The organism is Elusimicrobiota bacterium (genome assembly GCA_016180815.1).
In the GTDB taxonomy this organism is placed as follows: Bacteria; Elusimicrobiota; Elusimicrobia; order JACQPE01; family JACQPE01; genus JACPAN01.
Map to the genome: position 1 here is coordinate 1 of JACPAN010000014.1, position 56,362 is coordinate 56,362.

Annotated in this window: 58 protein-coding genes (1 of these 58 cut by a window edge); 42 read left to right on the forward strand and 16 right to left on the reverse strand. The window is 56.7% G+C overall.

Translation table 11 applies throughout. The features are described 5' to 3' along the window. The coding region (locus HYT79_07470; protein MBI2070430.1) for an ATP-binding cassette domain-containing protein at positions 1-328 on the reverse strand (328 nt) is incomplete at its 3' end. Between HYT79_07470 and HYT79_07475 the strand changes: the two genes are divergently transcribed. Genes HYT79_07475 through HYT79_07500 form a run of 6 tightly spaced genes read left to right on the forward strand, consistent with a single transcriptional unit; the run spans position 251 to position 7,799 of the window. After that, entirely contained in the window at positions 251-2,218 is a 1,968-nt protein-coding gene (locus HYT79_07475) for a glycine--tRNA ligase subunit beta (protein MBI2070431.1), read from the forward strand. The two genes, HYT79_07470 and HYT79_07475, sit on opposite strands and share 78 nt — an antisense overlap. After that, complete coding sequence (locus HYT79_07480) at positions 2,215-3,255, forward strand: extracellular solute-binding protein (GenBank protein ID MBI2070432.1); 1,041 nt, start codon at positions 2,215-2,217, stop codon at positions 3,253-3,255. The genes HYT79_07475 and HYT79_07480 overlap by 4 nt, the downstream gene beginning before the upstream one ends. Continuing rightward, entirely contained in the window at positions 3,242-3,682 is a 441-nt protein-coding gene (locus tag HYT79_07485) for an acyl-CoA thioesterase (GenBank protein MBI2070433.1), read from the forward strand. The genes HYT79_07480 and HYT79_07485 overlap by 14 nt, the downstream gene beginning before the upstream one ends. Continuing rightward, positions 3,679-5,322: a hypothetical protein gene (locus HYT79_07490; GenBank protein ID MBI2070434.1), complete on the forward strand. Its 1,644-nt coding sequence runs from the start codon at positions 3,679-3,681 to the stop codon at positions 5,320-5,322. The genes HYT79_07485 and HYT79_07490 overlap by 4 nt, the downstream gene beginning before the upstream one ends. A 3-nt stretch (positions 5,323-5,325) precedes the next feature. Beyond that, on the forward strand, positions 5,326-6,138 hold the full coding sequence (locus tag HYT79_07495) for an ABC transporter ATP-binding protein (protein ID MBI2070435.1): 813 nt from the start codon (positions 5,326-5,328) through the stop codon (positions 6,136-6,138). Beyond that, a complete protein-coding gene (locus HYT79_07500) occupies positions 6,135-7,799 on the forward strand; it encodes an iron ABC transporter permease (GenBank protein MBI2070436.1) in 1,665 nt (554 codons plus the stop codon). Before HYT79_07495 ends, HYT79_07500 begins: the two co-directional genes overlap by 4 nt. On the opposite strand, the gene HYT79_07505 is transcribed toward HYT79_07500, so the two are convergent. Genes HYT79_07505 through HYT79_07535 form a run of 7 tightly spaced genes read right to left on the reverse strand, consistent with a single transcriptional unit; the run spans position 7,796 to position 14,442 of the window. After that, a complete protein-coding gene (locus HYT79_07505) occupies positions 7,796-8,896 on the reverse strand; it encodes a hypothetical protein (GenBank protein MBI2070437.1) in 1,101 nt (366 codons plus the stop codon). The genes HYT79_07500 and HYT79_07505 overlap by 4 nt on opposite strands. 1 nt (position 8,897) lies before the next feature. After that, positions 8,898-9,671 carry a hypothetical protein gene (locus HYT79_07510; GenBank protein ID MBI2070438.1) on the reverse strand — a complete coding sequence of 258 codons (774 nt, stop codon included), beginning with the start codon at positions 9,669-9,671 and terminating at the stop codon, positions 8,898-8,900. An 8-nt stretch (positions 9,672-9,679) separates the two neighbouring features. Further along, the gene (locus HYT79_07515; protein ID MBI2070439.1) at positions 9,680-10,996 is read right to left on the reverse strand and encodes a hypothetical protein; all 1,317 of its coding nucleotides are present in this window, start codon (positions 10,994-10,996) and stop codon (positions 9,680-9,682) included. A 4-nt stretch (positions 10,997-11,000) separates the two neighbouring features. Beyond that, a complete protein-coding gene (locus HYT79_07520) occupies positions 11,001-11,969 on the reverse strand; it encodes a hypothetical protein (GenBank protein MBI2070440.1) in 969 nt (322 codons plus the stop codon). After that, entirely contained in the window at positions 11,966-12,619 is a 654-nt protein-coding gene (gene purN / locus HYT79_07525; protein ID MBI2070441.1) for a phosphoribosylglycinamide formyltransferase, read from the reverse strand. Before purN ends, HYT79_07520 begins: the two co-directional genes overlap by 4 nt. A gap of 1 nt (position 12,620) precedes the next feature. Then, positions 12,621-13,910, reverse strand: coding sequence for a citrate synthase (locus HYT79_07530; protein ID MBI2070442.1), 1,290 nt, complete (start codon positions 13,908-13,910; stop codon positions 12,621-12,623). 46 nt (positions 13,911-13,956) lie between these two features. After that, positions 13,957-14,442 (reverse strand): DoxX family protein, encoded by a 486-nt coding sequence (locus HYT79_07535; GenBank protein ID MBI2070443.1) that lies wholly within the window; start codon positions 14,440-14,442, stop codon positions 13,957-13,959. A gap of 46 nt (positions 14,443-14,488) precedes the next feature. Here HYT79_07535 and HYT79_07540 point away from each other — a divergent pair, with 46 nt between their 5' ends. From HYT79_07540 to gatB, 34 genes are all read left to right on the forward strand, one after another. Next, on the forward strand, positions 14,489-15,097 hold the full coding sequence (locus HYT79_07540) for a LysM peptidoglycan-binding domain-containing protein (protein MBI2070444.1): 609 nt from the start codon (positions 14,489-14,491) through the stop codon (positions 15,095-15,097). Positions 15,098-15,115: 18 nt separating this feature from the next. Further along, on the forward strand, positions 15,116-16,108 hold the full coding sequence (locus HYT79_07545; GenBank protein ID MBI2070445.1) for a hypothetical protein: 993 nt from the start codon (positions 15,116-15,118) through the stop codon (positions 16,106-16,108). A gap of 9 nt (positions 16,109-16,117) precedes the next feature. Next, positions 16,118-16,456 (forward strand): septation protein SpoVG family protein, encoded by a 339-nt coding sequence (locus HYT79_07550; protein ID MBI2070446.1) that lies wholly within the window; start codon positions 16,118-16,120, stop codon positions 16,454-16,456. Positions 16,457-16,513: 57 nt separating this feature from the next. Further along, positions 16,514-17,887, forward strand: coding sequence for a bifunctional UDP-N-acetylglucosamine diphosphorylase/glucosamine-1-phosphate N-acetyltransferase GlmU (glmU, locus tag HYT79_07555; protein ID MBI2070447.1), 1,374 nt, complete (start codon positions 16,514-16,516; stop codon positions 17,885-17,887). A 7-nt stretch (positions 17,888-17,894) separates the two neighbouring features. Further along, the gene (locus HYT79_07560) at positions 17,895-18,896 is read left to right on the forward strand and encodes a ribose-phosphate pyrophosphokinase (GenBank protein ID MBI2070448.1); all 1,002 of its coding nucleotides are present in this window, start codon (positions 17,895-17,897) and stop codon (positions 18,894-18,896) included. Positions 18,897-18,935: 39 nt separating this feature from the next. Continuing rightward, positions 18,936-19,709, forward strand: a complete 774-nt coding sequence (locus HYT79_07565) for a 50S ribosomal protein L25 (protein MBI2070449.1) — start codon at positions 18,936-18,938, stop codon at positions 19,707-19,709. Positions 19,710-19,718: 9 nt separating this feature from the next. Then, entirely contained in the window at positions 19,719-20,327 is a 609-nt protein-coding gene (locus HYT79_07570; GenBank protein ID MBI2070450.1) for an aminoacyl-tRNA hydrolase, read from the forward strand. Next, positions 20,324-21,553 (forward strand): sodium:calcium antiporter, encoded by a 1,230-nt coding sequence (locus tag HYT79_07575; protein ID MBI2070451.1) that lies wholly within the window; start codon positions 20,324-20,326, stop codon positions 21,551-21,553. The genes HYT79_07570 and HYT79_07575 overlap by 4 nt, the downstream gene beginning before the upstream one ends. Next, positions 21,553-22,299 (forward strand): purine-nucleoside phosphorylase, encoded by a 747-nt coding sequence (locus tag HYT79_07580; GenBank protein ID MBI2070452.1) that lies wholly within the window; start codon positions 21,553-21,555, stop codon positions 22,297-22,299. Before HYT79_07575 ends, HYT79_07580 begins: the two co-directional genes overlap by 1 nt. Next, the gene (locus HYT79_07585; GenBank protein ID MBI2070453.1) at positions 22,286-23,638 is read left to right on the forward strand and encodes a thymidine phosphorylase; all 1,353 of its coding nucleotides are present in this window, start codon (positions 22,286-22,288) and stop codon (positions 23,636-23,638) included. Before HYT79_07580 ends, HYT79_07585 begins: the two co-directional genes overlap by 14 nt. A 2-nt stretch (positions 23,639-23,640) precedes the next feature. Further along, positions 23,641-24,522 carry an S-methyl-5'-thioadenosine phosphorylase gene (gene mtnP / locus HYT79_07590; GenBank protein ID MBI2070454.1) on the forward strand — a complete coding sequence of 294 codons (882 nt, stop codon included), beginning with the start codon at positions 23,641-23,643 and terminating at the stop codon, positions 24,520-24,522. 2 nt (positions 24,523-24,524) lie between these two features. Then, positions 24,525-24,950, forward strand: coding sequence for a cytidine deaminase (locus HYT79_07595; GenBank protein ID MBI2070455.1), 426 nt, complete (start codon positions 24,525-24,527; stop codon positions 24,948-24,950). Positions 24,951-25,164: 214 nt separating this feature from the next. Next, positions 25,165-25,872 carry an HAD-IA family hydrolase gene (locus tag HYT79_07600; GenBank protein MBI2070456.1) on the forward strand — a complete coding sequence of 236 codons (708 nt, stop codon included), beginning with the start codon at positions 25,165-25,167 and terminating at the stop codon, positions 25,870-25,872. After that, on the forward strand, positions 25,823-26,404 hold the full coding sequence (locus HYT79_07605) for a hypothetical protein (protein ID MBI2070457.1): 582 nt from the start codon (positions 25,823-25,825) through the stop codon (positions 26,402-26,404). The genes HYT79_07600 and HYT79_07605 overlap by 50 nt, the downstream gene beginning before the upstream one ends. After that, positions 26,358-28,376 carry a hypothetical protein gene (locus HYT79_07610; GenBank protein MBI2070458.1) on the forward strand — a complete coding sequence of 673 codons (2,019 nt, stop codon included), beginning with the start codon at positions 26,358-26,360 and terminating at the stop codon, positions 28,374-28,376. The genes HYT79_07605 and HYT79_07610 overlap by 47 nt, the downstream gene beginning before the upstream one ends. Next, positions 28,373-29,614, forward strand: coding sequence for a hypothetical protein (locus tag HYT79_07615; GenBank protein ID MBI2070459.1), 1,242 nt, complete (start codon positions 28,373-28,375; stop codon positions 29,612-29,614). The genes HYT79_07610 and HYT79_07615 overlap by 4 nt, the downstream gene beginning before the upstream one ends. Positions 29,615-29,672: 58 nt before the next feature. After that, positions 29,673-31,265, forward strand: coding sequence for a methylmalonyl-CoA mutase (locus HYT79_07620; GenBank protein ID MBI2070460.1), 1,593 nt, complete (start codon positions 29,673-29,675; stop codon positions 31,263-31,265). A gap of 16 nt (positions 31,266-31,281) precedes the next feature. Further along, positions 31,282-32,580, forward strand: a complete 1,299-nt coding sequence (locus tag HYT79_07625) for a TolC family protein (GenBank protein MBI2070461.1) — start codon at positions 31,282-31,284, stop codon at positions 32,578-32,580. Beyond that, complete coding sequence (locus HYT79_07630) at positions 32,577-33,605, forward strand: patatin-like phospholipase family protein (protein MBI2070462.1); 1,029 nt, start codon at positions 32,577-32,579, stop codon at positions 33,603-33,605. Before HYT79_07625 ends, HYT79_07630 begins: the two co-directional genes overlap by 4 nt. Continuing rightward, complete coding sequence (locus HYT79_07635) at positions 33,602-34,384, forward strand: tetratricopeptide repeat protein (protein ID MBI2070463.1); 783 nt, start codon at positions 33,602-33,604, stop codon at positions 34,382-34,384. Before HYT79_07630 ends, HYT79_07635 begins: the two co-directional genes overlap by 4 nt. Beyond that, positions 34,381-35,211, forward strand: a complete 831-nt coding sequence (gene dapF, locus HYT79_07640) for a diaminopimelate epimerase (protein MBI2070464.1) — start codon at positions 34,381-34,383, stop codon at positions 35,209-35,211. Before HYT79_07635 ends, dapF begins: the two co-directional genes overlap by 4 nt. Continuing rightward, positions 35,208-36,107: a 4-hydroxy-tetrahydrodipicolinate synthase gene (locus HYT79_07645; protein ID MBI2070465.1), complete on the forward strand. Its 900-nt coding sequence runs from the start codon at positions 35,208-35,210 to the stop codon at positions 36,105-36,107. The genes dapF and HYT79_07645 overlap by 4 nt, the downstream gene beginning before the upstream one ends. Beyond that, entirely contained in the window at positions 36,107-36,850 is a 744-nt protein-coding gene (dapB, locus tag HYT79_07650) for a 4-hydroxy-tetrahydrodipicolinate reductase (protein MBI2070466.1), read from the forward strand. Before HYT79_07645 ends, dapB begins: the two co-directional genes overlap by 1 nt. Beyond that, entirely contained in the window at positions 36,834-38,009 is a 1,176-nt protein-coding gene (locus tag HYT79_07655; GenBank protein ID MBI2070467.1) for an aminotransferase class I/II-fold pyridoxal phosphate-dependent enzyme, read from the forward strand. The genes dapB and HYT79_07655 overlap by 17 nt, the downstream gene beginning before the upstream one ends. 3 nt (positions 38,010-38,012) lie before the next feature. Beyond that, positions 38,013-38,498 carry a 2-amino-4-hydroxy-6-hydroxymethyldihydropteridine diphosphokinase gene (gene folK / locus HYT79_07660; protein MBI2070468.1) on the forward strand — a complete coding sequence of 162 codons (486 nt, stop codon included), beginning with the start codon at positions 38,013-38,015 and terminating at the stop codon, positions 38,496-38,498. A gap of 158 nt (positions 38,499-38,656) precedes the next feature. Next, the gene (locus tag HYT79_07665; protein MBI2070469.1) at positions 38,657-39,391 is read left to right on the forward strand and encodes a 3-methyl-2-oxobutanoate hydroxymethyltransferase; all 735 of its coding nucleotides are present in this window, start codon (positions 38,657-38,659) and stop codon (positions 39,389-39,391) included. A 5-nt stretch (positions 39,392-39,396) separates the two neighbouring features. Next, positions 39,397-40,311 (forward strand): alpha/beta fold hydrolase, encoded by a 915-nt coding sequence (locus HYT79_07670; GenBank protein ID MBI2070470.1) that lies wholly within the window; start codon positions 39,397-39,399, stop codon positions 40,309-40,311. Beyond that, positions 40,308-41,504 (forward strand): 23S rRNA (uracil(1939)-C(5))-methyltransferase RlmD, encoded by a 1,197-nt coding sequence (gene rlmD, locus HYT79_07675; protein ID MBI2070471.1) that lies wholly within the window; start codon positions 40,308-40,310, stop codon positions 41,502-41,504. The genes HYT79_07670 and rlmD overlap by 4 nt, the downstream gene beginning before the upstream one ends. Before the next feature lie 32 nt (positions 41,505-41,536). After that, positions 41,537-43,663, forward strand: coding sequence for a UvrD-helicase domain-containing protein (locus HYT79_07680; protein MBI2070472.1), 2,127 nt, complete (start codon positions 41,537-41,539; stop codon positions 43,661-43,663). A gap of 1 nt (position 43,664) precedes the next feature. After that, entirely contained in the window at positions 43,665-43,946 is a 282-nt protein-coding gene (locus HYT79_07685; GenBank protein ID MBI2070473.1) for a hypothetical protein, read from the forward strand. Then, positions 43,943-45,427 (forward strand): Asp-tRNA(Asn)/Glu-tRNA(Gln) amidotransferase subunit GatA, encoded by a 1,485-nt coding sequence (gene gatA / locus HYT79_07690; GenBank protein MBI2070474.1) that lies wholly within the window; start codon positions 43,943-43,945, stop codon positions 45,425-45,427. Before HYT79_07685 ends, gatA begins: the two co-directional genes overlap by 4 nt. 81 nt (positions 45,428-45,508) lie before the next feature. Continuing rightward, on the forward strand, positions 45,509-45,940 hold the full coding sequence (locus tag HYT79_07695; protein ID MBI2070475.1) for an NUDIX domain-containing protein: 432 nt from the start codon (positions 45,509-45,511) through the stop codon (positions 45,938-45,940). 6 nt (positions 45,941-45,946) lie between these two features. Continuing rightward, positions 45,947-46,597: an elongation factor P gene (locus HYT79_07700; protein MBI2070476.1), complete on the forward strand. Its 651-nt coding sequence runs from the start codon at positions 45,947-45,949 to the stop codon at positions 46,595-46,597. Next, entirely contained in the window at positions 46,594-48,054 is a 1,461-nt protein-coding gene (gene gatB, locus HYT79_07705; GenBank protein ID MBI2070477.1) for an Asp-tRNA(Asn)/Glu-tRNA(Gln) amidotransferase subunit GatB, read from the forward strand. The genes HYT79_07700 and gatB overlap by 4 nt, the downstream gene beginning before the upstream one ends. A 20-nt stretch (positions 48,055-48,074) precedes the next feature. Here gatB and HYT79_07710 read toward each other — a convergent pair whose 3' ends face one another. From HYT79_07710 to HYT79_07745, 8 genes are read right to left on the reverse strand one after another with little or no spacing between them, the layout of a single operon-like run. Further along, a complete protein-coding gene (locus HYT79_07710) occupies positions 48,075-49,277 on the reverse strand; it encodes a hypothetical protein (GenBank protein MBI2070478.1) in 1,203 nt (400 codons plus the stop codon). After that, on the reverse strand, positions 49,267-49,821 hold the full coding sequence (locus HYT79_07715) for an adenylyltransferase/cytidyltransferase family protein (protein MBI2070479.1): 555 nt from the start codon (positions 49,819-49,821) through the stop codon (positions 49,267-49,269). The genes HYT79_07710 and HYT79_07715 overlap by 11 nt, the downstream gene beginning before the upstream one ends. Beyond that, complete coding sequence (locus HYT79_07720) at positions 49,727-50,362, reverse strand: D-sedoheptulose 7-phosphate isomerase (protein ID MBI2070480.1); 636 nt, start codon at positions 50,360-50,362, stop codon at positions 49,727-49,729. Before HYT79_07720 ends, HYT79_07715 begins: the two co-directional genes overlap by 95 nt. A 13-nt stretch (positions 50,363-50,375) precedes the next feature. Further along, entirely contained in the window at positions 50,376-51,734 is a 1,359-nt protein-coding gene (locus tag HYT79_07725; GenBank protein MBI2070481.1) for an ATP-grasp domain-containing protein, read from the reverse strand. Next, complete coding sequence (locus HYT79_07730) at positions 51,731-52,111, reverse strand: hypothetical protein (GenBank protein MBI2070482.1); 381 nt, start codon at positions 52,109-52,111, stop codon at positions 51,731-51,733. Before HYT79_07730 ends, HYT79_07725 begins: the two co-directional genes overlap by 4 nt. A 1-nt stretch (position 52,112) precedes the next feature. Next, positions 52,113-52,682 carry an elongation factor P gene (gene efp / locus HYT79_07735; GenBank protein ID MBI2070483.1) on the reverse strand — a complete coding sequence of 190 codons (570 nt, stop codon included), beginning with the start codon at positions 52,680-52,682 and terminating at the stop codon, positions 52,113-52,115. After that, positions 52,679-53,212 carry a shikimate kinase gene (locus HYT79_07740; GenBank protein MBI2070484.1) on the reverse strand — a complete coding sequence of 178 codons (534 nt, stop codon included), beginning with the start codon at positions 53,210-53,212 and terminating at the stop codon, positions 52,679-52,681. Before HYT79_07740 ends, efp begins: the two co-directional genes overlap by 4 nt. A 30-nt stretch (positions 53,213-53,242) precedes the next feature. Further along, a complete protein-coding gene (locus HYT79_07745; protein ID MBI2070485.1) occupies positions 53,243-54,133 on the reverse strand; it encodes a hypothetical protein in 891 nt (296 codons plus the stop codon). Between the two features lie 277 nt (positions 54,134-54,410). On the opposite strand from HYT79_07745, the gene HYT79_07750 reads away from it, so the two are divergent. Both HYT79_07750 and groL read left to right on the forward strand, forming a co-directional pair. Continuing rightward, positions 54,411-54,722 carry a co-chaperone GroES gene (locus HYT79_07750; GenBank protein MBI2070486.1) on the forward strand — a complete coding sequence of 104 codons (312 nt, stop codon included), beginning with the start codon at positions 54,411-54,413 and terminating at the stop codon, positions 54,720-54,722. A 24-nt stretch (positions 54,723-54,746) separates the two neighbouring features. Further along, positions 54,747-56,362, forward strand: partial view of a chaperonin GroEL gene (gene groL / locus HYT79_07755; protein ID MBI2070487.1) — the 5' portion only. It continues 28 nt past the right edge of the window; only the first 1,616 of its 1,644 coding nucleotides appear in the window; it begins with the start codon at positions 54,747-54,749; its stop codon lies beyond the right edge, outside the window.

The following is a 56,362-nucleotide window of genomic DNA, read 5'->3' on the forward strand; positions in this document are numbered from 1 at the left end:
AAAGGTGCTTGGGCAAAAAATATTCGCGGTCGCGCAGCCCGATAAGTTCTAGTATATCGCTGGCCCGTTTAGCGCGCCGCACCGGCGTCATGCCGCGGTAAGCCAGGGGCAGGGCGATGTTATCTAAAACGTTGAGACGCGGCAGCAAGTTATAAAATTGGAAAACAAAACCAATACGGTCGCGGCGCAGTTTGGCCTGGCGGCCTGCGCGCAGGCGCGATGAATCTCTGCCCTCCAGTAAGTATTTACCGTGGCTAGGGCGGTCCAACAAACCGATAATGTTCATAAGCGTTGTCTTACCGCAGCCGCTGGGACCCATGATGGCCAAAAACTCGCCTTTTTCAACGCTCAAATTAATCTCGTCCAGCGCCAAGGTTGTTGCTTCGCCAAAGCCAAAAATGTCCGCCCCGATCAACTGACTATTGAAACCACGCCCAAAGGACCGCAATTGGCCGCTGAAATTTCGATACCGGCCGTTCAAATCGAAAAGATTTTGCAGGCCGAGATGCCGGGCCTTGTGCTGGGCATTCCGTTTCCAAAAACCATGCGATGGGAGCAATGGCGTTTCGCCCGGCCCGTGCGCGGCGTGATGGCGCTTTGGAACAATAAAGTTTTGAGCGCGTGGCGTATTTTCGGGTTGACTCCAAGCAATAAAACGGCGGTAGCTGGAAAAACCATAACCATCAATAAAGCCTCCGAATACGAAAGTAAATTAAAAACGGCGGGGCTGTTGCTTGAACCGGACAATCGCTGGGCTCATTTGGAAAAAAGCCTCGGCAGGGAAGCTAAGCCGGGCCGTTTTGAAAGCATCAATAAAGACGGGCTGCTGATGGAGAGCGTTGATTTGACGGAATGCCCCCAGGCTTTGCGCGGCGCTTTTCGGGAGGAATACCTGGCCTTGCCGCCGGAAGTTATTTTGGCCATTTTAGGCAAATCCAAAGTTTTCGGGGTTGCTCTGGATGAGGCCGCCGCAGGATTGGCCAATAAATTTTTAGCGGTCATTGAGCGTCCTTTGAAAAAGGAAGCCGTCAAGAATATCAGGGATGGTTACGAGCGTTTGGTCGAATCCCGGCTTTTTGACGCCAAGTTTTTCTGGGAGCATGATTTGAAAGTTCCGTTGTCATCGCCCGAGCGCGCCGACAAGTTGTGCGGCATTATCTGGTCCAAGGAATTGGGTTCCGTGGCGGATAAGGTCCAGCGCGTGCTTGCGGCCGCGGAGCGCTTGGCCGCCCGCTTCAGGCTTTCCCCTCAGGACGGCCGCGTCATCAGCCAGGCGGCTCGCGATTATAAAAACGATTTGACCACGACGTTGGTCGGCGAGTACCCGGATTTAGCCGGCAAAGTCGGCGCCTATTACGCCGAGAAAGACCCCTTAAGCGATACGCGATCCGCGTCCGTCGTTCTTCGGGATGCGGCGCGCAGCGTTCCGCGGACCAGGCTCGGCTTGATTCTGGCATTGGCGGATCGTTTGGACACGCTTCTGGCGCAGTTTGCCACCGGCAATAAGCCCACGGCCGGAGAAGACCCCATGGGTTTGAAAAAACTCGCGGACAGCGTTTTGGGGGCTTTAAGGAAGGACGGATCATCGCCGCAGCTTAAACTGGCGGCCGATTGTCCGTTGGAGGAGCTTCTGGGGATATGCTGGGAACCCTTTCCCAAAACATTGACTGATCCGCGCCCGGACCTGATGGACTATTTCCGCGGACGTTTGGCCCAGGAGCTCGGCGCCGATGGTTTTGCCAAAGACAGGGTTGAGGCGCTGTTGGCGGCCAAGCGATTCGCCCCATGCCCGGTCGCTGAGATTTGGGCCGCGGCCGGGGCGTTCAAGACGCTGGAAGGAGGCCGCTGGCAAAGCCTGGAATCCATGTCCAATGCGTTTAAACGCGCGGCCAATATTTTGCGCCAGGCCCAGCAAGCGGGCCTTGAATTCAACGGTTACGTGGATTCCTCCCTGCTGCACATGCCGGCTGAGGCCGAGCTTTGGAAAAGCCTGCAGCTGCTGGCCCGGGACATGGAGTCTTGCCTTTCCCGGCACGCTTATGATGAGGCCTATGAAAAATTAGCCGGGCTGTCTCCGGCGCTGGCGCGATTTTTCGAAGACGTGCTGGTCATGGCCGAGGATGAACGCTTAAAGAAAAACCGTTTGGCTTTGCTGGCGCGCCTGCGGGCGCTTGTTTTGGATATTATCGACCCCTCCAAACTCACGTTAAAAGGGTGAGACTCAGGCGCCCCGCATTTTTTTTATTTTTCCTTCTTTTAATTAACGGCTGCCGCTCCCGCGATACCCGCAAGCTGGTGCTTTATACCGACACTCCGGAGAGCCTGACTTTGGAGTTGGCCCGGCGTTTTGAGGAAAAGCATGGCATTAAAGTCGAGGCGGTGATGGAGGGCACGTCCTGGCTCATGACCCGGCTCCGCGCCGAGCAAGGGCGGCCCATCGCCGATGTCTTTATGGGCGCCAGCGGCACGGTGCCGGCCATGGTTTTGGCCCGCGAGGGAATTCTCAGCGCGTACACGCCGTTGGGCTTGGAAACAATGCCGACGCAGGAAGGCCCGCTTTGGCTGCGCGATCCCCAATGGCGATGGGTCGGGTTCGGGTTTGCGTCCCTGGGTCTCGTTTATGACCGCCATGAAATCCCCAAAGGCGAGTTGCCGGAACACTGGGATGAATTGGCCGATGCCAAGTGGAAGCAGGGGTTGACGATTTGGGATCCGTCCGTCAGCGGCACGGCCACGTCGTTTTTAGTCGCCTCCCTTTGGCGTTTGATCAGCGCCGGCCGCGGCGAAGAGGGCGGGTGGGCGTTTTTGGAAGCGTTTCATCAAAATTTGAAAAAATACGCGGAAGAAGGCCCGCCCGCTTTTTTGGTGGCTCATGGCGTGGTTCGGCTGGGCCTTCATCTGGACAATCAATTCCTTTACTACCGGCGCAAAGTCAAAGAAAACCGGGAGAAGCTATCGTTTTATCTGCCCCGGCCTGTGTTCGTGTTTACTGACCCCGTGGGGTTGGTTGCGGACGCGCCGCATCCCGATGAAGGGAAGCTGTTCATCGATTTTCTTCATTCGCCCGAGGCGCAAGCGATTTTATCCTCCACGTTTTGGGTCAAAGACGATCGCGGCCGGATTATTTTGCCGCCCGAGCATCCGTACTCCGATTCCCGGCAGCTGGTTAATTCAGCCTTGGTGATGAATTTTGAATGGATGGCCGAGAATTTCGACCGGGCGCGTATTTATTGGCAAAATCATGTCGAGGAGTGATGATTTGGAAACGAATAATTTTAAAGTAATTTTGGAACTTCAGGTCCGGTTCCGGGACACGGATGCCATGGGGCATATCAACAACGCCGTGTACCTGAGCTACCTTGAGCTGGCGCGCATCGAATATTGGGTGCGCTTGACCGGGGAGCGCAATTACAAGGGCGTTAATTTTATTTTAGCCCGCGTTCAAATCGACTACCGCTCGCCCGGAAAAATCGACGATTTTTTGGTCGTGGGCGTGCGCCTGGTCTCATTGGGAGGGGCTTCATTTGATTTTGAGTACCGAATTTGGGACAAGGCCACGGGCCGTCTGGTGGCCGAGGCGAAAACCACGCAGGTCATGTACGACTACCAAAAAGGCCGCCCCGTGCGCATGCCCATCGAGTTTAAGGAAAAAATACGGGCGTTCGAGAGGGGAAACGGGTGAGCAAAAAATCGCTGCGGCCGCCTCAGGAAATGCCCGGTCAGCGGAGGGGATTTTCTTTTGGGCGCGCCCTGATCCTGACGTTGATGTTGCTGGGCGCCGGAGCGTTGTTTTCGACAAAAATTAACATGTGCACGGCGGATTTGGGGCGGCATTTAAAAAACGGGGAGTTGGCCGTCACCCAAGGGCTGATTCCTCAAGCCAATCTTTACTCATACACGCATTCCGAGTTTCCGTTCGTCAATCATCATTGGGGCGCGGGCGTATTCTTTTATCTGACCCATCGTTATTTTGGTTTTCAAGGACTGTCGTTCGTGTTCGTTTGTTTGAGCCTGGCCACGCTGCTGTTATTTTTCGATCAAACGGCCGAGCGCGTTGGTTTTGAGTGGGCGTCGGCGCTCACCCTTGTTTTTTTGCCTTTGACGGCGAGCAGGGTGGAGATTAGGCCGGAGGCCGTCAGCTATTGTTTAGCCGGCGTTTTTTTCTGGGTATTGAGCCGGGTTCGAAGCGGGCGCTTGCCGATGAGTTGGCTTTGGGCGCTGCCCGTGTTGGGAGTTTTGTGGGTCAATATGCACATTTATTTCATTCTCGGCCCGGTATTGATCGGGGCATTCGCCCTGGAGGCATTGTTTTCACCGAGGGCTGACCTTAAGCGGCGGCTTTGGACGGTTTTGGCCCTGACCATGGCGGCCGCGTTGATGAATCCGCTGGGCGTCAAAGGCGCGGTTTATCCGTTTTTTATTTTTCGCGAATACGGCTACCGCCTTTTTGAGAATCAATCGGTTTGGTTTCTTCAAAGGATCGTCAGTTACCCTCCGGGCCTTTACTTTAAAATCGCGTTGGGCCTGATGATCGCGGCGTGGGTTTCGGCTGGTTGGTTTTTGGTCAAGCGCAGAGAAGCATCCGATCGCTGGCCGATCGCCGAGCTTTGCCTGACTTTTTTTGTAATGGGCTTAGCCGTTAAAGCCGTGCGCAATTTTGCGTTATTCGGGTTTATGGGCCCGGCTTTTGCCGGCGCGGCTCTGGCCCCGGTTTTTTTCAGGAGAGAGCCTGCAGAGCGTCTGCCGGTTGATCGTTGGGGGCGTTTGCCGAATTCATCGGGAGCCTGGGCCTGGATTTCAGGTTTGGTTTTGGCCGGCGTTGTTTTGTGGCGGATCAACCCCGGTTATTTCATCGGCCGCGGCGCGGGCATGGGTTGGGGCGTGATCCCGGGCATTGAATCGTCGGCCCGGTTTTTTCTCAGGGAAAAAATCCAAGGACCGATTTTCAACAATTACGATATCGGCGGTTATTTGATTTATTACCTATACCCCAACGAGCGCGTTTATGTGGACAACCGGCCCGAGGCTTACCCGGCCTCTTTTTTTCAGGATGGTTACATGGCGCCCCAGGAAAACGACGATCGCTGGCAGGAACTGCTGCGCCGCTGGAATTTCAACGCGATTTTCTTTTACCGCCATGATTTGACTCCCTGGGGGCAGAATTTTTTGATCCGGCGCTCGCAGGATCGCGCCGAGTGGGCTCCGGTTTATGTCGACGGCGCCGCCATCATTTTTTTGCGGCGCACGGCGGCCAATCGAACAATGATCGAAAAGTATGAACTACCCAAAGAAATGTTTTCGGTCAGGAGATCGGGGGGTTAAGAAATGCCGGGACTTGAGCTCAAGGGCATCGTCAAGCGCTACGGCGGCCGCGCTGTTTTAGACGGCCTGGCTCTCGGCGTCGGCAACGGTGAATTCGTGGCTGTGCTGGGGCCTTCCGGCTGCGGCAAAACGACGCTGTTGAGAATCATCATGGGCCTGAGCGCGCCGGATGAAGGGACGCTTCGCTGGCAGGACGAGGACATCGCGGGGCGGCCGCCTGAGGATCGAGGCTTCGGCTTTGTTTTTCAGCATTATGCGCTGCTGCCTCATTTGACGGCGCTGGGCAATGTCGTTTTTCCTTTGGCCGCCCGGCAATTCGCCCAAAGCCGTTCGTGGGCGAACAAGCTGCGGTATTTTTGGCGGGCTCCCGGAGAAGGCCTTTCCCGCGAGCATCGCGAGCAGGCCTTGGCCGCCTTGAAGTTGGTGCGCTTGGAGGGTTTCGCCGAGCGCCGGGTGTCATCGCTCTCCGGCGGCGAAGCCCAGCGCGTGAGCCTGGCGCGTTCCTTGGTGACGCGCCCCCGGATGTTGTTGATGGACGAGCCGTTGGCCAATGTGGACCGGCAATTGAAAATCGAATTAAGGGAGGAAATCCGCCGCCTGCACCGCGAGTTGGGCATCACGTTCGTATACGTGACCCATGATCAAGAGGAGGCGGTGACCTTGGCCGGGCGCATCGCTCTTTTGCATCGGGGGCGCATCGTTCAAACAGGAGCGCCTAAAGAGCTTCTGGCGAATCCGGCCGATGATTGGGTGCGCCCATTTTTTAATTTAAACAATATCGTCTCTCCGGAGCTTTTGAAATTGACCAAACAATGAAATTGCGGTTCGGGTTGCCGGCTGTTTTTTTCTTTTTTCTTTTGTTTGCCGCTTGTCCGTTGGCGATTTTGGCGTTGACGGCATTCACGGGCAAGCCGCCTCATGTGTTGGCCCGTTTGACCCGGGGGGAACCCGCTGCGTTGGCCGGGGAAATCGTCCGTCAAGCCACGACCGCCCACCTCGCGGATTTGTTCAGGATCAAACGCTATCGAAAAGCCGCTAAAAACACATTGCAGTTGGGCCTTGTCGTGGCGACGCTGACCACGCTCTTGGCTCTTCCCGTGAGCTTCGGTTTTGCCCGGCGCGGTTTTTCCTCAAGAAAAATTTTGGGTTTGGCCGCTTTGCTGCCCCTGGCTTTTCACGCCTACCTGTTCGCTTTGGCCATTATTCTTTTCTTCGGCCCCAAGGGCCTATGCGTCAAAGCATTCGGTTTTTCTCCCTTCGACCCCTTTTCTTTCACCGGGCTTGTGATCGCGCAAATCGCGGCTTTTTTGCCGTTGGCCGTGCTCAGCCAAGCTCCGGCCCTGGCGCTTTATCAATCGGGCTGGGATCAAGCCGCCCGAACCCTGGGCGCGAATTCGTTTTATCGCGTCCGGCACGTATGGCTGCCGCTCAACGCAGCGGCCTTGGCCGCGGGATGGGTGTTTGTGGCGATTCGTTCCATGTCCGATTTTGTCACCCCCATGCTGTTGGTGTCCACGCGGTATCGCCTGCTGGTGCTTGAGGCGTGGCGCGATTTGGCCGGGTCAAATTGGTGGCCCGGCGCCGCGGCGCTTTCGTTGGAAATGCTGGCCATTTCCGCGGTTTTTCTTTATTTTGAGCGGCGTTGGGCCGCTCAAAGCGGCGATTTGGTTCAGGTTCCCTTGGGCGAGAACCTTCCCGAGGCGTCATCCGCGTGCGCCGGGAAAATTTTTTCCGGCGCGTTGATCACGGCCTTGGTTTTGTTGCCCGCCGCCGGCGCGCTGATCATCGGCCTTGTTTCTTTAGGCGGGCTCGGTTCGTCGTCGCTGAGCTTGAGCTATTACCGGGAAGTCGCGCCTGAGCTCATCAAGGGTTTGGGGGTCAGCCTTTTGTTGGGCATTCTTGTCAGCGGGCTTTGTTTGCTCGGCGCTTTGGTTGCGGCTGGACCTCAGGAAAAACCATCGTGGATGCGCCGCTGGGTTTTTGCTTTGTCCGGCTTCGCCTTCGCCATCCCTTCGGTGATTTATGCCATCAGTTTGATCGGCGTGTTCAGCAGGCCTCCGCTGTTCCTTCATTTTACGCCGACGTTGGTGGTTTTGGCTTTGGTTGCGACGCGCATGAATTACGCTTTGAAAATCACCGCGGCCGCCTGGAACCGCCTGGGCGAACGCTGGCAGGACCCGGCCGCGGCTTGCGGCGCCTCCGGGCCGTTCGCTTTTCGCTGGGCGACACTGCCGTATTTAAAAGGGGCGCTGGCGGCTTCGGCCGCTCTGATTTTTATTTCTTCGCTTCAGGACGTCGCCATTGCTATTTTGATCGCCCCGCCGCGCTTTTATCCCTTGAGTCTGCTCATCGCCAGGAACGTAGCCGACGGGCTTTTGCCTCAAGCCGGCGCGTTGGCCATGGTGTTGATGCTGGTGTTGATGCTGCCGGTCATCCGAGCCGTGCGCTTGATCGGGCAGACGGATATCAATAATTAATTCTTAGCGGCGGTGAGCGCGATCAGGGCGACCCAGCCGATCAAGTCCACCATCAGCCAAGCCAGGAACACGAAATCAAGAAAGATGAAAAACATGGTGGAGAGCTGCTCGCCTAAATGCGCGTAAATGGAGTCGATGGTTTCCAAGCGCTGCAGGGCTGTTTTCGCCAAACCTTCGCTTTCAAAGGCGCCGAGAATTTCTCGGTGCACGCTCTTTAAATGCCAATCGGATTCGATTTTGGGATTTTGGATATGAACGATGTGCAGGCTCTCCACCAGGGCGGCCTTGGCTTTGCCGAATTCCCGTTGTTCGCGGGAAACCTGCTGATAGGCGCTGGGCATGCGCCAGAAATGATAGTAGGGCGGTTGATTCTCCAGGATTCGCTGGGCTCCTTGCAGCGAGCGTTCCAGAAAAGCGTTGGCGGCCCAGGCGTTGAAATATTGGGCCAGCGCCAGGCGGATGAGTTCCTTGAGCGTTTCCTCTTCTTTTGAGTGGATGAAGGCGCCGAAGCGGTTGATCAGGATGATCTCTTCATCGTAGTAGCCGATATTTTTCAAATCTTCTTTTTTAAGGGCGTATTCGGAGAGCCTGGCATAGGACGGTTCCCCGGTCACCACGCCGAAGAGCGTTTTTTTGTTTTTGTTCAAAAACGTTTCCGCGCCCAAGTTTTCGTGAAAAGGCGTCAACGTCAGTAATGGAAAAATTTCGCGCCCGGACTCGATTCGTCCCGGCCCCGCGGCGCGGGCCCAGCGCCGGGCCTTGGCCAAGACCGTCTCGATTTGGGATTGAAAGAAAACATTCAGCGCGTAGCGGCCTAAATGAACTTTTTCGCAGGAGACGGCCAGGTCCGAGGCTTCGGCCAAGCTGTCCTGAAAATCAAAGGTCAACTCCAACATCCCGACGCCGAAAGGATAGAGATGGCCCGCCAGCGCCGCTGTTCCGATGCGCCGTCCTTCAAAGAGGACTTCCCCCGCGTCCGCGCTGCGCAGGATTTCTTTGCTGTAGTGTTCGTCGCGCAGATTAAGCTCGAGATCCAGGCCCAAATCAAAAGGGTACAGGTAAGTGACGCGAATGAGAGAAGCGTTGTCTTTGGCCATTTCAAACCTCTGGCTTTAATGTTCCGTTATCCCAAAGCAGCAGCCGGAAATCGCCGCTTTTTCCTTTTTGTTGGGCCAAGACCGCGGCTTGATTCGGTCCGATGAGCGTGATGGCCGCGGGTTCCCATTCGCGCGAGGACCAAAGATGTTGTTGAGTCCGGCCGCCTGTGACGGCCCCGGCGGCGACAAAATAGTCTTCACCGGCGCGCAGCAGAATTAAGGATGAGCCCCACCCGCAGGCAAAGGCCAAGCCGGCCGCGTCTTCGGCGGAACCGAGCAATTGAAGGCCGCGCTCCCGTTTAGCCATGGGCACGATGTCGCCGTTGGGCAGAAGAGCGTTCGCCGAAGCCACGCCTTTGTCCGTCAACCAAAGCAAAAGCCCGTCCCAACACATCAGGCTGCCGGGTTTGCGATCGGCGCCGGAACGAAGCCGTTGAGGAGCCCGCCGGTCGTCGAGGTCCCAAAGGTAGAGATCGCCGTCGTTGGTTTCAATAATCAGGCGCCGCCGGCCCACGGCCACGACCTGAATCGCGCCGCCGCGGCGAAAATTAAGGGGTTCCAGGCGTCCGTCCGTCTCCAAGCGCAGGAGTCCCGGGCTTTGCCAGTCCGCCACATAGAAATGTTCGCCGTCATAGGCAATGCTGGAGGGATCGCGCAGCACATGCGCCGGGGGCTGGGGCAAGGCCGGGGTTCGCTGCTGCTGCGTCCGCCGGCAGGATAACGAGGATAACGCCGTCAGCGCAATCAGGACAAGCGCCGCGCCGGGTTTGTTCATGTTGCCGCTCATTGCGGTTTAGGGATGACCAGCGTCGCGCCCACCTTGGGGAGCCCGCGGATGATTTTATCGGGGTTCGATTTGTAAATCAATTCCCAGAAACCCGGATCGCCGTAATAATCCGTCGCGATTTGCCGCAGCGTATCGCCTTCTTTGACGCGATGATGTTTGGGCCATTCCTCAACGATGAGTTTGGGTTTCGGTTTTTTCTCTTCCTCGGCGCGCTCCGCTTGCGCTTTTTTGAGCTCGTCCCACGCCAGTTCCTCCCGGCGCCGTTTTTCCAGCGCCATGATTTCTTCTTTGATGATTTTAAGGTCGAGCTCCGTCTCCGCGAGGTCTTTTTTGGTGTGGTGGCGTTTTTCTTCAAGGGTTTCAATGTCCAACGCCAATTTTTGGGACGATTCAGCCGCCCGTCCGGTGAATAATTCATAGTAGCGCCGGCCGCCGAACGCCCAGCCCAACGACAGCATGAGCGAGCCTTCGCGCCGGTGCAGGCCTTGATAGGGCACATGAAGGCCCAGGTCCACGGTCAAGGGCAAAAGATTGAAGCCGAACCCCAAGGCCACGGTTCTCAGCAGCCCCAGCCGCGCGCCGCGTCCGGCGCGGATTTGGGCCAAGCCGTGGAACAGGTCGAATTCAACGGCCGGGTAGAACGTGTTAAGCCCGGACCGGGCCCGAAAATCCGTCATCAGGGCCAAGGGGCCGAAGCGCTTGAGCGCCCCGATGCTCAAAATCGGGGTGTCGGAGTCGATATTTTTGGAATCAAGGCCGATGATGCTTGCGCCGAGAACGGTTTTTGATTTTGTGAACGCCACGAGAACCCCGGCGTCCAGGCCCACGCCGACTTTGCTTTTGAAACTTTGTTCGGGGGCGTCGCGGGTCCTCAAGGAGAGGGTCCGCACATTGACGCCCCAGGCGAACCGGTGCTGCCCGCGGGGAATACCGGGGAAACCGCGTTCTTCCTGGGACCAGGATAGATAAAAGCGATCGAGCTGTTTCGTGGCGGAGCGCGTTCCTTGCCAGCCGCCCGCCGGCGCCACGCCCGTTCCTAGGGGCCGCATATAGTTGAAATGGTAATTGGCGATGGGCAGGCTGTAGTGGTGGCCGTACCCCCAATAAACGCTCGGAGCTTCGATATTGACCAGCCCGGCCGGGTTTAAAAATTGTGCTTGATAGCCGTCGGGAAGGGCGACGGAGGCGCCGCCTAAAGCCCCGGTGCGCCCGCCCGCGATCAAATCGTCGAATTCAAGGCTGTGGCCGGCCGGCGGGAAAACGCAAGCAATCCAGAAAAAAATAAAAAATTTTGACGCTCTGCTCCCCCGCATCGAATTATTGTAGGTTTTCTTCGAAGAACTTGGCGACTTTGTTTTTGATCCAGCCGATATACACGATGGCGCTGACATGACCGGCGGGGATGTGCGTGATTTGGGCGTGGGGGATGGCTTCATCCAACGCCCGCCGCGCCGGGCGCGGGATAACGCCATCCCAAATCGCGTGAATGAGCAAAATGGGCCGGCCCTTCCAGATGCCACCGGGGTTTTTCCGGGCGGTTAAGCCGTTTAAATCAAAATCCTCCAGCAGCCCGGCCAATGTCGAGCGCGTGGCGCCTAATTTTTTGGCGACGCGCCGGGTTTCATCGCCTTCGGTTAAAATCGAGGCGGGGTCGGAGCCTGCCAACAAAAAAGCCCCGGCTTGCAGGCGTTCGTCCCTGCTCATGGCGACCGAGCCCACGATGCCGCCTAAGCTGGTTCCCAAAATGCCGAATTTTTTCGGTTTCCATCGGCCATCGCCCGCGCCGGCTCCGCCGAGGGCAAGGCCTTGTTGAAGCGCGGTGATCAGGGTTTGGATGTCTTTTAACGATTGCTTGAAGTTGTTGGCGAGGCGTTCGGGATTTCTGTCCAAAAAAAGTTTGCCGCTGGGCAGGCTCAGGAAATACCGGCGGTTGAATTGTTGGGGCAAAATCAAAATACCCGCGGCCAAGCCCCGGCGCGTGAGCGCAGCCGCGAACCGGTTTTCGATCCAAAGATCGGAGCCTCCTAAAATGGGCAGCACAATGACGAACGGGGTGTCGGCGTTAAACTTGCGGGGAAGGTGAAGGTAGACCCACAGATGTTCGGCCGCCGGATTGTCGGCCGTATCGATCAAGAGATCGCGTTGAGGCAAAATCAGGCAGGCCGTGCGCGAGGAGGCGTCGAGCCAGTGAATTGTTGCGCCGCCGGAAGAATCGGCGGGGTTGCCGAAAATCGAAACCGGAGTCACAATGACGGCGGCCCACAGCAGCAAGCGCCCAGCGTTCATACGGACGCGGGGAATCCGTTTTGGCGCAGTTTGTTCAGGTATTCGGCCAAGGCCTTGGGGTAGACGCGATGCTCCAATTCATGGATTTTCGTTTCGAGCCGTTGGGGGGTTTCGCCGCTGGCGACGCTGATGCGCTCCTGCCAGAGGACGGGGCCGTGATCGTACTCCTTGTCCACGATATGAATCGTCACCCCTGTTTGTGTTTCACCGGCGTTGATCACGGCTTCATGCACCCGGCGCCCGTACATGCCCGGTCCGCCGAAACGCGGCAGAAGCGCGGGGTGAATATTCAAAATACGCGAGGGGTAAGCGGCCAGCATCCCCGGCCCTATTTTTCTTAAAAATCCGGCCAAACACACCACATGAACGCCGCAATGCCTGAGGCGCTCGGTCATGGCGTTCGTCCATTCATCGGTATTTGGAAATTGTTTGGGCTCCAGAGTGAAGGCCGGGATCGCGAGACCTTTGGCGCGGTCGAGAGCCCCGCACAATCGATCCGTGATCAGGCACGTGATCCGCGCGCCGGGGATTTCTCCCGAGCGGCAGGCCTCGGCCAAGCGCTGGAAATTCGTGCCTTGCCCGGAGCAACAAACGCCTAAACGAAATTCGGGGTTTGATGGCGCTAAATCGTGTTTGTGGCCCGGGAGCAAATTATTTGCGCTTGCCCAGGGGGATATAGGTTGTGAGCGTTGGCCCGGTGTAAATTTGCCGGGGCCGCCCGATTTTCATTTCCGGGTCATCGCGCATTTCCCTCCAATGGGCGATCCACCCGGGCAGGCGCCCCAAGGCGAACATGACGGTGAACATATTGGTCGGAATGCCCATGGCATGGTAAATGATGCCCGAATAGAAATCGACGTTCGGGTAAAGCTTGCGTTCGATGAAATAAGGGTCGCTTAACGCGGCCTCTTCGAGTTCGCGGGCGATGTCCAAGAGCGCGTTGTCGATGTTGAGTTTTTCCAAGAGTTCCCGGCAGACGGATTTGATGATTTTGGCGCGAGGGTCGTAATTTTTATACACCCGGTGGCCGAAGCCCATCAAGCGGATTTTTGTTTTTTTGTCTTTGACCTGGGCGATGTATTTTTTGACGCCGCCGCCGTCCTGGCGGATGAGCTCGAGCATCTCCATGACTTCCGCGTTGGCGCCGCCATGAAGCCGGCCCCAGAGCGCGCACACGCCGGCGGCGATGGAAGCGAATAAATTGGCGTGTGATGAGCCCACCAGCCGGACCGTGGAGGTCGAGCAGTTTTGTTCGTGGTCCGCGTGAAGGATGAGCAGCACGTTGAGCGCCCGTTCCACTACCGGATCGGCCGTATACGGTTCCGCGGGCACGGCAAACATCATGTGAATAAAATCAGCGGCGTACGAGAGGTGATTTTGCGGGTAAACGAAAGGCTGGCCGATGGATTTTTTATACGAATAAGCGGCGATGGTGGGCACTTTGGCGATCAGGCGCGCGATGGTCAAGTCCAGGCCGTCTTGGCCCTTGGGGTTCAGTGATTCCGGGTAGTAGGACGACAGCGAGCAGACCATCGCGGATAAAATGGCCATGGGGTGCGCGGTTAGGGCGTAATTGGAAAAAAAGTTTTTCATGTCTTCGTGAAGCATGGTGTGGCGGACGATCAGCGTGGTGAACGTGTCCAGTTCTGTTTTATTGGGCAGCCGGCCGTAAATCAGCAGGTAGGCGGTTTCAATAAAGCTTGATTTTTCCGCCAATTCTTCGATGGGGATGCCCCGGTAGCGCAGGATGCCTTTCTCGCCGTCGATAAAAGTGACGGCGCTGGTGCAGGCGCCGGTGTTGGCGAACGCCGGGTCCAAGGTGATTAATCCGGTTTCATCCCTTAGGCGGGTGATATCCAGGCCCAATTCTCCCTCCGTGCCTTTAATGAGGGGCACTGTGGCCGTTTTTCCGTTGAAACGAATTTCAGCTGATTGAGGCATTCTCAATATCAGGATACCAGGATCAAGAAGTCCTGGCAAGTGGCGGCTATGTTTTGCGCTCTCCCCGTTTGTTCCGGCATAATAGATGATCGAGCGAGGGTTTCCCGGCGCCGCCGGCAACCAAGCTTAGGCAGGCCCCCAGCAGCGCCAGTGGATATTCAATGCCGTGGCCCCGGCCGGAGAAGCTGAACCAATTCAGAAAAAAACCCCAAGGCCAATGCACTTTCAGCATGGCCACCAGCATGACGACGGCTAAGAAGAAGGCCGCAATCCTGGTCCCCAGGCCCACAAGAAGCATCAAGGAACCGACAAATTCAGCCAGCATGGCCGACAACGCCAACACCGAAGGAAAGCCGAGATGTTCCTTGAAATTAATCATGGTTTGGGCGAACCCGGCGCCGTCGAACCAGCCGAATAGTTTTTGGCTTCCGTGGGCGAAAAAAATAGCGGCCAGGGTCAAGCGAAGGGGGAAAAAAGCGTATGGGCCGAGAGATTCAAGGCGTTCCGTATTGAATATTTTTCTGCCTATCATTTGTTACCTTTTATCTTCTTTTATCATAATTTGTTTAATCATCAATATGTTCAGCTCAACAACGAACGGCGGTTTATATTTAATGAGCCGGCTGACGTTCATCATTATTCTTCTTCTTTTTACCATCGTTGGGTATGTCGCTTATCTGGCCAAGCTGGCCCTTGAGGAAAGCAAGAAGAGCCGCCATCAATTTCAGGAATTAGCCGTGCGTTTGGCCGAAGAATCGAACAAAGAGGCGGCGCTGACCATGGATCCGATTTTTTTGGAATTTACCAGAAAAAAGCAGGCGGCGCTGGAGAAACAAAGCCTGGAAAAAGTGGACAATCCCGAGTCCTATCGCGCCGCCCTTTCGTTGATGACCGAGGCGCGTCTTCGTCTGGCCGAAGCCCAGCCGTCCCCGCGCGAAGCGTCCCAGGCCATGCTTTATTTGCTCGGCGCCGAACATTTGCTGGAGCCCTCCCCGCACGGCGTCCGAGTTCAAACCGGAGCTTCGCTGAAAACATACAAAGTGGGGCGCGGGGAGACGCTCTGGGGTATTTCGAAAAAGCTTTATCAAACCCCCTGGCGATGGCATGATATTTGGAAAGTCAATTCGGCGAAAATTCCCGTCTATAAAAAAATGCCGGCCGGCACTGTTTTGAAGCTTCCCGGCTGAGTGTTTTATTGAGCATTCGTGCTTATTTTATCTCCCGCTAAAATCAATCTGTATTTGTCCGTCGGCCCCAAGCGCAAAGACGGTTTTCATGAAATTCGCACATTAATGGCGCGGTTGGCTTTAGCGGATGAGTTGAGAATCGAAACGTTGCCCGGGCGCGCCCGGCCCATGGGGTTTCAAGAGGGCTCGTTGGAACTGGTCCTGCGTTTTGATCGCCGGTATCCGCAGCCTTGCCGTCAAGCGTTGTCGGAAAATCCTGAGGATAATTTGGCGCTCCGGGCGTACCGCTTATTATCCGGGCGTTTTCCCAAGATGGCCTCCCGGCGCGCGCGCCTGACGCTTGTTAAACGCGTTCCGTCGGGAGCGGGGTTGGGGGGCGGCTCATCCAACGCCGCCGCCGCCTTGATCGGGCTGGCAAAATTTTTCGCTTTGGACATTGGACGTGATGAGTTGATGCGGCTCGCCGCGTCGCTGGGGAGCGATGTGTCGTTTTTTATCGCTTCATCGCCCGAATTTTCTCCCAGGCCGGGTTCTTTATGGTGGGCGAGCGGACGCGGGGAGCGCTTGCGGGCGGTGCCGGGGCGCGGCGTGTGGCCGGTTCTCGTCATTTACCCGGGCTTCGCCATGGCCACTGCGCAAGCCTACCAGGCGCTTGATGAGGCCGGCCATCATGCGACATTGACAAAATCGGGCATACTTCCTAGACTTCTGCGTCAGTTGAATGAAACCTGGCCGTTCGATGCGCCGGAAACTGACGCTGCCTCTGGGAGGGGGAGCAATCAAATCGGTTTTAATAGTTTTGAGCAAGTCGTTGCTCCAGAGGATTCGTTGTTGAATAAATTGAAAAAAGACCTGATGAATTTTGGCGCCCGCGCCGCCGCCTTATCGGGCAGCGGTTCATGTCTTTGGGCTTTGGGCGTTTCCTCGGCGGACACGCGGCGGTTGGCGCGAGCGGTGCAAGAAAAATACGCCGGAATCAATTTGGCATACTATTTATCAGTCATCTGTTAGGAGGACTCTATGGAAATCAGCGATGTGCGTGTTTATCTGCGCAATGAAAACAAGCTTAAAGCTTTTGTGACCATCACGCTGGGGAAGGTTCTCGTGGTGCATAACATGAAAGTGATTCAGGGCCAGAAAGGGTTGATCCTGTGCATGCCCAGCCGCAAGGGCCCCGACGGAAAATTTCGCGACGTGGTGCACCCCATCACGAATGAATTCCGCCGTGAATTAGAAAACAAGGTTTTCGCCACTTATGAAGAAGAAGTCAAAAAGCTATCCCAGGGCATTCACCCTAAGGACAATAACGACAATACCAAGGAAGCGCCCCAGGATAGCCACGAACACCAGGTAACGTGACGACAACGGCGGCCGGGAGGATCTGATGAGGCGAAGAATTGCGAAACGGGTGATTTTATGAGAAATTGTCATGTCGTCGTTCTGGCGGCGGGCGAAGGCACCCGCATGGTTTCCCGGACGTCCAAAGTGCTGCACCCCTTGGGCGGGCGCCCTATCCTCTCCTATGTTTTGGACACGGTTTTTCATTTAAAACCCAAGAAAGTGATCGTCGTGGTAGGACAGGATCAGCGTGTTCAGGCCGCGGTGCTCGAAGAGCATGCCAAATCAAAAGGGTTGACCTTCGTCCGGCAAACGAAACCCCTGGGCACGGCTCATGCCATGGCCTCTTGCCGGAAAGAGTTGGCGGATGCCGCCGGCGTCTTGGTTTTAGCTGGAGACGTGCCGTTGTTGTCCCGGGACACGCTTGAGGAGCTGTTGGCTTTCCATGGGCGCGAGCATAATCAGGCGACGGTTCTTTCGGCGCGCCTGGCCAATCCCGCCGGTTATGGCCGGGTCGTGCGCGGACCCACCAACGTTTTTTTGAAAATCGCTGAAGAAAAAGACGCTAATTTGCGGGAACTTCAAATTCACGAGGTCAATTCCGGGGTTTATGCTTTTGAAAAAGAGCCGCTGATGGCGGCCTTGGCCCAGGTCCGGCCTTTGAACGCCAAGAAGGAGTATTACTTGACCGACACGATCGGGATTCTGCGCGCTCAGGGCCATCGCGTAGCGGCTTGGATGGCGCCTTCCGGCGAAGAAATTTTAGGCATCAATACGCGCGTCGACTTGGCCCGGGCGGAGAGCGTTCTTCAGCGTTGGACGCTGGAAGCCTTGATGATCGAAGGAGTCACGATCCCGGTGCCGCAAAGCGTTTATATCGAGCCCGGCGTTCGCATCGGCGAAGACACGGTGATTATGCCCGGGACGATTTTGAAAGGCAAAACCGTGATCGGAAAAAATTGCGTTTTGGGCCCCCAGCTTTACGTCGAAAACTGCACGCTGGGCAGCAATGTCAAGGCCGTTTATTCGGTCGCCCGCGAGGTGACGATGGCGGATTTCGTCACGGTCGGGCCCTATGCGCATTTGCGGCCGGGCACGCATCTGGCCGAGCGCGTTAAAGTCGGCAATTTTACGGAGATCAAGGAGTCGACGATCGGCGAGGATTCCAAGGTGCCCCATCTGGCCTATATCGGCGATGCGGAGATCGGGCCGCGCTGCAATATCGGCGCCGGCACCATCACCTGCAATTATGACGGCGTTCGTAAAAACAAAACCGTGATCGAAGGCGATACTTTTGTCGGTTCCAACGTCAATTTGATCGCGCCGCTGAAAATCGGCAAAAATGCCTTGGTGGCGGCCGGATCAACCATCACCCGCGACGTCCCTTCGAACACCCTGGCCATCGCCAGAAGTTTTCAGATTCACAAACGCCGCAATCACAGCGATAATTAAGGGTAATATGGCCGTGGCTGAACGCATCAGGAAAGCCCCGGAGCCCAAGCGCGCCGCAAGGCCGAACAAGGGCGATAATCTCCTTTTATTTTCCGGAACCGCCAACCCGGCACTCGCTCAAGAAATTGGAAATTACCTGGGCCGGAGTTTGGGCCGCATCAGTTTAAGCCGCTTCGCGGACGGCGAGGTTAATGTGCAGATCGAGGAAAACGTCCGAGGCAAGGATTGTTTCGTCATCCAGCCCACGTGCCGCCCTCCCAACGAAAATCTGGTTGAATTGTTGTTGATTTTGGATACGCTCCACCGGGCCTCAGCCGGAAAAATTACGGCGGTCGTCCCGTATTTCGGGTATGCCCGCGCCGACCGGAAAACAGCGCCCCGGGTGCCGATTTCAGCCAAACTTTGCGCCAATTTAATCGTGGCCGCCGGCGCCATGCGGGTCATCACCATCGACCTGCACGCCGGGCAAATTCAGGGGTTTTTCGACATCCCGCTTGATCACCTGTTCGCCACCAAGGTCTTTTTGAATTACGTCAAAAGCCGCCGCTTGTCCAACGTCGTGGTCGTTTCCCCTGATGTCGGCGGCGTGGAGCGGGCCAGGGCCTTCGCCAAACGCATCGATTCCGCGGTCGCTTTCGTGGACAAGCGCCGCCCCGTCCCCAATCAAGCCCATGTGTTCAACGTGGTCGGCGACGTGGAGGGGAAAACAGCGTTGGTGATCGATGATATCGTGGATACCGCGGGCACGCTCTCGGAAGTCGCCCGCGCCCTCAAACGCTTGGGGGCGGCCAAGGTTTATGTGCTGGCCACTCATGGGGTGCTTTCGGGCAATGCCATCGCTAATGTCGAGGCTGTGCCCATCGAAGAGCTGGTGATCACTAATTCGATTCCCTTGACCAATGCGGCCAGGAATTGCCGGAAAATCCGCGTGCTGTCCATCGCTCCTTTGCTGGGGGAGGCCATCCTGAGAAATCATCAGGGAGAATCGATCAGCGCCCTGTTCAAATAGGGCGATAAAAGTCTACGGATATTCTATAATGAGGCTTCCATGAGCAGCCAAGAAATTGCTTTGACAGCCACCCCGCGCCGTAAGAAAACTCCTCAGGGCGAGATGAAAACCCATCGCAAAGAGGGCGTGATCCCGGCCGTTGTTTACGGCATCAAAAAAGAGCCGAAAAGCCTATGGGTTGCCCGCCGGGAATTGGAAAAGGCGCTCCAGCAGGCGCACAGCGGGAACGTCCTGTTCAAGCTCCATCTGGAAGAAGGCGAGGGAACGAAGCCCAAAAAGAAAGCGGCCGACACCGATGGTCCGGGCGACACCGTTTTGTTGAAAACCATGCAGCGCGATGTCTTAAGCGGCGTGCCCATCCATGCGGATTTCCTGCGCGTCGATATCCATAAAAAAGTGGATGTCGAAATCCCCGTTCATGTCAGCGGAGAAGCCTCCGGCGTCAAGAATCAAGGCGGCATTCTGGAGCATTTGCTGCACAAAGTGAAAGTGCGTTGTTTGCCGACCGCGATCCCCGAGGCCGTGACCGTGGACGTGACCCCTCTGGAAATCGGCCAGGGAACGCTGGCCGGCGATTTAAAGCTTCCCGAGGGCGTTGAATTATTGACCGACAAAAGCCATGTCGTGTTGAATGTCGTGGCTCCGACCAAGGTTGAGGAATTAACGGCGCCGGCTGCGGCCCCGGCCGCAACCGAGCCCGAAGTCATCACCAAGGGCAAGAAAGAAGAGGGCGCAGCCGAAGGGGCCGCCGCGCCTGCGGCCGCTGCCAAAGCAGCCGCGCCCGCCAAGCAAGAAGCAGCTCCTAAAAAATAACCCCGTCTGTTGTCCACCGATTTCTATTTTGTCGGCCTAGGAAATCCCGGTCCCGGCTATGCGCCGACGCGCCACAATATCGGCTTTTTATTGGTCGACAGACTATTGGCGGCCGCCGCCGATGTTGAGAAAACAAAACCCCCTGTTTTGGCTAAACTAGCCGAGTGCTGGAAGGGCCAATTGGACGGCCGTCATGTTGTATTCGTCAAACCCACGACTTTCATGAACAATTCCGGCGATGCCGTGGCCGCTCTGCTTAAAATTTTTCCGATGGATATTTCCAGCCAGCTCATTTTGGCCTATGATGAATTGGATTTGCCGGCAGGGTCGGTGCGCCTGCGCCTGAAGGGTTCGGCCGGGACGCATCGGGGCATGGAATCCGTCATTGCCGCGGTCGGCCACGGAAATTTTCCGCGCATCCGTCTGGGCATCGGTCCTAAGCCCGCTGCGGCAAAAGCCGAGGATTTTGTGTTGGCGCCGTTTAAGCGAGAGGAGCGGGATTTGGCCGAATCAGCCTTAGTCAAGGCCGAAGAGCTTTTCCGCGCTGTTTTAAAACATGGGTGGGACTTGGCCGTGAGCAAGTATCAGCCGGCGATCTTAGGAGGACCTGAGCAATGAGCCGCATTTTTTTATTCGCTTCGTTGTGCCTGCCGCAGTTAATCATCAAAATCATCGGTTTGACGACCGGTTGGCATTGGCACGATCCTTTCGGCGCTACGGTTCTTTCGGGCCTGGCGGTGATATCTGCGGCCACCATGCTGGCTTGGGCCAGCGAATTGGCGGAGGAGGATATTTCTCAGGGCTTGGCCTTGGCCTTTGTGGCCTTGGTGGCTGTGTTGCCCGAATACGCCGTTGATCTTTATTTTGCCTGGAACGCGGGCCGGGATTTGTCGTATGCGCCTTATGCGGTGGCGAATATGACCGGCGCCAACAGAATGCTCATCGGCGTCGGGTGGAGTGCCATCGCTTTTATTTATTATTGGCGTTCCGGGAAAAAATCGTTCACCGTGGACAGGGGTCAGGCGCCCGCCATCTGGGCCCTGATCGTGGCCACGACCATTTCCTTCATCATCCCCATGTTCGGCCAGATCGGAATTTTTGCCGGGCTGCTTTTGTTCGCCGTTTTTTTCTTGTATATCCGGGAAGCCGCCCAGCACGATTCCGAAGAGAAATTGGCCGAGCCGTTCATCGAGGGAATCATCCATCGCTACAGTCCCCAACAGCGCCGGGTTCTCTATATCGGCCTGTTCGTTTATTGCGCGCTGGCCATTTTAGCTTCGGCGGAATCTTTTGCGGAGGGCTTGCTGGCGTTGGGCAAGCAATGGGGGATTGAAGAGTTTCTGCTGGTTCAATGGCTCGCTCCGTTGGCCTCCGAAGCCCCGGAGCTTCTGGTGGCCTTGATGTTTGCCTGGCGTCTGCACCCCAGGGCCGGCTTGGGCACATTGATCAGCTCTAAAGTCAATCAGTGGACCTTGTTGGTGGGCATGCTGCCCATGGCTTATGCCTTGTCTTATTGGTGGCATGGGACGGTCTCGGATCAAGCCGGGCCCTGGGCCATGCCGCTGGATGCGCGCCAGACCGAAGAACTGTTCCTGACTTCGGCTCAAAGCCTCTTCGCTACGATCGTGTTCTGCAATTTTAATTTTTCCCTCAGCGAAGCGGGGATGCTGTTCGGCTTGTTCATTGTTCAACTTTTTCTGCCCGGAACAACGGTGCGTCTGGGTTTCGGCGTTTTCTATTTAGCGCTGGCCATTTTTTGGATCGTTAAAGATCCTTCCACGCGCCGTAATTTAAAGGCGGTTTTGCTCAAGCGTGAGCCTGAGGCCGAGAAGGTTCCCCTCTGATGATCGGCGTTATTCTCGGCAGCGGTTTAGGCAGCGTCGTGGATCGCTTGCAAACCAGCGATATCACGCCGTTAAACCGCGTATTGGGGGAGGAACTCGAAGGCCGCGTGCCTCCGTTGGGCCATCACCGGCGCATGATCAAAGCCAAATACAAGAACCGGGACCTGCTCATCCTGCAAGGCCGGCTTCATTATTACGAAGGATTCCCCATACATTTAGTCGTGGAACCGGTGCGTTATTTGAAAACTTTGGGCGTGACGACCTTAATCCTCACGTTCGCCTGCGGCTCTTTAAAGCGCCGTTTCAAGACGAAAGATTTCGTCGTGCTGTCCGATCATATTCATCTGCAATCCACGAACCCGTTGAGGGGAACGACTCAATTCGTGGATTGCACCGAGGTTTATGACCGCGAATTGCGCGCCAAACTGTTGGGTTCGGCCAAGCGATTGAAACTGCGCGCGTTTCCCGGGGTGTACGCCTCAACCGACGGGCCCAGTTATGAAACCCCGGCCGAGGTTCGGGCGTTCGCGAAATTGGGCGCGGACGTTGTGGGCATGTCCGTGACCGCCGAGGCCCTGGTCGCGCGTTCGCTCGGCTTGCGCGTGGCCGGCTTAGGCTGGGTCAGCAATATGGCCAGCGGCCTTGTTCCCAAACACAAGCTTTCCCACCAGGAAGTGCTTGATTACGGCCGTCAAATCGAAACTCCTTTTTCCAAACTCCTCTTGTCCTTTATTGAAAGCATTTAGCGTCGATTATCACGAATTGATTGCGGTCAAAAAAAACGGCCGCGCCTTAACTCCGGATCAAATCGACGCTTTCGCCTGCGCCGTTGATCGGAGCGCTTGGACGGATGATCAAATCGCGGCTTTCTTGATGGCCGTGCGCTTAAAAGGCATGAGTCACGCTGAAGCCGTGGCTTTGACCCGATCCATGGCCCGTTATTCCGAGCGATTATCGTTCGGCGCCAAATATTCGGCCGTGGATAAACATTCCACGGGCGGGGTGGGCGACGGCATCAGTCTGGTGTTGGCGCCTCTGGCCGCAAGCCTGGGTCTTCTCGTGCCCATGATGAGCGGCCGTTCTTTAGGATTGACGGGCGGCACGTTGGATAAACTCGAGTCCATCCCCGGTTTTCAGGCGCGTTTGGAGGCCCGGCGCATCGAGCGACAAATCGAGCGTATCGGGTTAGCCATGTTCGGTCAAAGCCCGGCCATGGCCGGCGTGGATCAAAAGCTTTACGCTTTGCGCGATGCCATCGGCGCCGTTGATGCCGTGGGGTTGATTGTGTCGAGCATTATTTCCAAAAAATTAATCGAGGGGTTGCGGGCCTTGGTTTTCGACGTCAAATTCGGACGCGGCGCGATTTTCGGCTCCTACGCCGAAGCCCGCGCCTTGGCTAAGGCCTTGGTTAAAACAGCCAAAGACTCCGGGCTGAAAAGCGCGGCGGTGATGAGCTATATGGATGAGCCGTTAGGCCGGGCCGTCGGCAATGCGCCGGAGATTCTGCAAGCCGTGGATATTTTAAAACCCGGATCATCGCTTCAACGGGATCATTTTCGCGGGGTGGAGGACTATCTGGAGGTGACCGTTGAACTGATCCATCATATGCTGCGCCTGACCGGGGGAGTCCGCAGCAAGCAAGACGCCAGAGACCGGGTGTTTGAATCGTTAAGATCGGGCCGCGCCTGGGCCAAATTCCAAGACATGCTCAGGGCGCAGGGGGTTTCCGCCGAGGTTTCCGCCGGGCTTGAAGCGCATTTGCCCAAACCCCGTGTCCGGATTAAGGCAACGTTGGGCCGCGGCCGAGGTTTTATCCGTTTTGTTGATGCGCGATTGATCGCCCGAGCCTCGCTTTATTTGGGCGTTTTGCGGCGGCGCCGTGAGGATGAGGTGGATCATTCAGCCGGCATTATTTTGTTGAAGAAACGCGGCGACCGGGTACGTCCGGGCGAAACCGTGGCGGTGGGCTTAAGCCGGAGCGCGAACCGGCAAGATTGTAGAATGGCCGCAGAGTATATGCGCCGGGCGTACGTATTGTCGTCGTCGCGTCCGGCCGCCGGACGCATGATCAGGGAGGTTTTTTAGTCATGAAATCGTCAGCCGGCGTCAAAATCGGGGTGATCGGCGGCAGCGGTCTTTATCAGATGGAAGGCTGCCGTTTGATCCGCCAGGTCAGCGTGAAAACGCCGTTCGGCCGGCCCTCCGATTCCATCGCCATCGTTGATGTGGCCGGAATCCCGGTGGCTTTTCTGCCCAGGCATGCGCGCGGGCATCGCATTTTGCCCACGGAAATCAACGCCCGGGCCAATATTTTCGCCTTGAAATCGCTCGGCGTTGAACGGGTGCTGAGCGTGGGCGCCACGGGAAGCTTGAAGGAGGAATTGGCGCCCATGCATTTGGTGATCCCGGATCAGCTGGTGGATAAAACGCGTTTAAGGGTGCAGAGTTTTTTCGGGCAGGGGATGGTGGCCCATGTGCAATTTGACCGGCCGATCTGCCCGGCACTCTCCCGCGTCGTCGTTGACAGCGCCGGGGATTTGGGTTTGCCCGCTCATGACGGCGGGGTTTATGTGTGCATGGAGGGCCCGGCCTTCTCAACCAGAGCGGAATCGTTGGAGCACCGGCGTTCGGGTTATTCGGTGATCGGCATGACCGCTTTGCCGGAGGCCAAGCTCGCCCGGGAAGCCGAACTATGTTTTTCGTTGATCGCCTTTGTCACGGATTACGATTGCTGGAAGGAAGGCGAAGAAGCGGTTAACGCCTCCAAGGTGATCGAGAATTTAAAGGAAGGCGTCAATCGCGTCCAGCGCGTTTTAAAAGACGCCATCCCCAAGATCAGCCGTTTGCCTAGGGCCGGTTGCCCGTGTCCGGATGCCTTGTCCACGGCCTTAGTCACCGATCCTAAATACATGAGCCGCTCCACGGCCCAAAAACTCAGGCTTTTGGTGGGCCGCTACGTGAAAAAATAGTGATTAAACAAGGCCCTAAAAAAGTTTCTCGAGAGGATATCCGCGAGTTGCTTGCTTTAGCCCGCCGCGCCGTTTTTAGCGCCTACGCGCCTTATTCGAAATTTCGCGTCGGGGCCGCTGTCTTGACCGCAGACGGGCGCATTTACACCGGATCCAATATCGAAAACGCGTCTTACGGCTTAACGGTCTGCGCCGAGCGTGTGGGCATTTTTAAGGCGGTTTACGAGGGGGAAAAAAAGCTCAAAGCCGTGGCCATTGTGACCGAAGACCCGGTGGAAAAGAGCCCCTGCGGGGCCTGTTTGCAGGTGATGGCGGAATTCGCGTCTCCGGAGACTTTAATTTGCCTAGATCAGGGTTCCCGTCCGCCCGTGGTGCGTCCCCTCAAGGATTTTTTACCGCTTCCTTTTCGTTTTCCTCGAAAAACCTAGCGGTCGCTGCGTCCGCTAGAAAAAACTGGGGAGAGCTTTACGCTCTCCCTCCACTGGCACCCCGTCAACAATTTCTTGGGGGCCTACTCGTATTTTTGTCCCGAAATCCAAAACGCGCAAGGGGGGTTTGCCCGTTGGTTTGGTGGAGTCCGGTGTTTTTTTCAAAAAGCCGTTCTCCGACGGAAAATTGCTAAACTTTCGGCTCTGGAAGATCATGATCAAAGCTATTGTTTTTGATATCGACAATACCTTAGTCAATTTCATGCGCATGAAGCGCCATGCCGTGGACGCGGCCGTGGAAGCCATGCTTGACGCCGGGCTGCCGGGCGTCAAACAGGAGCTGGTGGATAAAATTTTCCAAGTTTACTGGCGCGAAGGCATTGAAAATCAGCAGATTTTCGACAAAGTTTTGGTCGAACTCTTGGGCCGCGTGGATCACCGGATTTTGGCAGCCGGAATTTTAGGATACCGCCGCGCCAAAGACGCTTATTTGGCCGTTTACCCGCATGTTCATCCCACGTTGACGAATTTGGCGCGCCTGGGCATTAAAATGGGCGTTGTTTCGGACGCGCCCAAACTGCAGGTGTTCATGAGAATCGTGGGGTTGGGGTTGGCCCACTATTTTGACGCGGTGGTGACCTTCGACGACACCGGCGAGAGGAAGCCTTCGCCTAAACCGTTTCGTCTGGTCTTGGAAAAATTGAACGTTCAACCTGCCGAAGCGATTATGATCGGCGATTGGGCGGAGCGCGACATGGTCGGCGCCAAAGGCGTGGGCATGACCGCGGTGTTTGCGAAATATGGAGATGAATTTAATAAAGGCAGCGGCGGCGCGGATTATGAAGTTATGGATATCGGCGAGCTTGTGGCTATTGTGCGCAGCCTCAACATGGGCGGCGAACCCGCCCCAGCCGCGCGTTAAGCTCACTGAACGCAAAGGCCAACTCCTGACCTTCGATCTGGATTTTGGTTTTTACGAAATCAGGGATGCGCGGGCTTCCATGGATGAGCGATTCCCGGCCGTGCGTCTTCCCGCCTCGGTGATGAAGAACGGCCATAGCCGGCCGGAAATCGATTTCGCCCTTCCTGTTTTAAGAGACCAGACGATGAAATCCGTGCAGGATACGATCGCGGGCCGTTCGACGGCATCGCCGGTTCCGGCGCGCCCGAATGTCCGCATCGTCGCATTGGAACCGGTGCGCGGCCGCCGGAGCCTGCGCATCGCGCACGGTGAGCTTTGGATTGACGAGGCGGTGGCCGTGCGTTTTTCCTTGATGAGAAGCAAGTGGAGCGCGGATCCCGAGCATTGGTGGATCGGCTATCCATCCCAGTGGCGCGCTTCGCAGAAGCGCTGGAACGATTTGTTCATCGTTAAAGACAAGGCCTTCAGGAAACATATTGCCCAGCTTGCCCGAGAAACCTACCTGCAGCGCTACGGCGACGAAAGCGAGTAATTCGAGAACGGCTTGCGCGGTCGTTTTTTTGATTTTTTATTTTTGTGCATGGCCGCTTTATCCGGCGGATGCCCCCGCAAGAAGAACGGCCGGTGTTCTGGAGCCATTATCGACTTTTTATTTTAGGGACCCATCGCTGCGCGGCGACGAACCAACCGGACTCGAGTTCATCGAAGGCTATTCGGAAATCATCGAAGCGGTGTCCCTTGATCCGTTGAAAGAGTTTTCCGGGGAATCCGTTTGGCGTTTTCGCGCGGATAAACCCAATGCCGAGACATTCGGCGTGACGACGCCCGGATCTTTTTTAAGCCCTCTGTATTTGTACAACAGAACCTCCATGCGCATCGAGCGTGGAAGCGGCGAACGTTGGACGGCAGACTGGGTGCTGTTGCGCCGGGATGAGACGGGAAGCGGCGCGAGCGAACAATCCGTTGTTTGGGGCCGGCGCAATCTTTGGTTACGCCATGGAACGCTGGGGTTTTCAAAAGGCGGCGTTGATGTTTTGGCGGGTGATTTTTTGGCGGGCTGGGGCCAGGGGCTTGTCGCCGCCGTTTATCCCGGGACTTCGTACCGGCCTTTTCTTTGGCCTAGCCATCAGGCTCGAATTGTTCCCAACCGCTCGAGCTATGAGAATACCGGATTTCGTGGACTAGCCGTGCAAGCGGCGCAGGGACCGTGGCGATGGCTGGCCGCGTTAGCGCAAACGCCGCTGCACGGACGGGTATCCGAGGACGGCCGTTTGGCCGAAGATTATTCATCGTTGGCCGGAAGTTTTTGGGGGGAATTCGGGAACCAATCGTCGTTGAACCGGAGAAACACCCTGAAGGAGGAAGCGGCGATTTTCAGGGCCGAACGGTTATCGGCGCCGGTTTTCATCGGTTTGGGAGCCGTTGTCACGCGGGTCGACCGCGAGATCTCCCCGGAACCTGATCTTGATGTTCCCGCTTTAGATCATCGCTGGGACCAGGCTTTTCACGGCCGGCGTTCGGCGCTTTTCGGCATCGATGCCGAATGGAAGATGAGCGACGAGCACGCGCTGGTCGGTGAAATGGCCGGCTCTTTTTGGAGCGGCCACAAAGCGCCCGCCGTGATCATCGGTTGGCGGCGGCGCGATCGTGGTCAACAGCAAACAGCCGGTATTTTTCATTTCAGTTCCGATTACGTTTCGCGTTTGGCGGATGGCGTGCGTTTGGGCGATGCCCGGCCGGGTAATCGCCAGGGGGCTTTTGCCGCGACCCTGACCCGTTTTTCCCACCATGAGCTCGGCGGTCATGTCTATGCCGAACGTAATTTAAGAAGCGAGTTTTCAGGTTCCTCGTTAAGTCACGCGCCGATTGATTCCAGATGGACGCTTCGGCTGCGCGGCGATGACCGAGTTTCCTTCGGCAGGGGACGTTTTGTTTATCTACGTTTCGACGCGGAGCGCGAGCCTTATTTGGTCGATGCGAAGAAAGACCCGCGCGTTGCGGCGCTTTTTGAGCGAAGTTGGCGGCTTGAGACAGGTTGGGATCGGTTGAGGTGGGCCGTGGCTGCGGGCGCGGATCACCGGCGAATGTCCGTGACGCAGTTTCCGGCGGAACGCGCCGAAGGCTGGGATGTTTATTGTCGCGCCAAGCTCCGGCCCAAAGGCGGACCTGTTGTTTACGCCAAAATTCTTTATTTCGACGCGGGCGAGGCCCTGCTCGGTTCGCGCCATGTTTATCTTTCATCTCCCGAACTTTATTGGCGCAGGCTTACGCTTGCCTCCATCGCTTATCAATCATTATTCGCTTCCTGGGCGAGACGAGGATGGCGCTCGGCCGTGGCGCTTGAAGAAACATTCGGTGAAAACATCAGTTTATGGGTGAAATGGGGGCAAACGACGCTCTCGGGCAGCGAAACAGCGTCAATCCCCCGCCTCACTGATGATCGCGACGATGTTCTTGGGCTTTCGCGCTGGGATTTTAAAACGGAATTGGCGGTGCATTGGTGAAACAGGTTCTTGTTTTGTGTTTTTTTGCGACGGCCGCCGTTGACCTGCGCGCCGGCTACCTCGATTCCCGTCATTGGTCGGATCCTTGGTTATCATTGAAGCCCCGGGAAACCGCCGGGCCGGCAAGTCTTTTTGGCGCTCACCCTGCGTATCGATCCTGTGTTAACTGGCGATTAAGCACGGGTTTTTTGACCCAGGGAGCGCGTATTATTCGCGCGCGTTCCAAGGAACCGGTGGCCCGGGAATTTTCTTGGGAGGAGCCGTTGGCCCCGGCCGTGAGCATTCAACGCCGCCTGCGTCAAACGCCTGGGCTTTGGCTTGATCTTGCGTTTCGGGAAAATATGCTGCATCGAACCGTGGAAACCCGGGGGCTTTTTAAAAATGGCGATGGACAAGGGTCCATGCATTATCAAGATCAAATGAGGGGACCGATGCTTCGATTCGGCCTGCGGTCTTCAGTCCTGGAGAACCGTTTTTGGGCAGGGGCGCATGTTATTTACGGGAGTTTAGGGCGCAATTTTGAAGTTGAGCGCCGCGAGCCTGATCAATCGCAAGCCTGGTTGATCCGTGAAAATCTGTCAGCTCAGGCCCTGGGCGCGGGCATTGGTTTTTATGGGGTTTTACCTAAAGATTGGTTATGGGCGTTGGCTTGGGATAGCCCCTTGCGCCTTAAAACGTCAAGCCATGATGTTGTTTATCAAAGCACTCAAACGGCCTGGGCGTCCGGCCGGACGCCCTTGGCTTCAACCGTCGAATTGCCGGCTCATTTGAGCATAGGGCTGGCGTTCACCGGCGGCCAGGGGAAACGTTTTTGGGCGGAATTTCATCAGATTTATTTCTCGAGGATGAAAGCCGGCGGGCGTTTAGTGTCCGATGCCGGCGCCGGGCTGCTTTGGGATACGGCTTTATTTCAACAACAGGCCATGGGGCTTTCTTCCTTCGAGCCGCCTGCGTATCAAGACGTTCGAGGTTTGCGTTTTGGTTTGGAGCGCGCATTAATCGCGCGAACGGAACTTTTATTCACCGGCGAATTTTGGACGCATTACGCCGATCCCAGGGTTCTGACGCCGATTTTTTGGGCGGGCCTGGGCTTCGAACCAAAAACAGGATTTGACCTTCGCGGCGGATTGCGCGTCAGCCGCCAAGACTATTTCGGCGACGGCCTGTTCTGGCCCAAGGATCAGCGATTGAATGAATCTATCCTCGGTCTTTGGGCGGCATTTTCTACCGATTTCTGAATTGTGGTGCGGCAAGTTCCCGAGGGGAGATCGGCTTAAAATGCGATAATGCTTGTTCATGGAAGAGCGGCCTATATTCGCCACCCTTTCGGGTATTCCCGTTGAGCGGGTTTACGGTCCAAAACCCAACGGCGGGGACCCTGCGGTCACGCCGGAAAAACTAGGCGAGCCCGGGCATTTTCCATTTACGCGCGGCATTCTGCCGGGCGGTTATCGATCAAAGTTGTGGACCATGCGTCAATTCTCCGGCCATGGCACGCCCAAGGAAACGAATCAGCGCTTGAAATATTTGCTCAATCACGGAGAAACCGGTTTATCCGTGGCCTTCGACTTGCCGACCTTGATGGGCTTGGATTCCGATGATCCGCAATCCGAGGGGGAAGTCGGCAAAGAAGGCGTGGCCATCGACACGCTGAAAGATTTTGAAATTCTCTTCCAGGGCATCAACCTTAAAGAGGTTTCCACCTCCATGACGATTAATTTGCCGGCGGTGACGTTATTCGCCATGTATTTGAAAATCGCCGAGGCTCAGCAAGTTCCCTTCAACCGCGTGCGCGGCACCTGCCAGACGGATATTTTGAAGGAATTCATCGCCCAAAACGAATATCTTTTTCCCCCGGAGCCGTCCTTGCGCTTGGTGGGCGATTTGATGGCGTACGCGGTGGACAATGTGCCGCGTTATTTCCCCATCTCTATTTCCGGCTACCACATCCGCGAAGCCGGGGCCACGGCCGTCGAAGAATTGGCGTTCACCTTGGCCAACGGGCGTGAGTATGTCCGGCGCATGGTCAATCGCGGCTATGACCCGGATCGCATCGCGCGCAGTTGTTCTTTCTTTTTCGATATCCATAATTATTTTTTTGAAGAAATCGCCAAGTTGCGCGCCGCGCGGCGGCTGTGGGCTAAATTTATGAGAGACGAGGTGGGCGCCAAGCGGGAGATTTCCTGGATTTTGGCCACGCATTGCCAGACCGCGGGCGTGTCCTTGACCGCTCAGCAGCCCTTGAACAATATCGTCAGGACCGCGTATCAGGCCCTAGCCGCTGTGTTGGGCGGCACGCAGAGCCTGCATACGAATTCCTATGACGAGGCATTATGCCTGCCTACGGAAGAGGCGGTTCGCGTGGCCTTGCGAACGCAGCAAATCATCGCCCATGAGTCCGGCGTGGCGGATACCGTGGATCCGTTGGGCGGCTCTTATTATGTCGAGCATTTGACGGACACGATGGAAGAGGAGGCCGCTAAAATCATCGGGGAAATCGAGGGCATGGGCGGCGTGGTCGGGGCTTTGAGCCGGGGGTATTTCCACCGCCGCATCGCGGACAGCGCCTATCGCTACGAAACCGAGATGAGGGAGGGCGGACGCCAAGTCGTGGGCGTCAATGCTTATGTCACGGATGCCCAGCGCCCCAAAATTTTGAAAGTTCCTCATACGGTTGAGCGCGCTCAGATCGCGAGCCTCAAGCGCGTTAAGAAAATGCGCGACCAGGGCCGCGTTCGAGAAACGCTCAAGCGTCTAAAAGATACGGCCGCGGATGAGCGCCAGAACGTGATGCCTGCGGTGCTTGACGCCGTTGGCGCTTATGCGACGGTGGGAGAAATCACCCAAGTTTTCCGGGATGCGTTCGGAGCGTATCAAACGAGAAATTAGCACTGGCATGACTGGCATGAAAATATCTGGGTACCGGCGGGCGTTGATCGCCTGCTGTTTTTTGTGGGCGTCCGCGCCTTGCGCGTTCGCTCAAGAATCCTCGATCGTGATCAAAAAAATCGATCGCGAGGAAGCCGAGCGCTTGGCTTTGCTCAATAATCCGAGCCTATTGGCTTCGTTGGAGGAAATCGCGATCGCGGAGCAGCGCCTGAAGATGGCGCGGCATTTGTTGCTGCCGCAGTTGGGTTTTGACGCGACCGCCACCGGTTTTGAGGCCGAGCGCAGCCTTGTGGTTTCCGAGGGGTTCGGCGGCGTCGTGTTGTCCCCGTCCGATAACCGGCGGCTGTACCTTGGCCGCGGCACCATCGAGCAGGTGCTTTATACGGGCGGAAAATTAAGGAACGCGGTGGTTCTGGCCAAGGCCGCTTTGGAAAAAGCGAGGTCCGACCGCGACCGGACCACGTTTCGCGTGATCCGGGACGTGCGCTTCGCTTTTTTGGACGCCTTATCTGCGGTGGAAAAAGAGCAGTTAATGGAGAGTTTGGCCAAAGAATTGGAAACGCTCAGGCCCTCTTCGGATCAGCCCGGCGCCCGTCTGATCTGGGAAGATGAGAAGCTCGAACTCGAGGAGCTTCGGGATCAGACCGCGGCCAGGGAGAAAAGGCAAACCGTGTTTGCGCTGTTGCGTTCCATCGGCATGGATTTATCGAGCGAAGTCCGCGTCACCGGACGTTTGGACGATCAGGAACTGCCTAAAAAATTGCCGACGTTGAACGAATCGCTTTCCTGGGCGCGCGAGTTTCGTTCGGAATACAGGACCGAAGCCTTGGAAAGCGAAATGAACGCGACGCAGGTGGCCATTGCCTTGGCCTCGCGAAGCCCGGTGGTGAGTTTGGCCGGTATGTCGGAGTTCCTGGGCAACGAGTTTCCGTTGAGGACCAATAATTGGTCCGGCATGCTGCGGGTCCACTTGCCTTTTTCCTGGGACAATTGGGCCACGATTCGCGAGCGCAAGGCGCAGCAGAGGAAGGGCCAAGTCCGCCGCGTGGAGATTGACGACGCCATCGGCCTTGAAGTGCGTCAGGCGCATTTTAAGCTCGCGTCTCAAATGGGGATTTTGTCCAAACGCAAAGAGCATGTGGAACGCTGGCGCGAGCTTTACGCCAGGGCGCGCGCTTCGATGCGTTCCACCGAGGACCGTTTGGAGCTGTACCATCGCTATAAAATGGCCCGCGAACGTTACTTCGAGGCTCAAGCGGCCGCTTTGCGCGCGCGTTATGAGTTTGAATACGCTATCGGAAGGGATTTGCCATGACGGTTAAATTTGCGGCGATTTGTTTGTCCGTTTTTTTCTTGGCGCCTTTTTTGCGGGCCGAGCCGATCTATACGCCAGCTTATGATGTGGATGAAGCGTTGGCCGTGCCGTCGGCGCGCGATACGGCGATCGATCTTCTTTGGGATTTATGGCGGCATCTGCCTAAAGCCAAGCGCGGCCCGACCGGCTTGGTGTTATCCGGCGGCGGGGCCCGGGGCATGGCGCATATCGGCATTTTGCGCCATTTAGAAGAGATCGGTTTTCCCATTGATTCCATGGCCGCCACCAGCATGGGCGCCTTGGTCGGCGGCGTGTATGCGGCCGGAGTCGGCATCGAAAAGATTGAAAAAATGGCCCAGGAAATCGGGTTCAGCCGCATGTCCCGCTTCACGAAGACAAAATTTTTAACGCTGGCGCTCAAAGACGGCGGCGCGCCGACGGAACTCTATCAGCGTTGGTTGAGCGCGGCGATCGATAAGAAAACCTTTGCTGAAACCAAATTCCCTCTGGCCATTTGCGCCACGGACTTGGTGACCGGGGAGTTGATTTTGTTGAAAGAAGGGCCGTTGGCTCCGGCTTTGCTGGCAGCGGCCACGATCCCCGGGCTTTTTCGTCCGGTCAGCATCCGCCAGCATTTTTTAGTGGATGGGGGCTTGCTTTATAACATTCCGACGGAGATGGTGGCCATTTTGGGCGCTAAAAACGTGCTGGTGGTGGATGTCTCCGCCCGTTCTTATGATCAGCCCATGACCCGCCCGCCGTCATCGTTGCGCGCCCTGTACCGTTCGATTGAAATTATGGGAAACCGCATGGAATCGACCACTTATAACGGCGGGGACTATGTCTTGAGATTTTTTCCTTCTGGCGTGGAGATGTTCGAGCTGTGGCGCTGGAAGGAAATATGGGAGATGGGTTTGCGCGAAGCGCGTTCCCATTCGCAGCAATTACGTTTGGCTTTTATCACCAAAGCGATCGAGACGTTGGGGCCTGAATTTTTTGCCTTGGAACAAACGGCTTTGAAATGAAAACATTCGTTTGTTGCTTGGCGGCGTTGATGATCGGTTGTTGGCCTTGCCGCCTGAACGCCTACAATTGGTTCGGCATCGAGCAAACCAAGGAATTCAAACAGACGGAACGCCGCGTCCGCCAGGCGCTGCAGAACCGTCAATGGAACGAGGCCCTGACCGTGCTGGAACAAAGCAGGCGCCGGTTCACGCACAGCGTCAAAATCCGTTTTGCGTTGGCTTATCTTTACCGTCAAGTAGGCCTTTTTTCTCAAGCTCGCGAGCATATCCAGTGGTGCGTGCGCCAATCCTGCCCGGGAGATTCTTGTGATTTGGCGTTGCGGGAATCGGCCTGGATCGCGGGCGAGTTGTTCCTTTACGAGGAAGCGTTGGATGCTCTGGGCCGCATCAATCATCGCATTGAGGCGGATTGGGCGCTCGAGGGGCGCTTGCGCGCCGCTAAAGGCGAATGGCCGGCGGCTTTGGAGGCGTTTAATCACCTCTCGACCGATCGTCCAAGCGCGGCCTTTTGGAAGGGGTGGTGCCTTTGGCGTTTGGGGCGTTTTCATGAGGCCCGCGCTTATTTCGCCAAGGCCGCGCCCGTGGCATCGGCGCGGTTATTCGAGCGTGAACTTGCGGCTTCGGAGCCCGATCCTTGGGTTGTGTTGGGGCATGCCGCCGGCCGTCGTTTGGCCGGGGAACAGGCGGCTTTGCCCGGGAAATTGGCGAAGAAGAATTTAAACGGCGATACCGCCGGGGCGGACCTTTTGGAGCGCCTGTCGAAGGGCGTCGCCCGATGACCGGCTCAAAACCGCGCCGCTTGTCGGTTCGCAAATATTCGGCCACGGGCAATACATTTGTTCTTTTAGATTTGCGCGACGCCGCCAACCGGGCGCTCAAGGCGGCGTCCTTGCCTGCGGCTGCGCGGCGTCTCTCCGGAGAATTTGCCACGGACGGATTGATCGCGATCTCCGGCGTTAAAAGTTCCAAGCCCGCCGTGCGTATGACGTTTTTTAACCCGGACGGCAGCCGGGCTTTTTGCGGCAATGGGACCAGGACCAGCGGATTTTACGAGTGGGGTCGCAGAAGGGTCCCCCCCGGCGGCGCGATCATGGTGCTCACCGACGCCGGCGCGATTCCCGTGGGCGTCAAAAAAAGCGCGGCCGCTCTTTTGAATATCGAACCGCCTCGATTTATGGAACCCGCCGCCGTCGAGATCGAGGCCGGCGGCTCGCTGTCCGCTATTTTTCACCGGGTTTGGTCGGGGTGCCCTCATGCGGTGTGTTTAGTCCCCAGCGTCAGGGATGCGGCTGTCGAAAGCATCGGGCGTTCGGTGCGTTACCATCGCGCCTTCGCGCCCGAGGGAACGAACGTGGACTTCGTTGAAGTTTTGGCGCCCGGCCGCTTGGCTGTCCGGACTTATGAGCGCGGCGTTGAGCGGGAAACAAAATCCTGCGGCAGCGGCGTGCTGGCCTCGGTGTTCGCGGCAAAATCGTTGGGCAAGATTCCCGGTCCCATCGCCGACGTGCAAACGCAGGGCGGCCGCATGAAAGTCGTCGCCGATGGCGGGCATTACGGCCTTGAGGGCGGCATTGATCTGGTTTTTGAAGGAGGAGTCTTTATATGAAGCTGCGCGGAATTTTAACGGCCTTGGCGACACCGTTTAAAGACGGCGCCGTTGATTGGGCGTCGTTGGAACATTTTGTGCGTTGGCAAATAGAAGAAGGCGTGGGCGGTCTTGTTCCTTGCGGCACCACCGGGGAATCTCCGGCCTTAAGCGAAGAGGAGCATTTGGGGGTGATCAGGAAGACGGTGGAAATAGCCAAAGGCCGCGTTCCGGTTTTAGCCGGTTGCGGCGGCAATGCCACTAAAAAAACGCTTGAGCTTGCCACCAAAGTCAGCGCCTTGGGCGTGGACGCTTTGCTGGTGGTGACGCCTTATTACAATAAGCCGACCCAGCAGGGCCTGTACCATCATTACGCTCAAATCGCCGCCGGCGTCCGCACGCCGATTTGCATTTACAACGTGCCGGGGCGCACCAGCGTCAATATCGAGCCCGCGACCGTGCTGCGTCTGGCCAAAGAGTTCCCGACGATCAAGGCGATTAAGGAATCGTCGGGCAATCTTGATCAAGCCAGCGCCATCATCCGCGAAGCTCCGGAGGGATTCGCCGTGTTGTCCGGGGACGATTCATTGACCTTGCCCATGCTGGCCGTGGGCGCCGCGGGCGCCGTGTCGGTCGTCGGCAATGTGGCTCCGCGTTTGGCCGCTGATTGCTGCGCGGCCTGGGATCGGTCCGATATCGAGGGAGCCAGGCAAATTCATTTGAGGCTTTTTCCCTTGGTCCGTTCTTTGTTTGTGGAGAGCAATCCGGCGCCGGTCAAGTGGGCCTTGAAGCGCCTCGGCCGGTTTGCTTCGGGAGAATTGCGCGCCCCTCTCGTCGAGATCGAGCCCTCAAACGCGCAGAAGGTGGAACGGGCCTTGCGGGACGCGGGTTTGATCAAGGAGCCGGTGACGGCCTGATGAGTTCGCCGCGTAAAATTAAAATCGCGGTCGGCGGTTTGTACGGACGCTTGGGCTCCCGCGTGGCCGCTTTGGCTGAGTCCGACGAGCGCGTGTCGTTGGTGGGCGGGTTGGTCCGTGAGCCGCGTCACGAGGGCGCGAGCGAAACCGTCGCCATCGGGATCAAGGCCGCCGAAATCATGGAAATGGCCGACGTGTTGATTGAGTTCACGAATCCGCAGGCGACGCTAGCCCATTTAGATGAAATCAAAACCATGGGCAAGGCCGCGGTGATCGGCACCACCGGATTTTCAAGCGACGAAGCGCGCCGGGTCGGCGACATCGCCAAGTCCATGCCCATTGTTTTAGACGCCAACTTTTCTTTGGGCATCGCCATGATCCGCAGGGCCATCAACAGCGCGGTTGGGGCCCTGGGAGAAGATTTCGACAGCGGCTTGGTTGAACTTCACCGCCGGGGCAAAAAAGATTCGCCCAGCGGCACGGCGCTTGATCTGGCCGGTCTCTTGACCGATGTGACCGGGGAAAAACCGGATATTTGTTCGTTGAGGCTGGGGGATATTCCGGGCGAGCATACCGTTTATTTGACGACGCCTTACGAGGTTATTGAATTCGGCCATCGCGTTTATTCCCGGGACGCGTTTGCCGCGGGCGCGCTGTTTGCGGCCCGTTGGGCGCACGGCCAAAAGCCTGGGCTCTACCGTTTTTCGAATGTTTTGGAGGCGGCTCATGGCAAGCATCGTTAGCAAAAGGCTCGATCGTCTTAGCCAGTATTTATTCGTGCAGGTCCGCCAGGGGCTCGGGCATCGATCCGCTTACAAACCCATCGACTTGAGCGTGGGCGACCCGGACGAGGGCGTTAACCAGCAGATTCTGGAAGAGGCTTTCCGCGTGGCCTTGCGAGCCAAAGGCGCCAACCGCTACCCTCCCGGCCGCGGCCAAATCGGTTTGCGCCGGGCCATTGCCCGATGGATGCAGGATCGCTACGGCGCGCGTTTCGACCCGGAGCGCGAGATCGCGGTTTGTTCCGGCTCGAAAGAGGGCATCGCTCACTTGATTCACGTGCTCATCGACCCGGGGCAGAAGCTTCTGACCGGGTCCTTGGCTTACCCGGTGTACGGCCGCGCCGCGGGGTTGGCCGGGGGGACCACGGAAATATTGACGATGGAGGAGAACAATGGATTCTGGCTCGATTACGCCAAATCCAAAGGCGGCAAAGCGATTTGCTTCAATTATCCTAATAATCCCACCGGCGCCTGCGTGACACGCGAGCATTTCAAGGAATTGACGGCCTGGGCCAAGAAAAAAGACGTTTTTATGATTTCCGACGCCGCTTACAATGAAATGAGCTTCGGCAACCGAGCGGCTCCCAGTATTTTTGAGATTCCCCAAGCGCGCGGGCGGGCCGTCGAGTTTCATTCTTTTTCCAAGTCGTTCGGCTTGCCGGGCTTGCGCTTGGGCTGGGTTTGCGGCGAGCCGGATGTCATCAGCGCGCTGTTGAAGCTCAAGGACACTTATGATTCGGGCGTCTGCAATTGGGTTCAATCCGTCGGGCAGTTTTTGTTGGAGATGCCGGAGCGCGACGCCGAATTGCGGCGTTTAAGGGCAATTTACGGCCGCCGCCGGGCCGTGGCCGAGGAGGCCTTGGGCGCCATGGGATTCGGCGTGTTTCGTTCGGGGGCGACTTTTTATGTTTGGGCTCGCCCCGGCCGCTCTCATTTTACGGCCGAGCTCAAGGAGCGCGTTAATGTGCTGACCGTGCCCGGGGAAGGATTCGGCCCGGGTGGCAATAGCTATATGCGTTTCGCTTTATGCCAGAGCGAAGGCCGAATCAAAGAAGCCCTCGCGCGCGTGGCCTCGGTGGTGGATTTAGCATCGGGACGCCGCCAAAAACAGCGCTCTTGAGCCATGGCCTTGGCGTATCTTTTATTGGGGTCGAACGTCGGCAATCGCCGGCGTTATTTGCGCGCCGCCGCCGGAGCCGTCAAGGGATGGGCCAAAACGACAATGCTTGAGGCGTCGTCCGTTTGGGAAACCCGGCCCGAAGGTTTTTTACGCCAGCGGGCTTTTTTCAATCAAGCCGTGGCGATTGAGACGCGGCTGGAACCCGCGGCTCTTTTGATTTGGGCCAAAAAAACGGAACTGGAGCTGGGCCGCAGAAAGCGCCGGCGATGGGGGCCCAGGGAAATCGATATGGATATCCTTTTGTACGGACGACGGCGGGTGCGCCGCTCATGGCTCGTCATCCCGCACCCCCGCCTTCATCGGCGCGCCTTCGCCTTGAAACCCCTGGCCGAGCTTTGCCCTCGGATGACTCATCCCGTGTTGGGTGAACGCATTGCGGTTTTAGCCGAGAGGCTGCCTTCGGATGCGGTTAGGCGGCTGGATGATTAAAACGCGCGTGACGCCCAACTCTACTGTGCTACGTACCGCTTTCATGGCGAAATTTTGGATTTTGAGCCGAGACAAAGCCGGATTTTTTGAGCATATATGGAATATATGTGAAAAAAATCCGGCGAAGTCGCAGGCCAAAAGCAAAAATTGCAGCCGAAATGGGTATGTGGCACAGTAGAGCTAAGGAGCTGTTCGGGCGGAAAAAATCCTCCAAGGAGAAGATTTCCGTTTTTACGGTGTATTCCTACGGGTTGGCGCGGATTATGAACGCCGCGGGTTTCGTGGACGCCATGCTGGTGGCGGATCATTCGGTCGGTACCCTGGCCTTGGGTTACCCGAGCGCGTTGCCGGTGACGCTTGAGGAAATGCTGCACCATACCCGCGCCGTGGCCCGCGCCAAAGCCGGGGCCTTGGTGATTGCGGATATGCCTTATTTGACTTATGAGATTTCCCCGATGGAAGCGGCCAGAAACGCCGGGCGCTTGATGAAGGAAGGTTCGGCCCGCGCCGTACGGGTCAAAGGAGGCTCGCCGTCCGTGATTAAATCCGCCCGCGAGATCGTGCAGGCAGGCGTCGCGGTTATGGGGCATCTTCGCTGGGCTGAGAGCCGGGAACGCTCTCAGGAACAAGCCCGGGCCCTTCAGGAGGCCGGGTGTTTCGCCGTCGTTTTAGAGGGAATGCCCGCGCGTTCGGCCGGGGCCATCACCGGGGATTTGTCCATCGCCACCATCGGCGCGGGCTCGGGTCCTTCCTGCGACGGGGAACTGATTTGCACCGAAGAGATATTGGGATTGGCCGCCCCGGCATTAAGGCCGGGCCCGCGCGTTTACCTTAAGCTCAAAACCCTGCTCACTCAGGCCGTCAGGCGCTGCGCCAAAGACCTTAAGCGCTAGGGATCATGAGTTGGTTGATCATCCCAACCGTTTGTTTGATGGCGGCCGCTGTTTTGTGGAAGTATTCCAGTCTCATCCTAGTGCCGGAAATTTTAAGCAGCGTCAATTTGCCGTTCATGTTCGGGCTGGTTTACGAAAAAGTTTCGTTTCGCGCGGCGGACGGAGCGCGGCTGTCCGGCTGGTGGATTCCGGCCAGAAGCGGTGTATCGGATAAAACGATCGTTTGCTGCCATGGCTGGGGCACCAACAGCGGGGACGTCCTTCCTTTTACCTGGTACCTGGCCGACGAGGGATTCAATCTCTTCTATTTTGATTTTCGCGGGTGCGGGGAAAGCCCCAGGCACGGGCTTTCAAGCCTGGGGTTTTATGAAACCCGGGATTTTTCAGCAGCGTTGCAGTGGCTGAGAACAACTCATCCCGAGCGGTGCCGTTTTTTGGGGGTCTATGCGCTTTCCATGGGCGCGGTTGTGGGTTTGAACGCCGCGTCTCGTCCGGAGGGCCGGACGATTGCGGCGATCGCCGCGGAGGCGCCTTTTTTAAGTTTCAGGCGGACCCTCAGCCGGTATATCGGATTTCACTACGGCCTGCCCGCTTTTCCTTTCGCCTGGCTCTACACCGCGTTGCTTTATTTGCGGACGGCATTGGCCGATCACGAGGGTGCCAGCCCGGTCAACACGGCGCGGCGTTTCAAAGCCTCAGCATTGTTGTTAATTTATGGCGACCGGGATTATTTGGCCTGGCCTTCGGACGGGCGCGCGATCGAACGGATCGTCAATCAACAAATGCCCGGCAAAGCCCGGTTGTGGCTGGTGCCCGGCGCCGATCATGCCGAATGTTTCGACCGGATGCCGCAGGTTTACCGGCAAAAACTGACCGCTTTTTTTAAGGCGGCCCTCCCGGTTTCCGCCGTTTCGCCGTGATTGCCGCCGCTCTTCGTTGCCGCCATTTCGGCGTTTGCGGCGGCTGCACATTGCAGGATTTAGATTATTCCCTTCAGCTTGAATCCAAAAAAAGCGAATTCGAGCGGTTGCTCTCGGCGCTCGGCGTTCCTTTGTTCGATTTTGTTCCGGCGCCTGATCCGTGGAATTACCGCAATAAAGTCGAGTTGTCGTTTCTACCCCCTCGTCTGGCAGCCGGCGGGCCGCCGGGTTCGTTGACGTTGGGGTTCAAAGAAAAAGGGAAATGGTACAGAGGTTTTGATTTGGCCGAGTGTTTGATTTTCGATCCGTTTCTGGCGCGTCTGGGCGAATCGGTGCGCCTCTGGGCGATCCATGAAAATTGCGCGGCCTACGACCCGCGCCGTCACCATGGTTTTTTGCGTCATTTGGCGGTGCGCAAAGGCGCGACCATCGAACGCAAGGGCGCGTTTTTGGCGACGCTGGTGACGAGTTCGCAACGAGAGTTGCCCGGACAATCGTTGATCGAACGCCTGTCCTCCATAAAAAACGATTTGTTCGAGCTGAGCCTGTTCCATGGGGTCAACGACAGCTGGGCGGATACGGCCGTGCCGCAGCGAATCGAAACCTTGTCGGGCCGGCCGTATCTTTATGAATATGTTTTGGGCCGGCCGTTCAGGTATTCCTTGGGCAGTTTTTTCCAGACCAACCCGCGCGCTTTCGAATTGCTGCTTGGCGAGATCGCGGCGCACGTCGGCCGCCTGGGCGTTTCTTGCGTCCTCGATTGCTATTGCGGGGTCGGCGTCATGGCCGTTATGTTGGCCGAACGCTGCGGGTGCCCGGCCGTCGGCATCGAGTCCGTGGTTTCTAGCATCGATGACGCGCGAGTCAATGCCGGAAATCAAAACGGCGATCGCTTGACCTTCGTTTTGGCTCAAGTGGAGGATGTGTTGTCCGATTGGCTTAAAAAACCGGAGATCCGATCCGGGGCCGTGATCCTGGACCCTCCCCGTTCCGGGCTTCACCCCAAGGCCCTCAAGGCGTTGGCGGCCGATCCGCCGGCGCATTTGATCTATGTCTCCTGCAATCCTAAAAGAACCGTCGAGGCGGACTTACCTCATCTTTCCCAAAGTTATAAAATAACGCGTGCGCAAGCTTTCGATTTTTTTCCTCAAACGCGGCACTATGAGGCCTTGTTTTTCCTTCAGCGGATTTAAGCGTTAAGCGGCTTAAAGCATAGGGAAACCCGATGTATCAACATCAAGAAAATCGACCCCAAACAGCGGCGGATCATATCCTGGCTCCTTTAAACGCCGCTCAGAAAGAAGCGGTGACTTTTGCCGGGCGGCATTTATTGGTTTTCGCTGGTCCGGGCACGGGGAAAACGCGGGTGATCACGCATCGGATCGCGTATTTAACCGGCGTTCAAGGCGTGGACCCTGAAACGATCCTGGCCATCACCTTCACGAACAAAGCGGCCCAGGGTTTGAAAGAGCGTCTAAGCGCCTTGTTGAGCGATCAAACGCCGGGAAGGCCTTGGACCGGAACCTTTCATGCTTTTGCTCATTGGGTGTTGAGGCGTCATTGGCAAGAAGCGGGGTTGTCGAAGGAATTCGTCATCTATGACCAGGAGGATCAGCGCACGCTGATGCGCGAACTCTTGGCGGAAACGGATGTCGGCCCTTCCAAGGCGGGCGTTTTGCTCGATATTATCCAACGCTTGAAAGACGATCTGATGGACGCCAAGTCCTACGCCATCCATACCGACGTTTCGAGCAACCCTCATCGGGCCCAAATCGCCAAGATTTACGCCGCGTATCAGACCGCCTTAAGGAGCCGGGGCGCCGTTGATTTCGGGGATTTGCTGCTGGAGGTCAATACGCTTTTTAAAGCCCATCCTGAGGCCGTTCAGTTGTACCGTGATCGTTTCGCTTTTGTTTTCGTGGATGAATATCAGGACGTCAACCGGGCCCAGTATGCGTTCATGAAGCTGTTGGTGGGCGAAGAGGGGTCGTTGACCTGCGTGGCGGATGACGATCAGGTGATTTATGAATGGCGCAACGCTAACCCGCGCTACACCCTTGATTTCGACAAGGAATTTAAAGGCGCGGGCCAAGTCGTTTTGACTGAAAATTATCGTTCCACGCCCAACGTGTTGATCCCGGCCGCGAAATTGATCGCCAATAATGAGCTGAGGAAATCCAAGGTTTTATCCGCCACGCGCCCTGCGGGCGCGGATCCGGAAACTTGTTCCATGGATGACGAACGGGAGGAGGCGCGCGTCATCGCCGAGCGAGTCAAGAGACTGTTGGATAACGGCATGGCGCCTTCGGAAGTCGCGGTTTTTTACCGCATCAACGCGCAAAGCCGCAATTTCGAGCTTGAAATGCGGGCCTTGGGCGTGCCGTATCGTTTGGTGGGGGCCGTGGGATTTTACGCGCGCAAAGAAATCAAGGATATTCTGGCGATCGCCCGGCTTCTGGTCAATCCCAAGGATGAGATCAGTTTTTGGCGCGCGCTGGCCAATTACCCGGCTTTTTCCATTACCAAAGACGCCATGAGCCGCGTCCAGGCGTTGGCCCAGCGCGAACGCTGCGGGTTGTGGGCGGCTTTGGAACTGATTAAAAACGGCAGCCGCGAGGTGAGCCGGAAAGCCGCCGGAAAAATCGGACGCTTTTTGGACGTTTACGGCGCCCTGAGCCTGTTGATGGAAAAGAAAGCGCCGCTGGCCGCCATTCTGGAGGCCGTGGCCAATGAAACGGGTTACCTGGAAACTCTTGAAGAAGAGCGCTCCTGGAACGTGTGGGAGTTGATCGAGTCCGCCGGAGAGTTTCAAATGCAGAATCCGGGGGTCGATTTGTTGGGATTTTTGAATCAGACCAGCCTGCTGGCCTCGGTCAGCGCGGACAATAACCGTGGGTCCAAGAGCAATGCGGTCAGCCTGATGACCATTCATTTGGCCAAGGGGTTGGAGTTTGAGGCTGTTTTTGTGACGGGTCTCGAGGAAGGCCTGTTCCCATTTAAAATTTCGAAAACAAATCCTCAGGAAATGGAAGAGGAGCGGCGGCTGTTTTATGTGGCCATGACCCGCGCTAAAGACATTCTTTGCCTTTCTTACGCCAAGCGCCGGCTGGTTTTTGGTTCTGAAGCCGCGGGCTCGGCTTCCCGTTTTTTATTCGAAAGCGGGCTGTTGAAAGGCCAATGGCAGAGCAAGCCCGACGTTCGCCGGGGCTCGCGCGTGAAACATCCGTTGTTCGGCGAGGGGCGCATTATCGCGGTTGCGGGCGCGGGCGACGACACAAAAGTCACGGTGCATTTCACCAGCGGCAGCACGCGCAAATTTTTAGCCAGCGTCGCGCCTTTGGAGATGCTCTGAAATGGATGCCAAAGCAATCGTCAGTCAAGTCGCTCATTTGGCCCGGCTGGGGCCGTACGCTCCGGCGGCCGAGGAAAAATTAGCCAAGGAATTCAACCGGATTCTGGAGCTCTTCGGCGTGCTGGGCGAACTGCCTAAAGCCGCCCATGCTCAGGATCAGGGGGTCGACCCGACGCCCCTGCGCGAGGATGCGATCGCCGCTTTCGGATCCCGCGACGCCGTGATCCGCAATTTTCCCGAGCGCGAAAGCGTTTTGCTGAAAGTGCCCAAGGTGATCGAATGAGCGATATTCTTGAGTTGACGGCGTCTCAAGTCGCGGCGCAAGTTCGCGAGGGCGCGCTTAAGCCCGGGGAGGTCCTCGACGCTTATTTCGCCCGTTTGGACGCCGTCGAGCCGAAAGTGGGCGCGTATTTACGGCCGCTTAAAGAGCGGGCTTATGAACGGGCCCGCGCCCTTGAGTCCAAGGGCCGCCCCTCCGGACGCTTGGCCGGCGTGCCGGTGGCCGTCAAGGACAATATGCTGTTGTCCGGCCACCCGACCACTTGCGCTTCAAAAATTTTGGAAGGTTATGTGTCCACTTACACGGCGACGGCCGTCGAGCGCCTGGAGTCCGAAGGCGCGCTGGTGATTGGCAAAACGAATTTGGATGAATTCGCCATGGGTTCTTCGACGGAGAATTCGGCTTTTAAAATCACGAAAAATCCTTGGGATTTAAGCCGCGTCCCCGGGGGTTCCTCAGGCGGCTCAGCCGCGTCCGTGGCCGCGGGCAGCGCGCTTGCGGCTTTGGGTTCGGACACGGGGGGCTCCATCCGCCAACCGGCCGGTTTTTGCGGGTTGGTGGGATTTAAACCGAGTTACGGTTTTGTATCGCGTTTCGGGCTGGTCGCGTTCGCGTCGAGCTTGGATCAAATCGGGCCCATGGCCAGAAACGCCGAGGACGCGACGTTGATCTTTGAATCCATCGCCGGCCATGATCCTAAAGATTCAACCTCGTTTGTGGAATCCGGCGCCGTATCAGGCGGCGCCGCCGCTCATTTTTCCGGGGACTGGCCCAGGAGCATGACCGTTGGGCTGCCCAAGGAGTATTTTTCCGGGCAGGGCGCGGATCATCAAGTGCTGACAGCTGTGGATCAAGCCGTCAAAACCATGGCTAAAAACGGCGTCAAGGTTCAAGAAGTATCGCTGCCGAATACACGTTTTGCTTTATCGGCCTATTATATCCTCGCTCCTTCGGAGGCCAGCGCCAATTTGGCGCGCTTTGACGGCATTCGTTACGGCAAAAGAGTCCAAAGCGGCGATTTAATCGGCCTTTACAAAGCCAGCCGGACTCAAGGGTTCGGGCCGGAGGTGCAGCGGCGTATTTTGATCGGCACGTTCGCCCTTTCCCACGGCTATTACGACGCTTATTACGGCCAGGCGCAATTGGCTCGCGCAATGATCGCCGCGGATTTTGACGCGGCGTTCAACCAGGTGGATTTTGTCGTCGCGCCGACGACGCCCACCCCGGCTTTTAAAATCGGCGAGAAAACCGACGACCCGGTATCCATGTACTTGTCCGACATTTTTACCATCCCGGTGAATTTAGCCGGGCTTCCGGCGGTTTCCTTGCCGTGCGGTTTCTCGGCCGACGGCCTGCCCATCGGTTTTCAAATTTTAGGGCCCAGGGCCGGCGACCTGGCGGTTTTGCGCCTCGCTCGATGCTTTGAGGAATGGACGGGGGGTTCGTTTTGCCGCCGTCCCGTCATCAACGCTCATGGAAATTAAAACGGATAAGGCTGATGATGAGCCGCGACTGCCGTCCGGCGCGTCATTCGCCTTATACGCCGACGCGATAAGGAGAACGAAATGATCAAACGCAAAAAAGGCATGAACTTCGAATACTCGGCCGGAGGCGTGCTCTATGATCAAAGCCGCGTGCTGTTGATCGAAGTTGAAAATCTTCAGGGCAAGGTCGTCTGGACGTTCCCCAAAGGCCATATTGAAACCGGGGAAGACGCGCGCATCGCTGCGTTGAGGGAAGTCGAAGAGGAAACCGGCTATATCTCGGAAATCATCCGGGAATTGCCGCGCGTGAGCTATCATTTCATGCGGGGCGGGGTTTTGGTCAGGAAAACCGTGCGTTGGTTCTTGATGAGGCCCAAAGAGGAGACCGAGATCAAAACCACGGATGAGGTGCGCGCCGCCAAGTGGTTCGCCTTGGACAAGGCCGAGGATCAATTGATTTACCCGGGAGATTTACACCTGCTGCGCGTGGTGCGCCGGGAAATGCGCTCCTAAGGGGATATGACGGTACTGTCCACGGAATTAAAAGAAAGCGATGTGATCCGCTTGGATAATGCGTTGTGCAAGGTTGTGGCGGTCAATATCCACACCGGTGGCGGCAAAACAGGCGCCATGGTTCACGCCAAAATACGAAATCTCGACAGCGGTCAAACGGTTGAGCGGCGCTTGTCCACAACGGATCGAATCGAAAAAATCGACGTTGAGCGCATTCAGGTTCAGTACCTTTACCCGGATGGCGACAATCTGGTGTTCATGAACGCCTCAAATTATGAACAGCTGCCCTTGGCCAGGGTTGCCGTGGGCGCGGCCGCTGAATTTTTAAAGGAAGGCGATTCCATCGCCATTGAAATGTTCGAAGGGCGGCCCGTCGGCGTTGATTTTCCTCATGTGGTCGAGGCCAAAGTCGCCAGCGCCGGCTCCGGCTTGCGCGGAGACACGACATACAAGGAAGCCACGCTGGAGAACGGCATGACCGTGATGGTGCCTCAATTCGTTCGCGAAGGGGACATGGTCCGCATCGATATCGAAACCAAGGAATTCGTGGATCGCGTGCGGGAAAAAACCCAAAGCCATAAAACCGTATTTAAGCCGGCGGAAAAACCAGCGGTCAAAAAACCTGCGGCTCCGGAGAATCCGCCGAAAAACCCGTGAAGCCCACCATCGGTCTGGAAATCCACGTCCAATTAGCCACGGCGAGCAAGCTGTTTTGTTCCTGCCCGGCGTCTTCTTTCGGCGCGCCGCCGAATCAAAACATCTGCCCTATTTGCGCGGGCGACCCGGGCGTTCTTCCGGTGGCTAACCGGCAAGCGGTGGAGCGCCTGATCAGGATGGGGTTGGCTTTAAACTGCGCGATCGCCGAACGCTCCGTGTTCGCCCGGAAGAGTTATTTTTATCCGGACTTGCCCAAAAATTATCAGATTTCCCAATATGATTTGCCCCTGGCTAAAGGCGGCCGTCTTCAGTATTTTTCAGGAGGGGAAAAAAGAACGGCCCGCATCCATCGCATTCATCTTGAGGAGGACGCGGGCAAACTCCTGCACGCCATCGGCGCCCAGGAGTTGGCGTTTAGCCTGGTGGATTTCAACCGCACGGGCGTGGCCTTGGCGGAAACCGTGACCGAGCCTGATTTCAACAACGCGCAGGAAGCCAATGATTTTTTAACGACGCTGAGAACTACGCTGCGCAGCCTCAATGTCTCCAACTGCGACATGGAAAAAGGCGAATTTCGCGTGGACGTCAACGTGTCCGTGGCTCCGGAGGGGGCGGCGTTGGGCACCAGGGTTGAAATCAAAAATTTAAATTCGTTTAAAGCCGTGCGCGATGCTTTGGAGTATGAAATCAAGCGCCAAAAAGAGGCTTTAGCCGGGGGAGAAAAAATCCGCCAGGAAACCAGGCTTTGGGATGTCAAAAACGCGGCGACCGAGGCCCTGCGCAGCAAAGAAGAAGCGAGTGATTACCGTTATTTCGCGGAGCCTGATTTAAAACCGTTGATCGTATCGCGAGAATGGATTGAGCGCGTGCGCGGGGGGCTGGCGCCTTTGCCTGTGTCCAGGGCCGAGTCTTATGAGGGCCGTTTGGGTTTGGGTTCTAAAGAGGCGCAAACCATCGCTTTTCATGAGGACTCAGGCGTGGCCGCTCTTTTTGAGGAAACAGTCGGCCTTTGTTCGGTCAACGGCCAAGCCGTCGAACCTAAAACAGCGGCCAATTGGATCCTGAACGACTTGCTTGGAAATCTTAAGGACAAAAATCGTTCGGTGGCCGACAGCGGCATGACCGCCGAACGTTTAGCCGGATTTTTAAAGCTTGTCCGCGCCGAGGGTTTGAGCAGCCGTCTGGCCAAAGACCTGTTCGCTAAAATGCTGGCTGATCCGGCGCTTGAAGCCGGGTCCGCTTTTAAAGCCAGCGGCGTTACGTTGTTATCAAGCGAAGATGCGCTGTTAGTATTTATCCGAGAAGCGCTTCAGGAGAACCCCAGGGCCGTTGAGGAATTTAAAAGCGGCAAAGAGCGCGCCATTCAGTCTTTAGTCGGCGCGGTGATGAAAAAAACAAAAGGCCAAGCCCACCCTCAAAAACTTCAGGAATTGCTGCGCCGGGAATTGACTCGGTAGAACCGTCGGGTTCTGTCGGGTTAATGTTCCAGCCGGGCCAAGCGCAGGGTGTCCGTTCGTCCATCTTGAAACAGCACCCAGGGACGCCCGTTTTGATCCACGGATAAAGATGGGTTTCGGGGTCTCATGGGCGCCGGGGCGATGACGGTTTTGAGCCAGCGGCGTTTGGCATCCGTGGAAAAATACGCGATATTCAACGTGTTTGGGTTGGTCAATACCAGATGCCCTCGCCCGGAACCATCCACCGCAAAATCCAAGCGCGCCAGTTCTTGACCCGAAGCAATGGGTTCTTCAATAATGGTTTGCCGCCATCCGCCGGCGCGCCGTTCGCCGAAAACCAGTTTTTCATTGCCGTCCCATTCTTTTTTCGTCCATCCGACCCAGGCGTAAACCGGCTGGGCATCGGCTGTGAACGCCATCCGGCAATTGGATAAATGCCGGACCGTAAAATCAGTCATGGGCCGGGCCGGTTCCCAGGAGCCGCGTTCCATGGGACCGGGGACGCCGGCCGGCGAAGCGCCTGAGTAGCGTCTCGTATACCAGAGCGTGGCCTTATTTTTTGCGTTCAAGAGATAAGCAAGATGCAGGGTTCCTTCTCTGTCGATTTTAGCCCCCAAACAGGCGATTTCGCCGGCGACCGCGTCCTCTCTTAAGGGAATTTCTTCTTCTTTCCATCCGTTGGCCGTAGGCCTGGTCATGGCCAAGCCTTCTTTTTGGTGGCTGAAAATCAGAACGGGCACGTCTTTGGAATCGAAGAGAAAGGCCCAGGGTTTTCCAAGATCGGCGTGATCGGTTAAGAGCCCCAGGACCCACCCATTGGTCGTTAATAAAACGTATTGGATGCCGTTTTTGCCGTAATAGATCACATGCGGCCGCCCGCTTTTGTCCACGGCGATTGAAGCCGAGGTCGCCCGCGGGTCGAAAGGAAAGGGGATGGTTTCGAAGCGGTGAGGAAAAAATTTTTTTTGCGCGGCGATATTAGGCTCGTAGATGTAATGGAGTTGATTGTAGGCGCTGTACACCGCATGGAAACCGTTCTTGCCGTCAAAAAATCCGGCTGAAATGCGTCCGATATCCCGCGTTTTCTGGCGTGATTCCGGATGGCGCGATCCGTCGTCGACCGGCTGAATAATCCAGGCGGGGAGCTTGGCCGGCAGAAGGGCTTTTTGCGCGACGCAGCCCGCCAATAAAAAAGGGGCGAGAAAAAGTGTTTTAGCGCCCACTGCGGATTTTGTTGATGATGGCGGTTGTGGAGAGGCCGCGCACCAATTTGATCCGGGCGATTTTTTTGGCGTGTTCGCGCCCCACGATGGCACCGGCCGTCCAATCTGCGCCTTTAACCAAGACATCCGGACGGATGGCTTCGATGAGTTTCATGGGCGTCGGCTCTGCGAAAGCCACGGCATAATCAACGCAGCGCAGAGCGCTCAACAAGCGCATTCGATGCTTCAGATTGACGACGGGGCGCCCCGCGCCTTTTAAGCGCCGGACCGACGCATCCGAGTTGACGCCCACGATCAGAATATCGCCCAAGGCCTTGGCCTTGGCGAGAATCTCGGCGTGCCCGGCGTGAAGGATGTCGAAGCATCCATTGGTGAAAACAATTTTTTTGCCCGCGCCTTTGAGGCGGCCGGCCAAGGTTCGAGCCTGGGTTAAGGAGCGAAGGAGACGGTTATTTCCCACCGTTCGGAAATAATGTTTTTTCCACCAATTCGCAAATGGAATGGATGGCGTTGATATGGGCTTCCTGAATGCGGGGGGTGGAATCCGAAGGCGCCTGAAAGGTGATTTGCGCCAAGTCCTTGAGCTTGCCGCCGGAGGCGCCGGTGAAGCCAACGGTTAAGACCCTTAATTTTTTGGCCACTTTCATAGCCTCCAGGACGTTTTTGGAATTGCCGCTGGTGGAGATGCCGACGGCAATATCGCCTTTCTTGCAATGGGCTTCGACTTGGCGCGAGAAAACCTCGTCGTAATGATAGTCGTTGCCGATGGCCGTTAAATTGGAAGTATTAGTTGAGAGAGCGATGACATCCAAAGCCCGGCGGTTGTGATTGGTGTAACCGCCCACCAGCTCCCCGGCAAAGTGCTGGGCGTCCGCGGCCGATCCTCCGTTGCCGAACACTACAACGCGCCCGCCCGCCTTCAAGCATTTGCTGATTTCCCGGGCGATGGCGGCCACGACGCCGACGGCTTTGGCGTCCAAGGATAAAAGGTGAAGAACGTCCGCGCTTTCCTTGAATCTGCGCTCGATCAGGCCGGCGGCGTCGTGGCCGGCGGAAGACGAAGATTTTCTTGTTTGAAACGCCATCATGATATTTTCCTTAATTAAAGCGTTGTTGGGGCAGCCAAGTTTCCAGATACCGGATATTGAACCATTGGCGTCCTCCGGAAAAAACAGGATCTTCCATAAGGCGTTGATGAAAACCGGTCGTCGTTGGGATGCCTTCGATCAACAGTTCCCCCAGCGCGCCGCGCATTTTGGCGATGGCCGCAGGCCGGCCCAGGGGCGAAACAGCGATAATTTTAGCCACCAGGCTGTCGTAGCTTGTGGCCAATGTCATGTACGGAGTCAAAAATGTGTCCACCCTGACGCCGGGCCCGCCCGGCAGCGCGCATTTTAAAACCGTCCCCTCGCCGGGCAGAAAGCCCTGCGCCGGGTCTTCGGCGTTGATTCTGGCTTCGATGGCATGGCGCGCGCCCAGCGCGAGCGGCGCGGTTGTTAACGGTTCTCCGACGGCGATGGCGATTTGGAGCCTGATCAAGTCAAGGCCCAGCAGCTCCTCGGTCACCGGATGTTCGACCTGAATGCGTTTGTTGATTTCCATAAAATAAAACGTTTTGGTGTCCGGCAACAGCAGAAACTCGACCGTGCACAGTGTGGTTAATTGGCAGGCGTCCATCGCGCGCCCGGCGGCTTCAAGCAGTTTGGCCCGGGCGGCTTGATCGATGAAAGGCGACGGGGATTCTTCCAGAAGTTTTTGATTGCGGCGCTGAATGGTGCAATCCCTCTCCACGAAGGCTTCCACGCGTCCTTTCAAGTCCCTGGCCACCTGAACCTCGACATGGCGCGCGTCATGGAGAAGTTTTTCAAGGTACAGCCCGTCCTGCCCGAACGCGGCCTTGGATTCGGCCTGCGCCATGTCAAAGGCGCGGGGCAATTCCTCCGGGGTTTTGACCAAGGTAATGCCCCGGCCTCCGCCGCCGAAACTGGCTTTGAGCAATACCGGAAATCCCATGGAGCGGGTTTCCTCCAACGCTTCGCCGGCCGAGGTTAACGCTCGCGTGCTGCCCGGAATCACGGGCACGCCGGCTTTGCGCACAATTTCTTTGGTGGCGAATTTGTTGGCCAGGGAAGCCATCACCGAACCTTTTGGGCCGATGAAAACCATCCCGGCTTCCTCGCAGGAGGTGGCAAATCGGTCGTTTTCCGCCAAAAAACCGTAGCCGGGATGAACCGCCTGAGCGCCGGATAGACGGGCCGCGGTCAGAACGCGGCCGATATTTAAATAGCTTTCCTTGGCCGGCGCCGGGCCGATGCACCAGGCTTCATCCGCCATGCGCACATGTTGACTGTCTTTATCTTCTTGCGAGTAAACGGCGGCTGAGGAGAGGCCTAATTCTTTAAGCGCCCGGATGACGCGGATGGCGATTTCGCCGCGGTTAGCGACGAGAACTTTCATGAGCGGATGATTTCGATTAAGGCGATGGGGTCGCCGTAGCCCACGTTGCGGCCGTCCGCAGCCAGGGTTTTGAGAACTTTGCCGTCAAACGGCGCCACCAAGGCCATTTTTTCCGCGGCTCCTTCCACGTGGCCCAATGGATCGCCTTTTTTGACATTGACCCCGGGGCGCGTTTTATCCGCGGCCAGCGTTAATGTGCCGATGGTCGGGGCGCGCACATACCCCAGGGCCTGGGCGCCGGACGACGGCGCGTGCGCGCCCGGCTCAAAGACCATGTGCACCAGAACCGGCGGGTTCGAGGATTTATTCTCGTAATAAATCTCGGCCAAATCCTTTTTATCTTTGGCCCACTCCAGTAAATCGAGCGCTAAATCCATGTTATTTGGTCGCGGCCACGCGTTCCACGTAGTCGCCCGAGTACACGTCCACTTTAATGGTGTCGCCTTCTTTGATGAACACCGGAGCCTGGACCGTGATGCCGTTTTCCAGCTCCACGGGTTTTGTCGGGTTCGTCGCGGAATCGCCCCTGATGCCCGGCGGCGCGCTCGTGACTTTGAGCGCGACGTTGGCGGGCAGAAGGATATCCAGGATTTCGCCGCCGATATAGAGGGCCTCGACTTCCATGTTTTCGGTTAAAAATTTGGCCGCATCGCCGATTTTTGATTTGGAGAACACCACGGTTTCATAACTTTCCATGTCCATGAGATGGGCTTCATCCCCGTCGAAATACATGAAGGTCTTGGGCCGTTTTTCTACCTCCGGGGTTCGGAGGCGATCCGTGGACCGGTAGCTTTTTTCCATGACATTGCCGGATTCCAAATCTCTTAATTTTGTCCGGCAGACGGCCGCGGATTGGCTCATGCGATGATGCTGGAATTTAATCACTTTAAAAAAGCGCCCGTTTTCCTCAAAAATGGAGCCGGGACGCAAATCAACAGCTTCGATCATTTTGGCAACGCTCCTTCTTTTGTTGTTAAAGCCTTTTCGATATTTTCGGCGACTTCCTCGGGCTCCTTGCCGTCGATCTCAACAGCGAATTCCGCGACTTCCTCATATTGAGGCTCGCGCCGGCTCATTTCCGCGCGAATGGCCATGAGCGGGTCCTGGCGCGTGAAAAACAGGGGAGCGACATAAGGCTTGTCCTGGATGCGATGCCAAATCGTTTCGGGCTTGGCTTTGAGCCAAACCGCGCGCGTGGCTTTTTTAAGCCGGGTGCGGTTGGCGGGGCGATTCAGCGTTCCGCCGCCCGTGGCGATCACGCAGGATCCGTTTTTTTCCGTCAAATCCGCGATCACCTGGGTTTCCAGGTTCCTAAATTCTTCCACGCCGTACTTGCCCAAGAGCTCGGTCACGGATTGTCCGGTGCGGTTCTCAATGGCGCCGTCGACGTCAAAAAAAGCGCTGCCCAGGCGGTCCGCCAAGACGCGCCCGATTTGTGTTTTGCCGACGCCGGTAAATCCGATCAAAGAGATGCGCATGATTTGGGAACATGAATTATACCATCCCGTCTATCGCCAAAGGTTTTTCATGGGGCTGGTGTCATCGCAATCGGCGCCCTCGATCCAGCGGTGCCCCCCGCAAAAAGGCGCCTCGGACCAGGCGTCGTCACCTCCGAAGCCCAAGGGGTTTAAATCATTGACGAAATAATCCTGATCGTGGGAGTAGGATTCCCCGACATTGTGCCAGCGCCTGGGGGCAGCATCGGATTCGACCGGCGGCAGCACGCGTGCCCCCTCTCCATTGACGTTTTCATGGCAGCCCCAGTCCGAATAAGGGCCTATGGATTCATCGCGCGAGGTATCAAAAAATGCATGGTGCTTGCCGGCCGATAAATAAACCACGGGATGATGCCCTAAGTGAAATTGGGCCGGGGTTTGGGGCCAGCGGTAATGGCCGTTCGTCACCCCAATCAAATCGAAGCGCCGCCCGCGCCGGTCGCTCCAGACATAAACGGTGACGACCTGATTATCGCCTAAATGCCGGTCCCGGCAAATCGAAGCCGGGCCATAGCCGCCATCCAGGGCAAAAAGATAGGCATAGCGTATCTGAATGATGCGCGGGCCTTCCCGGCAGAAATAATCAGGTTCCCGGCGCACGACCGGCCGGTAAGGGGTGACCTGATATAAAAGGACCGGCTCATTGTCTTGGCGGGCATTTTCATTGGAGTCGAAGATGAAATACGGCCGGAAAAAGGCGGCCACGGCGTGTTCTCCCTCATCCGTCATGCAGTCGTCATCCTCATCCTTGTTGATCAAATCGTAATCCCGGCCCCTGGCTCGATGATCTTGAGGTTCAGGACGCACCAGCATCAGGCCTGTTGTTAATTTTAGGTATTTGGGCCGTTCCCCAAGCGCGGGTTCTGCGGAAAGCAGGGTGATCAGAGCGAGCATGAATTTCATGACAGGACAATGTTAACTTAACTTGTGGAAGAGTTTTTTGCAAGGGGCGGGTTTTTTGTCAAATGAACGATCAACGCCTACAATCTATAGGCCACTTGACAGGAAAAAGCGCTATATTTATAATTAGCACTATAAAAGAAAGACTGCTAATTTAGCAGACTATAAAAAGGACTGCTAAAAAAGGCAATCTATTTATAAACACAGCAATAGGAGGACTGCGGGGGCTCCGCTTACGGCGGGCCGGCATCCTCCGAAGCTCTGCGAAGGAGGAAAAACAATGGCTGAAGCAACGTTGACGCGAGTCAAAATTCGGCCTCTAGGTGACCGGGTTCTTGTCCGGCCGCTTGAGGCGAAAGAGCAAAAGCGCGGCACCCTTATTATTCCCGACACGGCGAAAGAAAAACCGATGGAGGGAGAGGTTGTCGCAGTCGGCAAAGGCAAGACCTCGGATGAGGGCAAGGTTATGCCCATGGACGTTAAAGCGGGCGACCGGGTTCTCTACGGCAAATATTCAGGCACGGAGATCAAAATCGACGGCGTGGAATATTTGGTCTGCCACCAGGACGATATTCTCGGTATCCTGGAATAGTTTCATTACAAAGGAGGATTAGACATGGCAAAACAGATAGCTTACGGCGATGATGCTCGCAAAAAGATTAAAGCGGGCGTTGATAAGCTGGCGAATGCGGTCCGCGTGACCCTGGGACCCCGGGGACGCCACGTTTTGTTGGATCGTAAATTCGGCAGCCCGGTCCATGCCGATGACGGCGCTACCGTCGCCAAAGAGATCGAACTCGAGGATCCCTTGGAGAACATGGGAGCCCAGTTGGTCCGCGAAGTCGCGACCAAAACCAATGACATTGCCGGCGACGGCACCTCGACCGCGACCATTCTGGCCCAGACCTTGGTGTCTGAGAGCTTGAGGAACGTCACGGCCGGCGCCAACCCGGTCTTCATTCGAAACGGGATGCAGAAAGCCGTCGAAACCGTCACCAAAGAAGTCCGGCGCATGTCCCGGCCGGTTAAAACCAAAGAGGAGAAGGCGCAGGTTGCGACCATCTCCGCCAATGACACCGAGGTCGGCAGCCTGATTGCCGAGGCCTTGGAGAAAGTCGGCCATGAGGGCGTGATCACCGTTGAAGAAGGCAAATCCGCGGAAACCACGCTTGAAGTCGTGGAAGGCATGCAATTCGACCGCGGCTGGATCAGCCCCTATTTCGTGTCCGATGCCGAGCGCATGGAAGCGGTCTTGGAAGACCCTTATATCATCATTACCGATAAAAAGGTCTCCGCCATGAACGATCTTTTGCCCGTGCTGGAGAAAGTCGTTCAGACCGGCAAACCCTTCTGCTTGGTCGCGGAAGACGTCGAGGGCGAGGCCCTGGCGACGCTCGTGGTCAACAAACTGCGCGGCACCTTAAAGTGCGCGGCGATCAAAGCCCCCGGCTTCGGCGACCGGAGAAAAGAAATGCTCCAGGACATCGCCATTTTGACCGACGGCAAAGTGATCTCCGAGGAACTGGGCTTTAAGTTCGAGAATGCTTCCTTGGACATGCTCGGCCGTGCGAAACGCGTCGTTGCCGACAAAGAGAACACCACCATCGTGGGCGGCGGCGGCGACAAGACCGAAATCAAAAAGCGCGCGGATCAGCTCCGGCGGCAAATCAAAGACACCACCTCCGACTACGACCGGGAAAAGCTCGAAGAGCGTTTGGCGAAGCTTTCCGGCGGCGTGGCGGTGATTGCCGTGGGCGCGGCGACCGAGAGCGAGATGAAATCCAAAAAGCTCAAAGTCGAAGACGCCAGAAACTCCACCAAAGCGGCCGTTGAGGAAGGCATTGTTCCCGGCGGCGGCGTGACCCTCTTGAGGGCTGCTAAGGCCCTTGAGAATTTGAAGGGCGCTAATCCCGATGAACAGGTCGGCATCAACATCATGAAACGGGCTCTTCAGGAGCCGTTGCGGCAGTTGGCCTGGAATTCCGGGCTCGACGGCTCGGTCGTCGTGGAGAAGGTCTTTTCGCTCGATGAGAACTGGGGCTTAAATGCCTCCACGGGCGAGTACGTGGACCTGGTGAAAGCCGGTATCGTTGATCCCGTCAAAGTGGAGTTGGCAGCATTGCAGAACGCAGTTTCCATCTCCGGGCTTCTGTTGACCACCGAGTGCATGGTCAGCGATATCCCTGAGAAGAAGGAAAAAATGCCGGCTCCGGGCGGCCATCACGACATGTG

Bases quoted from the DNA above. Each gene is read 5' to 3' on its own strand.
- HYT79_07485 (MBI2070433.1), top strand. From the start codon at position 3,242: ATGTCGAGGAGTGATGATTTGGAAACGAATAATTTTAAAGTAATTTTG.
- HYT79_07495 (MBI2070435.1), top strand. From the start codon at position 5,326: ATGCCGGGACTTGAGCTCAAGGGCATCGTCAAGCGCTACGGCGGCCGC.
- HYT79_07500 (MBI2070436.1), top strand. From the start codon at position 6,135: ATGAAATTGCGGTTCGGGTTGCCGGCTGTTTTTTTCTTTTTTCTTTTG.
- HYT79_07505 (MBI2070437.1), bottom strand. From the start codon at position 8,896: ATGGCCAAAGACAACGCTTCTCTCATTCGCGTCACTTACCTGTACCCT.
- HYT79_07510 (MBI2070438.1), bottom strand. From the start codon at position 9,671: ATGAACAAACCCGGCGCGGCGCTTGTCCTGATTGCGCTGACGGCGTTA.
- HYT79_07515 (MBI2070439.1), bottom strand. From the start codon at position 10,996: ATGCGGGGGAGCAGAGCGTCAAAATTTTTTATTTTTTTCTGGATTGCT.
- HYT79_07520 (MBI2070440.1), bottom strand. From the start codon at position 11,969: ATGAACGCTGGGCGCTTGCTGCTGTGGGCCGCCGTCATTGTGACTCCG.
- HYT79_07530 (MBI2070442.1), bottom strand. From the start codon at position 13,910: ATGCCTCAATCAGCTGAAATTCGTTTCAACGGAAAAACGGCCACAGTG.
- HYT79_07535 (MBI2070443.1), bottom strand. From the start codon at position 14,442: ATGATAGGCAGAAAAATATTCAATACGGAACGCCTTGAATCTCTCGGC.
- HYT79_07540 (MBI2070444.1), top strand. From the start codon at position 14,489: ATGTTCAGCTCAACAACGAACGGCGGTTTATATTTAATGAGCCGGCTG.
- HYT79_07550 (MBI2070446.1), top strand. From the start codon at position 16,118: ATGGAAATCAGCGATGTGCGTGTTTATCTGCGCAATGAAAACAAGCTT.
- glmU (MBI2070447.1), top strand. From the start codon at position 16,514: ATGAGAAATTGTCATGTCGTCGTTCTGGCGGCGGGCGAAGGCACCCGC.
- HYT79_07560 (MBI2070448.1), top strand. From the start codon at position 17,895: ATGGCCGTGGCTGAACGCATCAGGAAAGCCCCGGAGCCCAAGCGCGCC.
- HYT79_07565 (MBI2070449.1), top strand. From the start codon at position 18,936: ATGAGCAGCCAAGAAATTGCTTTGACAGCCACCCCGCGCCGTAAGAAA.
- HYT79_07575 (MBI2070451.1), top strand. From the start codon at position 20,324: ATGAGCCGCATTTTTTTATTCGCTTCGTTGTGCCTGCCGCAGTTAATC.
- HYT79_07580 (MBI2070452.1), top strand. From the start codon at position 21,553: ATGATCGGCGTTATTCTCGGCAGCGGTTTAGGCAGCGTCGTGGATCGC.
- mtnP (MBI2070454.1), top strand. From the start codon at position 23,641: ATGAAATCGTCAGCCGGCGTCAAAATCGGGGTGATCGGCGGCAGCGGT.
- HYT79_07600 (MBI2070456.1), top strand. From the start codon at position 25,165: ATGATCAAAGCTATTGTTTTTGATATCGACAATACCTTAGTCAATTTC.
- HYT79_07620 (MBI2070460.1), top strand. From the start codon at position 29,673: ATGGAAGAGCGGCCTATATTCGCCACCCTTTCGGGTATTCCCGTTGAG.
- HYT79_07625 (MBI2070461.1), top strand. From the start codon at position 31,282: ATGAAAATATCTGGGTACCGGCGGGCGTTGATCGCCTGCTGTTTTTTG.
- HYT79_07630 (MBI2070462.1), top strand. From the start codon at position 32,577: ATGACGGTTAAATTTGCGGCGATTTGTTTGTCCGTTTTTTTCTTGGCG.
- HYT79_07635 (MBI2070463.1), top strand. From the start codon at position 33,602: ATGAAAACATTCGTTTGTTGCTTGGCGGCGTTGATGATCGGTTGTTGG.
- dapF (MBI2070464.1), top strand. From the start codon at position 34,381: ATGACCGGCTCAAAACCGCGCCGCTTGTCGGTTCGCAAATATTCGGCC.
- HYT79_07645 (MBI2070465.1), top strand. From the start codon at position 35,208: ATGAAGCTGCGCGGAATTTTAACGGCCTTGGCGACACCGTTTAAAGAC.
- dapB (MBI2070466.1), top strand. From the start codon at position 36,107: ATGAGTTCGCCGCGTAAAATTAAAATCGCGGTCGGCGGTTTGTACGGA.
- HYT79_07655 (MBI2070467.1), top strand. From the start codon at position 36,834: ATGGCAAGCATCGTTAGCAAAAGGCTCGATCGTCTTAGCCAGTATTTA.
- folK (MBI2070468.1), top strand. From the start codon at position 38,013: ATGGCCTTGGCGTATCTTTTATTGGGGTCGAACGTCGGCAATCGCCGG.
- HYT79_07665 (MBI2070469.1), top strand. From the start codon at position 38,657: ATGGGTATGTGGCACAGTAGAGCTAAGGAGCTGTTCGGGCGGAAAAAA.
- HYT79_07670 (MBI2070470.1), top strand. From the start codon at position 39,397: ATGAGTTGGTTGATCATCCCAACCGTTTGTTTGATGGCGGCCGCTGTT.
- HYT79_07680 (MBI2070472.1), top strand. From the start codon at position 41,537: ATGTATCAACATCAAGAAAATCGACCCCAAACAGCGGCGGATCATATC.
- HYT79_07685 (MBI2070473.1), top strand. From the start codon at position 43,665: ATGGATGCCAAAGCAATCGTCAGTCAAGTCGCTCATTTGGCCCGGCTG.
- gatA (MBI2070474.1), top strand. From the start codon at position 43,943: ATGAGCGATATTCTTGAGTTGACGGCGTCTCAAGTCGCGGCGCAAGTT.
- HYT79_07695 (MBI2070475.1), top strand. From the start codon at position 45,509: ATGATCAAACGCAAAAAAGGCATGAACTTCGAATACTCGGCCGGAGGC.
- HYT79_07700 (MBI2070476.1), top strand. From the start codon at position 45,947: ATGACGGTACTGTCCACGGAATTAAAAGAAAGCGATGTGATCCGCTTG.
- HYT79_07720 (MBI2070480.1), bottom strand. From the start codon at position 50,362: ATGGCGTTTCAAACAAGAAAATCTTCGTCTTCCGCCGGCCACGACGCC.
- HYT79_07725 (MBI2070481.1), bottom strand. From the start codon at position 51,734: ATGAAAGTTCTCGTCGCTAACCGCGGCGAAATCGCCATCCGCGTCATC.
- HYT79_07730 (MBI2070482.1), bottom strand. From the start codon at position 52,111: ATGGATTTAGCGCTCGATTTACTGGAGTGGGCCAAAGATAAAAAGGAT.
- efp (MBI2070483.1), bottom strand. From the start codon at position 52,682: ATGATCGAAGCTGTTGATTTGCGTCCCGGCTCCATTTTTGAGGAAAAC.
- HYT79_07740 (MBI2070484.1), bottom strand. From the start codon at position 53,212: ATGCGCATCTCTTTGATCGGATTTACCGGCGTCGGCAAAACACAAATC.
- HYT79_07745 (MBI2070485.1), bottom strand. From the start codon at position 54,133: ATGAAATTCATGCTCGCTCTGATCACCCTGCTTTCCGCAGAACCCGCG.
- HYT79_07750 (MBI2070486.1), top strand. From the start codon at position 54,411: ATGGCTGAAGCAACGTTGACGCGAGTCAAAATTCGGCCTCTAGGTGAC.